The 57,671-nt window shown below is 45.6% G+C and carries 47 protein-coding genes (2 of these 47 only partly in view); 25 read left to right on the top strand and 22 right to left on the bottom strand.

The genetic code is table 11. The features are described from left to right. Together J4N23_RS04250 and J4N23_RS04245 are read right to left on the bottom strand one after the other, a co-directional pair. On the bottom strand, positions 1-954 hold the 5' portion of the coding sequence (locus J4N23_RS04250; protein WP_207425752.1) for a FecR family protein. 123 nt of this gene lie to the left of the window's left edge; 954 of the gene's 1,077 nt are visible here — the first part of the coding sequence; its start codon is at positions 952-954; its stop codon lies off the left edge, out of view. A gap of 56 nt (positions 955-1,010) precedes the next feature. Then, complete coding sequence (locus J4N23_RS04245) at positions 1,011-1,574, bottom strand: RNA polymerase sigma-70 factor (RefSeq protein ID WP_207425751.1); 564 nt, start codon at positions 1,572-1,574, stop codon at positions 1,011-1,013. Positions 1,575-1,828: 254 nt separating this feature from the next. Here J4N23_RS04245 and J4N23_RS04240 point away from each other — a divergent pair, with 254 nt between their 5' ends. The 3 genes from J4N23_RS04240 to J4N23_RS04230 are packed head-to-tail and all read left to right on the top strand — an operon-like array spanning position 1,829 to position 5,701. Next, the gene (locus J4N23_RS04240; protein WP_207425750.1) at positions 1,829-2,467 is read left to right on the top strand and encodes a (2Fe-2S)-binding protein; all 639 of its coding nucleotides are present in this window, start codon (positions 1,829-1,831) and stop codon (positions 2,465-2,467) included. Next, positions 2,464-3,447 (top strand): xanthine dehydrogenase family protein subunit M, encoded by a 984-nt coding sequence (locus tag J4N23_RS04235; protein ID WP_207425749.1) that lies wholly within the window; start codon positions 2,464-2,466, stop codon positions 3,445-3,447. Before J4N23_RS04240 ends, J4N23_RS04235 begins: the two co-directional genes overlap by 4 nt. A 16-nt stretch (positions 3,448-3,463) precedes the next feature. After that, positions 3,464-5,701: a xanthine dehydrogenase family protein molybdopterin-binding subunit gene (locus tag J4N23_RS04230; RefSeq protein ID WP_207425748.1), complete on the top strand. Its 2,238-nt coding sequence runs from the start codon at positions 3,464-3,466 to the stop codon at positions 5,699-5,701. Positions 5,702-5,888: 187 nt separating this feature from the next. On the opposite strand, the gene J4N23_RS04225 is transcribed toward J4N23_RS04230, so the two are convergent. The 9 genes from J4N23_RS04225 to J4N23_RS04185 form a co-directional block, all read right to left on the bottom strand. Continuing rightward, complete coding sequence (locus tag J4N23_RS04225) at positions 5,889-6,815, bottom strand: sugar phosphate isomerase/epimerase (protein WP_207425747.1); 927 nt, start codon at positions 6,813-6,815, stop codon at positions 5,889-5,891. Positions 6,816-6,887: 72 nt separating this feature from the next. Next, a complete protein-coding gene (locus J4N23_RS04220) occupies positions 6,888-7,925 on the bottom strand; it encodes an SGNH/GDSL hydrolase family protein (RefSeq protein ID WP_207425746.1) in 1,038 nt (345 codons plus the stop codon). Between the two features lie 53 nt (positions 7,926-7,978). Further along, positions 7,979-8,752, bottom strand: a complete 774-nt coding sequence (locus J4N23_RS04215; protein WP_207425745.1) for a sialate O-acetylesterase — start codon at positions 8,750-8,752, stop codon at positions 7,979-7,981. Then, the gene (locus tag J4N23_RS04210; protein WP_207425744.1) at positions 8,749-9,696 is read right to left on the bottom strand and encodes a glycerophosphodiester phosphodiesterase family protein; all 948 of its coding nucleotides are present in this window, start codon (positions 9,694-9,696) and stop codon (positions 8,749-8,751) included. Before J4N23_RS04210 ends, J4N23_RS04215 begins: the two co-directional genes overlap by 4 nt. 4 nt (positions 9,697-9,700) lie before the next feature. Continuing rightward, positions 9,701-10,624: a glycerophosphodiester phosphodiesterase family protein gene (locus J4N23_RS04205; protein ID WP_207425743.1), complete on the bottom strand. Its 924-nt coding sequence runs from the start codon at positions 10,622-10,624 to the stop codon at positions 9,701-9,703. Continuing rightward, positions 10,624-11,580, bottom strand: a complete 957-nt coding sequence (locus tag J4N23_RS04200; protein WP_207425742.1) for a DUF5017 domain-containing protein — start codon at positions 11,578-11,580, stop codon at positions 10,624-10,626. Before J4N23_RS04200 ends, J4N23_RS04205 begins: the two co-directional genes overlap by 1 nt. A 10-nt stretch (positions 11,581-11,590) precedes the next feature. Next, on the bottom strand, positions 11,591-13,183 hold the full coding sequence (locus J4N23_RS04195; RefSeq protein ID WP_207425741.1) for a RagB/SusD family nutrient uptake outer membrane protein: 1,593 nt from the start codon (positions 13,181-13,183) through the stop codon (positions 11,591-11,593). Positions 13,184-13,196: 13 nt separating this feature from the next. After that, positions 13,197-16,685, bottom strand: a complete 3,489-nt coding sequence (locus J4N23_RS04190; RefSeq protein WP_242689067.1) for a TonB-dependent receptor — start codon at positions 16,683-16,685, stop codon at positions 13,197-13,199. Positions 16,686-16,902: 217 nt separating this feature from the next. Beyond that, the gene (locus tag J4N23_RS04185) at positions 16,903-17,886 is read right to left on the bottom strand and encodes a FecR family protein (RefSeq protein ID WP_207425740.1); all 984 of its coding nucleotides are present in this window, start codon (positions 17,884-17,886) and stop codon (positions 16,903-16,905) included. Positions 17,887-18,129: 243 nt separating this feature from the next. On the opposite strand from J4N23_RS04185, the gene J4N23_RS04180 reads away from it, so the two are divergent. After that, a complete protein-coding gene (locus J4N23_RS04180; protein ID WP_207425739.1) occupies positions 18,130-18,735 on the top strand; it encodes an RNA polymerase sigma factor in 606 nt (201 codons plus the stop codon). 311 nt (positions 18,736-19,046) lie between these two features. On the opposite strand, the gene J4N23_RS04175 is transcribed toward J4N23_RS04180, so the two are convergent. From J4N23_RS04175 to J4N23_RS04165, 3 genes are all read right to left on the bottom strand, one after another. Next, positions 19,047-20,288, bottom strand: a complete 1,242-nt coding sequence (locus tag J4N23_RS04175; protein ID WP_207425738.1) for a PQQ-dependent sugar dehydrogenase — start codon at positions 20,286-20,288, stop codon at positions 19,047-19,049. 200 nt (positions 20,289-20,488) lie between these two features. Then, positions 20,489-21,094: a hypothetical protein gene (locus J4N23_RS04170; protein ID WP_207425737.1), complete on the bottom strand. Its 606-nt coding sequence runs from the start codon at positions 21,092-21,094 to the stop codon at positions 20,489-20,491. 226 nt (positions 21,095-21,320) lie between these two features. Then, entirely contained in the window at positions 21,321-21,560 is a 240-nt protein-coding gene (locus J4N23_RS04165; protein WP_207425736.1) for a hypothetical protein, read from the bottom strand. 328 nt (positions 21,561-21,888) lie between these two features. On the opposite strand from J4N23_RS04165, the gene J4N23_RS04160 reads away from it, so the two are divergent. Together J4N23_RS04160 and J4N23_RS04155 are read left to right on the top strand one after the other, a co-directional pair. Further along, a complete protein-coding gene (locus J4N23_RS04160; protein WP_207425735.1) occupies positions 21,889-22,269 on the top strand; it encodes a hypothetical protein in 381 nt (126 codons plus the stop codon). A gap of 490 nt (positions 22,270-22,759) precedes the next feature. Next, on the top strand, positions 22,760-23,014 hold the full coding sequence (locus J4N23_RS04155; protein WP_207425734.1) for a hypothetical protein: 255 nt from the start codon (positions 22,760-22,762) through the stop codon (positions 23,012-23,014). Positions 23,015-23,221: 207 nt separating this feature from the next. On the opposite strand, the gene J4N23_RS04150 is transcribed toward J4N23_RS04155, so the two are convergent. The 4 genes from J4N23_RS04150 to J4N23_RS04135 all read right to left on the bottom strand — a co-directional run bounded on the left by J4N23_RS04150 (position 23,222) and on the right by J4N23_RS04135 (position 25,760). Continuing rightward, the gene (locus J4N23_RS04150) at positions 23,222-23,758 is read right to left on the bottom strand and encodes a type II secretion system protein GspG (protein ID WP_207425733.1); all 537 of its coding nucleotides are present in this window, start codon (positions 23,756-23,758) and stop codon (positions 23,222-23,224) included. Between the two features lie 306 nt (positions 23,759-24,064). Then, positions 24,065-24,484: a hypothetical protein gene (locus tag J4N23_RS04145; RefSeq protein WP_207425732.1), complete on the bottom strand. Its 420-nt coding sequence runs from the start codon at positions 24,482-24,484 to the stop codon at positions 24,065-24,067. Positions 24,485-24,652: 168 nt separating this feature from the next. After that, positions 24,653-25,069, bottom strand: a complete 417-nt coding sequence (locus J4N23_RS04140; protein ID WP_207425731.1) for a hypothetical protein — start codon at positions 25,067-25,069, stop codon at positions 24,653-24,655. Positions 25,070-25,316: 247 nt separating this feature from the next. After that, on the bottom strand, positions 25,317-25,760 hold the full coding sequence (locus J4N23_RS04135) for a Fur family transcriptional regulator (protein ID WP_207425730.1): 444 nt from the start codon (positions 25,758-25,760) through the stop codon (positions 25,317-25,319). 120 nt (positions 25,761-25,880) lie between these two features. Between J4N23_RS04135 and J4N23_RS04130 the strand changes: the two genes are divergently transcribed. The 6 genes from J4N23_RS04130 (at position 25,881) to J4N23_RS04105 (ending at position 31,269) form a co-directional block, all read left to right on the top strand. Next, complete coding sequence (locus J4N23_RS04130) at positions 25,881-26,258, top strand: hypothetical protein (RefSeq protein ID WP_207425729.1); 378 nt, start codon at positions 25,881-25,883, stop codon at positions 26,256-26,258. A 315-nt stretch (positions 26,259-26,573) separates the two neighbouring features. Next, positions 26,574-27,782 (top strand): hypothetical protein, encoded by a 1,209-nt coding sequence (locus J4N23_RS04125; protein ID WP_207425728.1) that lies wholly within the window; start codon positions 26,574-26,576, stop codon positions 27,780-27,782. 146 nt (positions 27,783-27,928) lie between these two features. Beyond that, on the top strand, positions 27,929-28,102 hold the full coding sequence (locus J4N23_RS04120; protein WP_207425727.1) for a hypothetical protein: 174 nt from the start codon (positions 27,929-27,931) through the stop codon (positions 28,100-28,102). 1,281 nt (positions 28,103-29,383) lie between these two features. Beyond that, a complete protein-coding gene (locus tag J4N23_RS04115; protein WP_207425726.1) occupies positions 29,384-29,824 on the top strand; it encodes a VOC family protein in 441 nt (146 codons plus the stop codon). 336 nt (positions 29,825-30,160) lie between these two features. Next, on the top strand, positions 30,161-30,547 hold the full coding sequence (locus J4N23_RS04110) for a hypothetical protein (RefSeq protein ID WP_207425725.1): 387 nt from the start codon (positions 30,161-30,163) through the stop codon (positions 30,545-30,547). Between the two features lie 290 nt (positions 30,548-30,837). Next, complete coding sequence (locus J4N23_RS04105; protein WP_207425724.1) at positions 30,838-31,269, top strand: M48 family metallopeptidase; 432 nt, start codon at positions 30,838-30,840, stop codon at positions 31,267-31,269. A 149-nt stretch (positions 31,270-31,418) separates the two neighbouring features. Here J4N23_RS04105 and J4N23_RS04100 read toward each other — a convergent pair whose 3' ends face one another. Then, positions 31,419-32,291 carry a pirin family protein gene (locus tag J4N23_RS04100; protein ID WP_207425723.1) on the bottom strand — a complete coding sequence of 291 codons (873 nt, stop codon included), beginning with the start codon at positions 32,289-32,291 and terminating at the stop codon, positions 31,419-31,421. A gap of 129 nt (positions 32,292-32,420) precedes the next feature. Beyond that, positions 32,421-32,849, bottom strand: a complete 429-nt coding sequence (locus tag J4N23_RS04095; protein WP_207425722.1) for a DoxX family protein — start codon at positions 32,847-32,849, stop codon at positions 32,421-32,423. Positions 32,850-32,947: 98 nt separating this feature from the next. Between J4N23_RS04095 and J4N23_RS04090 the strand changes: the two genes are divergently transcribed. Then, positions 32,948-33,292: a helix-turn-helix domain-containing protein gene (locus J4N23_RS04090; RefSeq protein WP_207425721.1), complete on the top strand. Its 345-nt coding sequence runs from the start codon at positions 32,948-32,950 to the stop codon at positions 33,290-33,292. 56 nt (positions 33,293-33,348) lie between these two features. On the opposite strand, the gene J4N23_RS21195 is transcribed toward J4N23_RS04090, so the two are convergent. Beyond that, positions 33,349-36,255, bottom strand: a complete 2,907-nt coding sequence (locus tag J4N23_RS21195) for a triple tyrosine motif-containing protein (protein WP_207425720.1) — start codon at positions 36,253-36,255, stop codon at positions 33,349-33,351. Positions 36,256-36,434: 179 nt separating this feature from the next. Between J4N23_RS21195 and J4N23_RS04080 the strand changes: the two genes are divergently transcribed. From J4N23_RS04080 to J4N23_RS04030, 11 genes are all read left to right on the top strand, one after another. After that, positions 36,435-37,265 (top strand): hypothetical protein, encoded by an 831-nt coding sequence (locus J4N23_RS04080; protein WP_207425719.1) that lies wholly within the window; start codon positions 36,435-36,437, stop codon positions 37,263-37,265. Between the two features lie 29 nt (positions 37,266-37,294). Beyond that, complete coding sequence (locus J4N23_RS04075) at positions 37,295-40,351, top strand: TonB-dependent receptor (protein ID WP_207425718.1); 3,057 nt, start codon at positions 37,295-37,297, stop codon at positions 40,349-40,351. Between the two features lie 42 nt (positions 40,352-40,393). Further along, positions 40,394-42,118 carry a RagB/SusD family nutrient uptake outer membrane protein gene (locus tag J4N23_RS04070; RefSeq protein WP_207425717.1) on the top strand — a complete coding sequence of 575 codons (1,725 nt, stop codon included), beginning with the start codon at positions 40,394-40,396 and terminating at the stop codon, positions 42,116-42,118. Next, a complete protein-coding gene (locus J4N23_RS04065) occupies positions 42,119-43,435 on the top strand; it encodes a glycoside hydrolase family 2 TIM barrel-domain containing protein (protein ID WP_207425716.1) in 1,317 nt (438 codons plus the stop codon). Between the two features lie 19 nt (positions 43,436-43,454). Next, positions 43,455-44,555 (top strand): family 16 glycosylhydrolase, encoded by a 1,101-nt coding sequence (locus J4N23_RS04060; protein WP_207425715.1) that lies wholly within the window; start codon positions 43,455-43,457, stop codon positions 44,553-44,555. A gap of 101 nt (positions 44,556-44,656) precedes the next feature. After that, positions 44,657-46,960 (top strand): glycoside hydrolase family 3 N-terminal domain-containing protein, encoded by a 2,304-nt coding sequence (locus J4N23_RS04055; RefSeq protein WP_207425714.1) that lies wholly within the window; start codon positions 44,657-44,659, stop codon positions 46,958-46,960. A gap of 280 nt (positions 46,961-47,240) precedes the next feature. Then, on the top strand, positions 47,241-48,470 hold the full coding sequence (locus J4N23_RS04050; protein WP_207425713.1) for a hypothetical protein: 1,230 nt from the start codon (positions 47,241-47,243) through the stop codon (positions 48,468-48,470). Position 48,471: 1 nt separating this feature from the next. After that, positions 48,472-49,521: a sensor histidine kinase gene (locus tag J4N23_RS04045; protein WP_242689066.1), complete on the top strand. Its 1,050-nt coding sequence runs from the start codon at positions 48,472-48,474 to the stop codon at positions 49,519-49,521. Between the two features lie 2 nt (positions 49,522-49,523). After that, positions 49,524-50,315, top strand: a complete 792-nt coding sequence (locus J4N23_RS04040) for a LytTR family DNA-binding domain-containing protein (protein ID WP_242689064.1) — start codon at positions 49,524-49,526, stop codon at positions 50,313-50,315. 133 nt (positions 50,316-50,448) lie between these two features. Continuing rightward, positions 50,449-53,088, top strand: a complete 2,640-nt coding sequence (locus J4N23_RS04035) for a TonB-dependent receptor (RefSeq protein ID WP_207425712.1) — start codon at positions 50,449-50,451, stop codon at positions 53,086-53,088. Positions 53,089-53,163: 75 nt separating this feature from the next. After that, entirely contained in the window at positions 53,164-54,834 is a 1,671-nt protein-coding gene (locus J4N23_RS04030; RefSeq protein WP_207425798.1) for a polysaccharide lyase family 1 protein, read from the top strand. A 78-nt stretch (positions 54,835-54,912) separates the two neighbouring features. Here the strand turns inward: J4N23_RS04030 and J4N23_RS04025 are convergent, their stop codons facing one another. Next, positions 54,913-56,448 carry a SulP family inorganic anion transporter gene (locus J4N23_RS04025; RefSeq protein WP_207425711.1) on the bottom strand — a complete coding sequence of 512 codons (1,536 nt, stop codon included), beginning with the start codon at positions 56,446-56,448 and terminating at the stop codon, positions 54,913-54,915. 444 nt (positions 56,449-56,892) lie between these two features. Between J4N23_RS04025 and J4N23_RS04020 the strand changes: the two genes are divergently transcribed. Next, positions 56,893-57,671, top strand: the start of a protein-coding gene (locus J4N23_RS04020) for a sugar-binding domain-containing protein (protein WP_207425710.1). Its footprint extends 1,684 nt past the window's final position; the window shows 779 of its 2,463 coding nt (coding positions 1-779); its start codon is at positions 56,893-56,895; its stop codon lies beyond the right edge, outside the window.

Genomic DNA, 57,671 nt, shown 5'->3' with positions numbered 1-57,671 from the left:
CTCTTCTTTTTTTATTTGTATTTCTACATTATACCAGCGCTCTAAACGCTTCGCAACTTGCATGAAAGGCTCGGAGTCAAAGGCAAGTTTATTTTCAAGCCACAAGGCTTCTGATGGCAGAGTGTCTTTAACTGACTTATGCGTATACCGAAGCGTAATTAAAGGTGCTTCGTTCACTTTGGTGGATTTACTTCCTGGCTGAGGAGCAGCTACTTTATTGCTTACAATAAGCTTTTCGGATGGCTTTAGTATTATTTCTTTCTCGCTGGAATTAACCAGGTTTACCTGTATACTTCCATGAACCAGTGAGGTTTCTGTCAGCTCCTCATTTGAGTAACTTCTTACATTAAAGGCCGTCCCTAATACCTTTAAATTGATAGTGTGAGTCTTTACAATGAAAGGATGCTCCGGATCTTTTACAACGTCAAAATAAGCTTCTCCTTCCAACTTAACCTCTCTGAGCTTGTCGCCAAATTCTTTGGTATAAGAAAGCTTACTGCCAGAGTTAAGCCAAACACGTGTACCATCGGGAAGCTTGATTTTGCTTATCCCGCGGTCGGGAGCAAAAACCTCATTGATATGGGCAGCGGTGTAGGGGGTGGGGGTAACATGTAGTAAGGAATATAAGACAGCCAGGATAGCCACCGCGGCGGCTCCCATCCAGTAGTAGGGTCTAAAAGATCGGTAAGGTGCTGTATCGTTGCTTTCTTGCTCATCAACCTCTGCAAGTTCATCTAACTTCCGTTCAAACCTGTCCCATTTTTTATCAAGATAAGCCTGAATGTCTTTGGGGGGAGTTAGCGGGTTCTGATGCCAGTATCTTTCAATCTCTTCGACCGGATAAATTTCGGAAAAACCGGCATCAAGGAACTGTTCCAACTGATGCAGTTCCAACGAAGTGGCTTCACCACTTAGCTTTTTTCCTACTAATATCCAAAGTTTCCCAGAATCCATTTAAGGTGCCTTACACTATAAGGACCGGAAATACAGAAAACACCCTAAATATATTTTTACTTTTTTTTATTTACCGCCACGGTAAGCTTTTCGGCGATTTTTTTGAGCGCATTTCCTATGTGATACTCAACTGTTTTAACGGATAGGTTTAACACCTGAGCCGCTTCACGGTACTTAAGTCCCTCTTCTTTTACTAAACGGAAAACTAACTGACTTTGGGGAGTAAGTTGTTTTACTGCGTCTTCTACCTGACTTTGCACGTCAAGAAAGAATAAACGCTGCTCCGGATAAACATGCGGTTCTGCGGGATCAAATTCAATGTCGTCAATACTTATAATCGGAAGCCTTTTTTTCTTTTCAAGGTAATTGAAGCAAAGATTTTTTACACATACAAAAAGATAGACCTTCAGGTTGTTTACCTGATATAACTTACTGCGGTTCTGCCAGATCTTTATAAACGCATCATCTACTATCTCTTCAGCCTCCTCATTCGACTTGACAAAAGACGAAGCAAGCTTCAACATGTTAGGGTAATAGAAAAAGAATAACCGCTTAAAGGCCTTACGATCTTCATCGAAAGAGACTTTTATTAATATTTCTCTTAATTCTTGGTCTGTCATGGCAAGAGGTTGAAATTGGCAGTAATCGGTTATACCACTAATGTAGAGATTAGTATTTGAAAGAACAAGACTAATTGAGCCTGTGGCGTTCAAAAAAACTCCGGTATTCTATTCATCCGAAGAGATTGTTGGAACCCCAAGACCACCTAGCCGAAAACACGATCTAATTGCAAATACTATAAACAAAGGAACCGCTTTGGCCTTTTATCAAGTGGAACATTCTTTTATCTACATCCAGCATTTAACTAATTATCATGTCTAAAATAAATTCCCGGGATCAGCAAAGCGGCGAATCTAAATCTGATAGCCGGCGAGATTTTTTAAAGCAGTCGGCAGTTCTTACCGGAGCAGTACTAACACCTTCTATTGCCTTAAAGGCTGCAGAAGCGCAGTGGGATGAAAAATTAGCAGAGGCTCTGGAGAAAATCCCGCTGAAGTTAGAAGTAAACGGGGTTAGTAAAAGTTTGATGGTAGAACCAAGGGTAACGCTCCTGGACCTTCTTCGAGAGCAGCTGAATCTTACGGGAACAAAAAAAGGCTGCGACTATGGTCAGTGCGGTGCTTGTACGGTCCACGTCAATGGTACCCGTGTCCTCTCATGCCTTACCCTGGCCGTAATGCAGGATGGCAGGAAAGTGACTACCATTGAAGGCCTGGCGGAGGGAGATCAACTACATCCGATGCAGGAAGCATTTCTGAAGCATGATGGATTTCAGTGTGGCTATTGTACTCCTGGTCAGATCATGTCGGCAATAGCCTGTATTCGTGAGGGCCATGCAGATTCAGAAGAGGAGATCAGGGAGTACATGAGCGGAAATATTTGTCGCTGCGGCGCCTATCCTAATATCGTAAATGCGATTGTGGAAGTGAAGAAGGGAGGAAAAAAGGTATGATCCAATTTCAATATACCCGGGCCACGGCCGCAAAGGCTGCTCTTGATGCCATTTCAAGGGATAAAACGGCTATGTTTATTGCAGGAGGAACAAACCTGGTCGACCTGATGAAACGTGGCATTGTAAGCCCTGAACGTCTGATAGATATCTCCAGATTACCTCTTACAGATATCACTACGGAGGGTAAATCACTGAAGATCGGCTCGCTGGCTCTAAACAGCACCGTGGCCGAAAATAAGACCGTACAGCAAAAACAACCGCTGTTGGTGCAGGCGCTTAACGCCGGCGCTTCTGCCCAAATAAGAAATATGGCTACCGTAGGGGGCAACATGCTCCAGCGCACTCGTTGCCACTACTTTTATGATACTGCTTTGCCCTGTAATAAAAGAGAGCCAGGAAGCGGCTGCGGTGCGCTGGAAGGCTTTAACCGGATGCATGCCATTTTCGGCTTTAGCGAAAAATGTATTGCAGTGCATCCGAGTGATATGAGCGTGGCCCTTGTCGCGCTTGACGCAACAGTGGTGGTGGACGGGCCTAAAGGACAAAGGCGCATCCCATTTATAGATTTTCATCGCTTGCCTGGAGACCGACCAGAGATCGATACCAACCTCCTACCGGGGGAACTGATACTTGGGGTAGAAATCCCGGATAACCGTTTCGCAAAAAATGTCCATTACCTCAAAGTTCGTGATCGAGCCTCTTATGCTTTTGCTCTGGTATCGGTTGCTGCGGCTTTGCAGATAGAAAAAAAAGTGATTCGGGATGCCCGGCTCGCTCTTGGTGGCGTAGCCCATAAGCCCTGGCGTTTATCGGAGGCGGAGCGGGCCCTGGTTGGAAAACCAGTCTCTGAATCTACTTTTAGAGAGGTGGCGCAACTGGCGATGAAAGGCGCAAAAGGGTTCAAATACAATGAATATAAGTTGAAGCTCACCCCGAATGCTATTATTCAGGCTTTGAAAGTTGCATCAAAATTGGTTTAAGCTATCAGACATTTCCATGAAGTTTTTTGATAAAGTTATAGGAGATCCGATGAACCGGGTCGACGGGAAACTGAAGGTAACAGGAGCTGCACGTTATTCCGCCGAATACCAGTTGCCCAATCTCAGCTATGGAGTAGTTGTATCGAGTACGATTGCCAAAGGGAGAATACGTTCGATAGATTCCCGGGCTGCTCTTCGTGCTCCGGGAGTAATTGCCGTGATTTCTCATGAAAACGCGATTAAAGTTCCTGGTTGGGCAGATAATGAGCACCCAACAGAACCACCTACCGGTGGCAGACCCTTGCGGGCTTTTTACAACAACCGGGTTTACTCCAACGGGCAACCTATAGCGATTGTGGTAGCTGATACCTACGAGCGTGCCCGCCATGCAGCGATGCTTGTCAAAGCCGAATACGAGGAAGAGAAACACGAAACCAACTTCGAGAAGAACAAAGGAAAAGCTGTTGTCCCTGCTGTTGTGAAGAAAAATCCGAAATCAGGTTTAGCGGACTATGAACGCGGCAAAGCGGATGCCTATAAAACTGCATCTGTCCGGCTTGAGGCCGAGTACGTACATCCCTCGGAAGTGCATAATCCCATGGAATTACAGGCAATAACGGCCTATTGGGAAGCGGATGACAAGCTGATTGTTTATGACAAGGTGCAGGGAACCAAGCCGACACAACAGGCTTTTGCTAACGAATGGAAAATCCCCGTCCAGAATGTGCGCGTGATTTCAGAGTTTGTAGGCGGAGCTTTCGGAAATGGCCTGCATAACTGGCCGCACGAAACAGCAGCTATTATTGCCGCAAAAATGGTGAAACGCCCGGTAAAGGTCATGCTCACCCGCGAACAGATGTTCTTTATGGTAGGCTATCGTCCCTATACCTGGCAAAAGATCGGTATTGGAGCAGATAAAGATGGCAGGCTGACAGGCATTTATCACGAAGCCATAGGGCAGACATCGTCGTATGAAGAATTCACGGAGTCAACGTTGCAGCAAAGCAAAATGATGTACACGAGTCCGAATATCGGTACTAAATACCGGCTTCTGCCTTTAGACGTGAGCACCCCGATCTGGATGCGCGGACCAGGTGAAGCCACCGGAGCTTTTGCTTTGGAGTCGGCCATAGATGAACTCGCTTTTGCTTTAAACATCGATCCTGTGCAACTGCGTCTGATGAACCATACGGATACAGATCCCGAAAAAAATCTACCCTGGTCTACCAAATACCTGAAGGAGTGTATACAGGTGGGAGCCGAGAAAATAGGCTGGAGCAAACGCTCATTGAAACCGGGCGGTGTTCGCTCCGGGGAATGGCTGGTCGGTTACGGCATGGGAGTTGGAACGTTTGGAGCACATCGCGGCGCTGCAGCTGTACGGGCCAAGTTACTGGCTAACGGTTCGGTCGTTTTTCAAAGTGCAGTAACCGACATCGGGCCGGGGACAGGTACTGCCATGGTGCAGATCGCATCAGAACATCTGGGTATAAGTCCCGAAAAGATCACCTTCCAGTTGGGGAATTCTGATTTTCCCCAGGCGCCTAACCAGGGAGGGTCTGCTACGGTGGCCACGGTAGGTTCGGCAGTGGTGGCAACCTGCCAGGCAATGAAAGAACGGCTGTTGGAGATGGCTCCTTCAGCAGATAAACGTTTTGCCAATCTGAAATTGGAGGATGTCACTTTCGATAAAGCCCATCTTTCTATCACCCGCTCGCCGTCAGTAAAAGTGGCTTACACCGAACTTCTGAAGAAGCAGAATTTGACAGAACTGGATGTGCTGCAGGATTCGAAACCCAGCCAGGAGGCATCCAAATACTCCAGATACTCCTTTTCAGTCCATTTTGCAGAAGTACATGTACATCCTATGACAGGCCAGGTCCGCGTGAAAAAGGTAGTAAGCTGCGCCGATGCGGGAACGATCGTCAACAAGAAAACAGCAGCCAATCAAATGATCGGTGGTGTTACCGGAGGAATCGGAATGGCCCTTCAGGAGGATGCCGTCATGGATCACCGCTTCGGGCGATATGTTACTAAAGATCTGGCAGATTACCACGTTCCCGTACACGCAGATGTGCCGCCGGTAGAGGTCTATTTTGTAGACAAACCGGACTATATTGTCGATCCCATGGGTACGAAAGGCTTGGGTGAAATTGCGATCATAGGAGTTGCCCCGGCAATCACCAATGCCATATTTAACGCTACTGGCAAGCGCATACGTGAGCTTCCTGTGACTCCCGATAAGTTGATTTAACATTATCGCGGCGGCAGTAAGTGACAGAAGGAGGGAGGAGGACAGCAGGCTTACCATCGTGGGTACCTTAGAGGAAAGATGGAGACATGTTCTGCCTCCTGATATCGCTCCTCCTCCTGAACTTGTTCAGATCCTCAACTTAGGCCCGGTTGTTTTGAAATGGTCCGGGCTCATCGTCGTTTTTACCCTAGCCCTGCGCCCCGAAGGCATTTTGATAAAGAGTATCGTAACATTCTTTAAGCTCTTTTTCGTCCTTGAATTTGCTTTCGTAGATGAAAGGCCCTCTATACCCCACTTTATCTAAAGCTCGAAGGATCTCATTCCAGTTGTTTTGTCCCTTGCCGGAACACGGAAGCCAGTGGTTTTCCTGCTTTCCTGTGCCGTCGGCAATATGAACAGATCGCATGCGTTTTCCCATGGCAAGGATCAGCTTCTCAGGATATTTAATATGGTTCATGTCCACCGCCGAGTAAATATTCGTTGGTAGGCGACCCATGATCTCCACCGTTTCGTCTACTGTGCGACACAGTGGCCTTTCTCTCAAAGAATCCAGCTTGAGATCAAATCCAAGCATGTTTTCCACCACCATGATTGCTCCGCTTTTTCTTACTTTTTTGTTGAGCTCAACAGCCGAGCGAATCATCTGCTGTTTGCGGGTTTCGCGCTCATTTAAACCCAGGTACCAGCTGGGATGGAAAAGGATGACCCGGGGCTTCAAAACACGCAGATACTCGATAAGTTTAGAATGCATGGCCACTACCTGCTCCCGTTCCGATTCCTGCGTTAGCGAGATGTCGATGTGTTTTCCAAAGGGCATATGGATAGACCAAATCTCTATCCCGGCATCGTCAGCAGCCTTCTTTGCCTTTTTCAATGTTTCAAGAATTTCAGCCTCTGAGAACTTAAACTTTCTGGTATTGTGGTCGATAAGATAACCAAGCGAAAGTTCCAGCGACTCTAACCCGACCGATCTGACGTATTTCATCTTCTCCGAAGTAACTTCATTCGCGGGCAATGTATACCCCACCTTTAGGGGCTTTGGCTTTTTCGTCTGGCCCTGCGAGAGCAGAGCCGCCGTTAGCAGAATAGTGAATATTAATATTATTTTTTTCATATAAATCTTATTTAAGCTTAGATAACCATGCAAAGACCAAAAAAAGCATAGCTCCGATTGAACCCGGCAGTACTACAGAGCACGTTTTAACTGCTTCATGATCGTCTCGGCAATACGTGTGAAACCAAGATCGCTAAGATGAGTGCCGTCTACAGTCGCTTCATGATCGTTTCCTATGAGATCTTTCGACTCGATGTAATACAAATTGCGCGAATTTTCTTTCTTAAGCTTATTATAAGCATTCCTGAATTCGAGGTTCTGTTGCCGTGTTCTTTCTCCCAGGACACTATCCCAGTTGCCGGTCTCTCTGAAAATACTTTCCACCATAATGACAGGCACGTTGGGTTTGAGGGCTCTTAATCGCTGAATAAAAACAAAGGCTCGTTCTTTTATTTCTGAAGGAAGAGGATTGGGGACGCAATCAAGCACATAGGCGTCTGCAGGGATGTTTGCCAAAATGTCTACTACTTCTGGTTCCATCTTTCCGCTTCCGCTGAAGCCCAGGTTAATCATTTCTATTCCGGTTTTGCGGGATAGGATAGAGGGATAAGCCATACCGGGCCGCGAGGCAGAGGCACCCTGGGTAATGCTTGAGCCGTAGATCACTACCCTTTTTTGCTTCCCTGCATTTGGCGATGGCTTTTCCAGTGTCGCTTCGGGATTAACCCCCACCCTCAGCTGAGTGATCTCCGAATACAGGGGCAAATACAATTTATAATCCCTGAGTTCGCCATCGAGGTTCTTTACCAGCAACACCGAATTGTCTGCAGCCGTAGGTCGGGCGGAGGCAACGTATTGCCAGCTTCCGTTCTTCATTCCATACAGATCGAGTCCGTTGATCACAAGGGGAGTCATGTTCCAGGATTGTACAAACTTTGCCAGACGCCATTCCAGTTTTAAGCCCGCTGAATTTCGGGCCAGCTCCCGCACCCTTTTCGGAAGCGAAAGGCATTCCCCTGAATCGAGCCTGTGATAATTGAGGGCTGAATTGTATACCCTGCCGCTCAATTCCAACTCGTGCCCATCCTTGAATTTGAAATTAGTAGCATCCTGCGCGTAGGACTTACCGAGCAGGAATAATGAAATAGAAAGAGTGATTAAATATCGCATAATATGGTGCTGCTTTTCCTGCTAATTTGTTAGAGTGTTTGAACTTGGGAGCCTCACTGTTTGCTTTCTAGTAGTCGCAGCATGCCGGCTGCAAAGCGCTGTCCATATGCTTCCGCCGAGGGACTGTCGAAATGGGTACTGTCTCCTTTATGTGTTAAATTTTCTGATGTAACGAGCGCGGTAAACCGAATGGCAGCGGGTACCTTTTGAAGTTCTCTGTTGATCAACTGGTACTTATCCCGGTATCTTCCCAGCTCACCCACTACAAAAGGAAGATGTTTATTTCCTGATTCCTTCCTGATGCGCCTGACCAAAGTAGAAAGCTTATTGACATAGGTTGCTGCTGCTCTTTCGCGGCTATCAGACTCTCCCTGCAGCCAAAGCGCCCCGGTGACAGGGGCCTTTTTACGGGCCTGTTTGATCCTCAGTACTGCATCATCATAAGGATGCGTGTCTGTCGCCTCGTCGTAAGCTCCGGGCTCCCAACGCGCGATAGAAGTGCCACCAACAGCACAAGGGACCAGGAATATGGTATCCTCAGGGTAAGCTTCGGCCATGGCCACAGCGAATGCGAGTCCCGGCCCCACACCGGCCGATTTCGGCTTATCAAAATGCAGGGGATGTGCAGCAGGAACCCATTGCTTCTCTCTATTGAGCATCAGCACCCGTGGATGCGTTTTATACTGGTGGCCGCTTAGCTTCCCTCTGCCTGCCATGTTCGACTGCCCCAGCAGCAAATAGACCTGCTTCTTTCCCTCTTGCCCTGACAGCTTCCAGGAAACCAGTGCAGCAGCTAAAAGGAGTAATCCGGCGATGGGCCAGCTCATCGTCTCCCTCCATTCTGTTTTTCTGCATTTACCTTGCCGTTGTTTATTTTCCTGAGATAGTTTACCAGCTGAAAGGGACGGTCCGTTTGAATAACATCGGCATCTTTCTTCACCAGCCAGCCCCAGCTTTCATCAGGCTTACTTTCGTCTACCGCTTTATCGTCATGGTGACCTCCCGATAGTTCGGGCCAGATGCTGTTGTACCATACGCCGTTGCCCTCTTTCTTAAGCGCCGGCACCATATTTAAAAGCGGATGGGTATCATTGCTAAAATCTAATTGATAGATTACGCGCTTCTTCGAGCGGTAGCTTGCCATGGCAGCAGATGCGGCCTGCTCGTCCCTGAAGTCGATAACCGGCATGATTAGCAGATCCTGTGGAAGGTTAGGATGCTTCGCCTTCACACTGTCAAGGGGCAAGTTCTTGTTTATACTCAGGATAGCCTGATCCATAGTGCCGGTTTTCTGCAAAACCTCAACAACATCATCCAGATATTGGTAACCCTTATCAATATTGATAATGATCTTGTCTTTTGCTGCGAGCATAAGCTCTTCGAACGTTGGAATACGGTGGTGAGTAGCGTGACCTGTTCCGTTTCTTACCGGGAAGCTTTTGAGCTCCGCCAGGGTATAATCTCCTGGTTTTCCTTTGGCTTTTACCGTACGGTCCAGGGTTTTGTCGTGCATCAGGATCAAATGACCGTCTTTTGACTTGCCCAGGTCGACCTCCATGATATCCACCCCCATTTCAATACTGTTATATAGAGCCTGAAGGGTGTTTTCAGGTGCGTTTCGCCAGTCGCCGCGGTGCGCGCAAGTCAGCACAGCATTGTTCTCCGGCTTAAAGATTCCCTCTATTTTAGCCCGGACTGCAGTCTTTGATTGAGCCTGGACAAGTTGTAAAATTCCCAGCCCGAGGAGGACGGTTGCAATTAATTTCTTCATCTTTTCAGTCCTTTTGATTTTTGCTTTTATATTTCTTTAGATAGGCCAGCAATTGTTGGGGATAATCTGTTTCAATGATGGTAACTCCCTTCTCGATCAGCTTTCCCCAGCCCTTATCGGGGGCGGTCAGGGAGATCTTATCACCCCAACCACCGCAATAATAATCCCTGCTTGCCATCACCCAAATGTGCTCCCCGGCTTGGTTGAGATCAGTTATCGACTGCACTACTGCGGAGGTACTGTCCTTGAACTTAGCCTGGAATACTACAGGCTTCAGGCTTCGCTGAAAGTTTGCAATTTCTGCGCCTGTCCTTGCTTTTACAGTATCACTGTCTTGTATAGCCGGGAAAAGGTGCAGCAGCCTGGTCAGATCGCCATAGTTTTTGACCGTCTTTTCATAATCCAGTCCTACACGGAAGGATGCCTGCCTGAGTGTTCCTGTACGCTTCAGAACCTCCACGATCTCGTTTCGGATGTTCTCTTCATTGTACTTATCCACTTTGATAAAGACCTTATCCTTCATCAGCATAAGCGCTTCTTCGAGTGTTGGGATAAGGTAAGGAGTTTCGTTTTTATGCTTGTCCCGCAGCCTCAGCAGGCAGATCTCCTGGTAGGTTTTATCCTTTACCAGTCCCGTTCCTGTAGTTGTGCGTTCGAGGGAACGATCATGCATCAGGATCAGCTTACCGTCCCTCGTTTTTCTCACATCTATTTCGACAAAATCTGCTCCTATATTTATTGCCGAGCGGATAGACTCCAGCGAATTTTCGGGAAAATTGTGCCAGTCGCCACCCCGGTGGCAGGCCACCAGAACCTGCTTCGATGCCTTGCTGCGCCGGATAGACTCGATATCTGAACGTTTTTGTGCGGGAACCAGCAAGGGGAGCAGGAGGGCGCAGAGAGATAGGATATTTTTTAAACTGACCATTAGGGGATCGTTAAATCAAGTTCTTTCACAATTGTCTTTTCATTTTCAATGTTTACGTTCGAAGCGACGAAAACAACCTTGTACTGGCCGGAAGTCGGGTACTGATAGGTGAATGTAGTCAGCGGAGCATCGCCACGCCCTTTGATTGCGATTGGGCGGTCAGGGCCTAAATCAGTTTCCCCGCCCACCTCAATTGCCGGGGAAATTGCCCAGTCTTCCGTTGGCTCAGGGAAATTCTTTGAGGTGTTATTCCCTCTGAGAATGAGCTGAGAGGTGTTGGTCGCGGAGCGGCCACTTTCGAAGGGCCCTTTGTGATAGAGTGTCCAGGGGGTGGTCGCCTGGCTAGCAACAACGGTGCTGGCCAGGTCGGTCACCAACCTGACAGCAAAATCGCGGATACGCCATTGAACATGCCTTCTTGCCGTGGTTTGAGGCGGTGTTAAGTACCGGAATGCGATGAAAAGCGGTTTGCCTTCAACAGCATAGCTGCGCAGATCAACCGTGCCCGCGGCCAGGAAATTATCATGGGTTACTACCGGCGATAAGGTAAAGCTGGAACTTATATCGGTCCAGGTTGCCGCTGCAATATCTGCTTCTTCATATTTTCCTGAAAAATCGGTGGATACAAGTACTGCCAGCTGGTTCGGGATGGCAATAGTCCCTGAGTTCAATTTTGCATTGGTGGAGAAGGACATATTCAGTGCCTTCGTCGACACTGTTCGCCCTTCCCGGTAGGCATAATCGCGCAATACTTCTCCTGAGTAAAAGGAGATTAATTCGGCACTTCCGGCAAGATGGAAGGTCACCTTCTTCACCGGCTGCCCGGTTTCATCCGTGTCGTCCTTAATACTTGTTCCAGTAATATCAAATACAGGAGTATCGATCTCGAGGGATTTATCACAGCCGCTTACAAATATGATGGCAAGCAGCATCAAAAGTTTTTTTAATGTCTTCATTACAGTTTAATTACCATCCGGAATTTTGTTCTAGAGCTTTATTTACTGACATCTCCCGGGTTGGGATAGGCCATAGCAGATGTTTGGGTGCCACCAATTTTAATGAGGATACTATGTTTCTTGTAGTGCTGGAGATACCTGAAGCTGTTTCATATTCATTGGCTAGCGCTTTCATTGCGAAAACATAGTCTCCCCACCGGATCAGGTCGTTCCTCCTTAAACTTTCAAAACAAAGTTCCCGTGAGCGCTCATCCTTGATCAGCTCAAGAAAGGCAGCTTTGCCGGCAGTATGTTCGGGGAGCAGATCGGCCTCTGCGCTTGCGGCATTCACATTTTTGCCGTAGGCGCGACGCCTCACCATATTCACAGCTTTTATTGCATCGGCTGTCGGCGCTCCGTTCACTTCATTATCTGCTTCCGCAAACATCAGCAGCACATCTGCATACCGAAGTAAGGGATAGTTGATGGGAGTATATCCCTTCGACTTTGGCAGGACCACCTCATATTCTCTTCTGTATTTGCCTGCATACCGCTCATGAATGGCAGTGCTGGCATAGGGAACCTTTATGTCGGAGTCTGTAGGAATGTATTCGAAGGGAGCTATTGCCCAGTCGCGTCTCAGGTCGCCTTCCTCATATAAGCGGTAAAGCCTGGCTGCGGCTCGCACGTTGGCATTACTGTTTCCAATCTTATCGCCGGTATTACGGATACCAATGTAGTTGCCTACCAGGCCCGCCTGCCGCGGCCTGTCGGTACGATTTCCCGAGAACTCTACCTCCCAGATGCTTTCTTTAATATTGTATTTATCTGCCGCATAATTGATAAAGATCTGCTGAAATGAAGGATCGAGCGCATGCTCTTTTGAGTCGATCACCTTCAGGGCCCACTTCCTGGCCTCCTGAAACCGATCCTTTTTATTGAGCGGATAACCGGCCCAGTAAAGGTTGACCCTGGCAAGTATGCCGGCAACAGCAGATTTATTCACGCGACCGCCGAAACCTACAGCTGTAGCTGTGGGTACCAGTTCGTATGCTTTTTCCATGTCTGCAGTGATCTGCTGGTAAACTTCCGCCGAAGGTGTCCTGGGGATACTGGCATCGAGTGCGGACTTTGTGGACGTCAGGGTTAGAGGCACATCCCCCCAGTTGGATACCAGGATGAAATAATAGTAGGAGCGTAAAAAGAGGGCCTCACCCCGCACTACTTCTTTCTTATCACCAGGCATGTCAGCCTTGTCAAGGTTCTCCAGCAGGGAGTTGGAAAGGTTGATACCCTTGTACAGGATCTGCCATAGACCAGAAAGGTTTGGGGCGCTTGCCGAATATAGGAACTGCCCTACAATGTTTCGCTCCGGACCTTTACGGTAGTAGCCGTCATCTCCTTCTGTACCCATCTGACTGATGTACGAAGCGGCGTAAAAAGGCTCCTCATTGCGGGTATCGGCCATGGTGCTGTAAACTCCTGCTAACGCAGCATTTACCTGTGCTTCATTGTTGAAATAATACTCGGGCGAAAGAGTTCCTTTTGGTTCTGTTTCCAGGAAGTCGCTGCATGAAGTTGTGGCCAGCAGGATCAGCATGGATAGTATGTATTTTGGCTTCATATAATCTTATCTTTTAAAATCCGGCTTTTATTCCAAACACTACCGTTCTTGCATTGGGATAGGCTGAAAAATCGAAACCGGGAGTTAATACCGTGTTGAATATTGATACTTCCGGATCCAGTCCGGAATACTTTGTCCAGGTGAGAAGGTTCTGGGTGGAAACATTAAAATTCAGGGAACCTATGCCGAGCCTTCTCAGAAGGTTTGCAGGAATTGAATATCCGAGAGAAACGCTTTTTAAGCGGAGGTAAGAGCCATCTTCAAGGGTCCGCGATGACATGACCTGTGGTCCGGCGCCACCGGCCCTGAAAAGAGTATTGCTTTGGTTCTCGGGCGTCCAGCGCTCCTGCCAACTGGCAAACTGGTTCATGCTTGGTATATTGGTGATGTTTCCTTCGAAGATCAGCCTGTTTGCATTCATGAGCTTATTGCCATAACTCCACTGCATGAGGACATTGAGGTCGAAACCTTTGAAAGTGATAGTATTTGAAAATCCTCCTGTATGGATAGGGAGGGGGCTTCCTAAAACGGTTTTGTCATTGGCATCAACCACTCCGTCGTTATTCAGGTCTCGGTATTTAATATCCCCGGGGCGTATGGCCGACCGTTGGTCACCATTCGTGGGACGGTCGTTCCGCAAGACATAAATCCCTGCCGAGTTCTGCACGAAATCCTCGTACTGGTACACGCCATCCCAAACCAGACCGTAAAACATTGCTGCTGGTTTTCCTACCTCCGCTATATATAGGGGCTCCTCGGCCATACGGCTCACAAAGGAACTAATGTTTGACAGCAAATGCGTTTCACCTTCGTTCAGGGCCAATATCTTGTTTTTGTTGAAGCTGATATTGAAATTGCTTCGCCAGCTGAAGGATCTTGAGTTTACGTTCACGGTATTCAGTGTCAGTTCCAAACCCTCATTCCTGACCTTGCCGATATTTTTATAGACCCTGTTGTAACCCGTAGTGTAGGGAAGGTTAGCGTTCAGGAGCAGGTCGTTGGTATTCTTTCGATACAGGTCAACGGTAAGACTGATACGGTCTTTGAAAAGCCCGAGATCATAGCCCAGGTCCAGTTGTTCTGTACTCTCCCATTTCAGTTGCCTGTTCCCCAGGCTCGTCAGATTTACGCCGTAGAAGCGCTCGTTATTGAAAGAGTAGCTGGCAAGGTCAGGTAAGTTAAGCTCCGGAAGGTAGGCAAAGTCGCTTACCCGGTTATTTCCGGTAACCCCATAACTGATCCTGAGCTTAGCCTCCGATATTGCCTTTATGCCCCGAAGGAACTTTTCTTTATGCATTCGCCAGGCAAAGGCCCCCGAAGGGAAATATCCCCAGCGGTTTCCGGGGGCAAACTTGGAAGATCCATCAGCACGGACAGTAGCGGTAAGTAGATACTTAGACCTGTAACCATAATCTGCCCTGGCGATATAGGAGGACAGCCGGTTGTAACTTGTGGTAGAAATGGTTTCAAGTGGAGTTCCCTGGTTCAAACCGTTAATCCCCAGCGATTCGTTGGGCACCAGAATGGCCGAAAATCCGTAGGTACTGGTATTGACGCCTTGCAGGGTAAAGCCCCCGAGGAGGTCTACCTTATGCCGGGAATTGAACCGTTTAGACCAGTTAATGGTATTCTCATTTACAAAGTCGAGCCTTTCTCCGTGATCCACAGAGCCGTTGACTCCGGAAATATTATTAGCGCGAAGCGGAGTGCCAGACACGGTTTGGCTGTTGTAGAAAGCGTCGTTCCTGCTAAAGAGGCCATTCAATCCGCCCGAAACTTTCAGGTGGAGGTTCTTCGTGATATCATAAGTGAGGAAAGCATTTCCGATAATATTATTTAGCTTTCTCTCCCTTAATGTATTTTGTGCAGAGATTACCGGGTTTATACGAAAATCAACTGTTTCATCAATCCCCTGGTCCAACAATTGTTCCTCGTAAGCCGCAGTGTTTCCACTAACCGGACGATAGGCCCATGTTGAATATAGCAGGTAGCCACTGATGGTGGTAGATGAAGTAGCGGAGGTACGCCCCACCAGCTGTCCGAAGGTAAGCTGGTTGCTGTAGTTCACATTAATGCCTGCTTTAAACTTGTCGGAGATGGTCTGATCAAGGGAGACACGCGCTTGGTAGCGCTTGTATCCGGTGTTTACCACAACTCCTTTAGAGTCGAAGAAAGATCCGGAGATGGAATATTTAGTTTGCCTGGTACCGCCTCTGAGGGCCAGATTGTGTATTTGCGTGGCACCGGAGTTGAACAGCTTGTCCTGCCAGTCGACACCTTTCAGGGTTCTGTACGACTCAAGGTCCTGCCCGTTGGCAAAATATCCCAGCTCTACACCAGCATTGGGGTTTCGCTCGAGCTCATATTTAACAAACTCATAAGGACTCAACATGTCCATTGTCTTTGTTATTTCATTAAATCCGAGAGAAGAACTGTAGGAGAACCTCGGTTTTCCTTCTTTCCCTTTTTTCGTGGTGATAACAATGACACCATTTGCTCCTCTGGCTCCATATATTGCTGTGGCAGAAGCGTCCTTCAGGATAGTTAAGGTTTCTATGTCCTCCGGATTAAAGGATGCGGTTTGAGGCCCCTCAATTGGGAATCCGTCGATTACATACAAAGGAGAATTGCTCTGCGTAAGGGAATTTGCCCCCCGGATCTGAATGTTCATTGCTCCGCCCGGCTGGCCATCTTCATTCACGGATACCTGAACACCAGCCACCCTTCCAGCAAGGGCCTGGTCGACCGAAGCTACGGGAGCTTTAGTAAGCTCGGCGAGATTGACCTGCGAGACAGATCCCGTCAGATCTTCTTTTCTGACCGAACCATATCCGATGACAACTACCTCACTCAGCAGGTTCTGATCTTCTTTGAGGACTACGTTTACCTGTTCCTGGTCTTTAACCCCTACTTCGGCTGTTTCAAATCCCACGTAAGTGAAAACCAGGACTGCCTGTTCATCAGGCACCATGATGGAGTATCTCCCGTCTGTTCCTGTTACTGCAAAAGCTTTCCCATCTTTCACTTTCACACTAACTCCCGGTAGAGCCAGGCCTTTGGTATCGCTGACTATACCGCTGACACGTCTGTCTTTTTGCAAGTCATTTTTTTGAGCTACTCTAAGTACCACCACTATCGTATTAGCCCTGATAGAAAAAGTCAGATCGGTTCCCTTCAGGGCTTCGGTCAACATCTCATTTGCCGTACCTGTATACTTGTTCAGACGAACCCGGGGATAGCGGTTGACGTGCTCGGAAGGATAAGCAAGCTGCAGGCTCGATTGTCTTCCAATCTCGCTAAGGATTGCTTTGAGGCTTTGATCTTTAACCTCAAGGACAATCTTGTCTTTCTGAAAGTTAGCTGCACTGGCCCTGACCGGGTAAGACTGAATAATTAGCAGCAGGATAAGGATTGCGGAGCTCAGCTTTAGAAAAAAATCTTTATTTTTTCCAATACAGCGTTTATATGCCGCATGATTTCCCTTTGCACAGGAATTTTGCATAATTTTGTCTATTAATAATTGAATTGATAATAGAACTCCTCGGACGCTTCCCCAAGCAGAGGAGTTTTTTCATGAAAGTCTAATTTGTTTTTCTAAGGGCAGGAAGAACCGCCAGTGACTTTCACCCCCGGTTTGTGACCTTCTGGTCGTCCGGTTTTTCTGTGTTCTCTGGCCTGTTATGGCGACCTGTTCTCTGTCGTCTTCATATAGGATTTGCTCATTTTTGGCGCTCAGCCTTACATCCGTCACCGCTTATCTCCAGATACCCCTCTTTTTCCACGTAACTGGCGCCTCTTGTCATACATAAAATATCAAGTACTTCCTGCAGAGACTCTTCTCCGCTAAAAGATGCTGTTATAGGACATTCGGCAAGTTCAGCCCTGGCAAACCGGATATTCTTTCCGTACCTTCCGGCCAGGTAAGATGCGATATCACCAAACCTTACCTCCTCAAACTGCATGTCTTGCTTCGCCCAAAGTGTTTTTTTCTCCGCATCTACGGCCTCTTTCAGCACTCCCGAAGTATTCTTGTTGTAGGTCACCTGCTTTCCGGCCAAAAGCACCGCTAAGACTTTCGACTTATCTTCTACCTGCACTTTGCCACGCGTTACCGTTACTATGATATCTTTTCTTCCTGGCTCCGCATTGATATTGAAGGCGGTTCCCAAAACCCGTGTCCGGATATTTCCGGTGTGGATGACGAACGGACGACTTACATCCCGTTTGATATCAAAGTAGCCTTCGCCCACCAGTTCAACTTCCCTGCTTTTAGCGGTAAAGGAAGTAAGGTAGCGGATCTTGCTCCCGGGCTTTAATATCACGGTGCTTCCATCGGGAAGGGTTAAGAATGTGTTTGGTTTTGACCGGGCCGTCAGCGTTGTCTTTTCCGGTGATTTTCTTTGGCTGCTAAAGTACCAGGTTACAGACAAAGTGCAGATCAGTGCGACTGAGGCGGCAATGCGGTATATATACTTGAATGGAAAAGGCTTTATAGGTTTTATTGGAACAAACTGTTCTTTGTCCTGATTTAATTGAGCACGTAAGTCTCTGAGCATGTCTTTAGCCGTAGCTTCATCAGTAAAAGTATGGTCAAGCGGGTAGTCGAGCTTGTTGTACCATTCTTCCAGCTCTTTGATCTCTTCCTGAGAAGCAATTCCGAGCTTTTGTTTCTGAAGAAGTAACGATAGTCTTTTACTGTCCATCCCTGGTATTTTAGGAGTGTATTACCTTGGACAGGCAGCAACCGTTATTTGGAAGTCTCTTTTTTTTTTAAAAAATCGTCCGTCGACTTTATTGATGAATCCTGGAGGCAGCGAGATCAGAGAGCCCTGTAAAACTTAAAATTATATTAACTTGTGCTTAATAAGCCCGCTTCTATATTTGCTCAGCATATTCTGTTGGTGTCTTTCAAAACCAATCAGATATTCACCAGCCCCCGCTCTGTTATGAGAAGAAAGGAGATAAGTACAGATCATTTCACTTCACTGTCCGACGCTCAGCTGATTGCGATGTGGCAAGAGGGGGAAGAAAAGGCTTTTGATGTCTTTTACATCCGTCATGTCCCGAATCTTCTAAGCCTGGCCTCCAGAAAAACGAACAGCCGGGAAGCTGCGAGAGAACTGGTGCAGGATGTGTTTTTTGACCTCTTTAAGCAGAAAGACAGCTTAGATGCCGGCAGAAACATCAGGGCTTACTTGTACGGAGCATTGCGTAACCGCATCTTCAATTACTACCGGGAGGTACTGCGAAAGAAAAAACACGAAGACTTTTTACTCCTGACGAATAACGAAAGTCATAACGAAACCGAGCAGCAGGTGGCATGTAATGAATTAAAGGACTCGCTGCAACAGGGAATCGAAGGTTTGCCGTCTAAATGTCGCGAGGTCTTCGTATTAAGCCGACAGGAACATCTCTCGCATAAGGAAATTGCTGTTCGTCTGAATATTTCTGTCAATACAGTGGAGCAACATATGCGCAAGGCACTTCAAAGGCTCCGCTGCTCTATTCAGCATTATATTATCTGGATTATAGTAGCCAGCCTTACTTTATAAAATTGCTGAGCTGTATCCTCAACTCGTTTTAAATTTTGTTTCAGTTTTTCGTGTAAGCTAATGCTTATTCAAGATGAAAAAGCGCCATCATTCCCGCATGGTGACATCGATCGTCGTCCTTGGCTAGTTTTTTAAACCTTTGCTTGGGTGAAATTGCCATATTTAACGCTACCAGCAAGCGCATTTAGGAGCTTCCTGTAACACCGGATAAGTTGATTTAAGAAGGAAGGGATTGCCGGCATTGTCGCAGTAGCGAATCCCTAAGAAAAAGGGGAAGAAATTGTCTGCATCCGAGATCTTTTATAGCAAGTCTACTGCCTGTCGATTTTATACAATCGACCCTGGTCTGTCACTGCGTACAGTGCACCGTCTGTTCCCTGCGTAATATCCCTGAAGCGTTGGTTCTCCTGCGAAAGCAATCGTTCTTCGCCGGTAACGCGGTTGTTTTCGATGACCAGCCGGGCAATATGTTGTCCGCTTAAAGCACATACGAACAGGTTATTCTCCCACTCAGGTACGCGGTTCCCTTTGTAGAATGTAATTCCACTGGGCGATATTACTGGGTCCCAGTAATAGACCGGCTGCTCCATTCCGTTTTGTTGCTGAATACCATTCCCGATAGTTTGTCCGCTATACTCGATCCCATAAGTAATAGTTGGCCAACCGTAATTAAGGCCTGGCCTTACCCTGTTAATCTCGTCGCCCCCACGTGGGCCATGTTCACTTAACCATAGTTCTCCCGTGGTGGGGTGCAAAACGATACCCTGAGGGTTGCGATGGCCCGTGCTATAAAGCTCAGGTAAAGCACCGCTTCCACTAAAACTGGGGTTTCCCGGGGCAGGCTGCCCATTAGTAGTAATCCGAACAATTTTCCCCAGTGCAGTAGTTACAGATTGCGCCAGGGGGCGGGTAGATAAACTGGAGCGCTCTCCTGTACTTACCAAAAGATTTCCGGTCTGGTCAAAGACGATACGTCCACCATAGTGCAACGTGCTGTTAGCCGGAGGATTTGCACGGTAAATAACAGTGGCTCCTTCTATGCTGCTTCCATTATCCGCAAGCCTTCCTTTGGCTACTGCTGTGACAGTGCCGCCATTAACATTTTCCGCAAAGACCCAATATATCATCCTGTTGCTGCCAAACTGCGGATCGATACAAAGACCCAGCAAGCCACCCTGTCCGGCAGAATTAACCGAAGGAATGCCGGTTATCGCATTTCCCACTGTTCCGCTGGTCGATACAATACGCATGGTTCCCGCTTTTTCCGCGATCAGTAAACGACCATCGGGCAGGCTTGCAATTCCCCACGGAGCATTGAGAGCCGAAGTAATCACATTTCCCCGGTAGGAGGAAGCAGTTTTTACTCCCTTCACCCTTGTCTGGCCCGGAAAAGCCGGAGCGTAGTTAGTGTTGGGGCGATTCGTCTCTACAGGTGCTGAGTCGCCGCCCGGGTCGGTATTACCATTATTTCCACTGTTATTGTTATCGCTTTTCTTGGAACACGCAGTCCAGAAGGATATCAAACAGATGCAGAAAAGGACTATCTTTTTCATCGATTCATTTATTTGTGATGCGGGATGTAGCTGTTAGATGAAACACGCCTTGGTTATTCCGGTTTGTATCTAAGTGACATCGCAGTTGAATATACGCATTTATGCCGATCGTCTTGTTTACTGTTTGATTTTCCCTCTTGTGAATTATTTAGGGCTATCGTATTCCTGTCGGTAAAGTTTAGTAAGCTCGAGAGGCCTCTTCATTGGCCTTTCGGCAAAATCAGCTTATCGGTCCCTGGTAGTTTGAGCCGGGGAGTATTGGTGACTATTCCTTCCATTTGTTTTATCGACAGTGAGTATTCCGGGATGTATTGGAATTCATGCTGTTCAAATGTCTTTGAGCTTGCAATCATGGCCCCTCGGTCGAAACCGAAGCTCTCTGTTATTTTTGATTTTAGCGGCTCATTTATCTCGCCGGCATAGATTCTCCGAAAGAAGGATAGGTCAATAATCGTCCCGCCGCATTCTGCCCAAAAGTGAGAGGACTTCCAGTCGGCGGGATGGACTGGTTTGGAAGCAGGGGGAAGAGGTTTGGTGCAGCGATAGATTACCTGTTGACGAAAAGCTACAGTGCCTGTGAGAATGACTATTTTAAGATTACTGGCCTTCTTCATGAAGAAATGGTACATAGCAGCAATCAGGCAGGAGTCGGTAAGCGTAGGGGCGATATCTTCGGTGAAGCGGTTCGTGAGGAGAACCAGTTTTCTCATTTCCTCTTCATTAAGCTGAAATTGAATAAACCGGTTGATGAACTGCTCTGTGAAATTGTCTCTTAACGTACTTTTTAATAGTAGTTCTCTGCTCAATTCTTCTCCTTTGACCGCTACTATACGAAATTTGAATGGATAGGTTCAGGCAAAAAAACGCTTCTGATGTAGTGTTAACTCAACTTATTGAATGACAGGGAAGATGTTTTTTAGTTTTTTCCTGGGAAAGGGCTGCCCTTTAACTTTAGCAATTTGACCGTCTCTTGGGTAACCAACTCCTGGAAAGAAAGCATATTAGAAGTTTTCAATAGTTATTGATTAGTGCCTAACCGGGGCTTGCCGCATTGCTTTCCAAAACCTCGATGCAAGTTGATTCCAGTTCGGGATGCGGCGAGCCGTATTTGGTTAGAAGGTAGGCTGCCCACCAGTTTAAATGGTACCGGTTCTCCTCAAGGTATTGACTAACCTGCTCATACAAACCTGCGTTGAAGTAGGCTTTAGCAAGGTTCACTAGTCTATGATATTCCTCCTGGTTTAGAATATGACTAGGTGTAGTGGAAGACAAATACAAGATTTTACATAGACAAAGAAAGGAATCCGTTTTTTCCACTCGTATTTTCATCGTTGAGACTATCGTTGCTAGAGGGCGACGGTATTAAAAGTATCTATTGATTATTAGGTAATTGTTTAGTGCGGGTTAAATCTTCGCCACTATCACCAGAATCTGCATCGAGCTACTTATTCTGTAGCGGAAGGGATGTTATGACGGTTTAAGTTCACACAGCTCCAAGAAGGAGCTAGTAGAAAACTGTTAAATTACATAGATGGACTTAACAAAATGATAATATTAATCTAGTCGAAATTTCATGTTAATTTGACTTAAACAACTTGTTATGGGGAAAAAAAGTAAAAAGTTAAAGCGAAAGGTTCAGAAGGCTGTTGGAAAAGAAATATCACTGCAGATTTCAAGTTTTCTGGATGAGATAGCAGAAAAGCTGGGGACAAACTCTAAAAAGACTTCCAGACGGATCACCAAGGTCAGTAGAACGATAGCAGCAAGCCTTGTAGAAAAGATGGATATTGATTTTGTTACTAAGGCCAAGTCGGAAGAATCAATTACCGCTCCCGCGGAGCCGGCCGCTCCGCTAACACCTGTAGAACAAGTGCAACCTACTGGCAAAAACAGGTCTGCAAAGAGTACCGTTGCAGCAAAGACCGGTACCGTCAAAATCGGAAGCCAGCAGACAGCTAAAGTTGCAGAGGCAGAAGTTTGATGTGGTGTGCAGCAGTAGTTTGAAAGACATAGGCGCGGAGAGGTTCGGTTGTTTCATTCCATGAGCTTCGGCGGCGATTCGTTTTATCTCGAGCTTGCGGGAGAGTAGTCCACGGAGCTTCTTTTCATTAAGATCGCCTCGAATAAAAGTTAAGGGCTCGCAATTTCAGTTCCGCGTCGCTTATACTGCCCGGCAGGGCGGCCTGCGTTTCCACTAAGCTTAAGGGTAATATAGATGTTCCTGAGGAGGTCTGTAGGGAATATCTCCATCAGCGACTTCGTGAAACTGATATTCTCCTAATGCTTCATTAAATCGGGCTAAGCTGGCTTCGCGCTCTGCTTTTTCAAGATTCCCGGGTAAAATCTTCGGCTGGTGTAGGTTGCGTAATTAAGTCTGCACGCTCTGCTAGAAGGGAAGTTGATTTCATATTCTCTATCGCGAAGAAACTCGTCTCTGAAAACTTCTCGACATTATTTATCCTTTATATACTATGAGACAAGTTAAAACGAAAGCGATTTTAAGGGATCGGGAAGTAGAAGTCACGATACAAAAAATGAGAACCAAAAAGGGGGATGACTCCCAGTATTTTTACCTCCATTCGATGGGAGATATGATTGCAGTAATAAGCTATAATAAGGATTGCACCTTCAAAGTAATCGATGGACATTACACGCTGAAAGAACTCAAAAAGCTGTGTCAGCATATAAGCAAATTTGAGACGGAGGATGCAGATAGGAAGGAATAGCTAAGCCCTTAGTTTCGCTAATTGGCGTTTCCTGGTGTGGTGGTAGAAGATGGCGGGCCAAGTTTTAATATTTCACAAAACGGAAAAGGGGGTGGCTGTTAAAAGCATTTGAAATACTTCAGCTTCACTTAATTTATGTTGATGTTAAAATAATTGGTTTAGTCCATGTTCATCAGCTTCAACATATCAAGTATAGTCGTATTTTAGTTAACGGTGTCTGATTAAACCAATTTTACTGCTGCCTGTAATTGTCACTTGCGGAAACAAATCGTCCTTTGTCTTAGGTATTCCGTCTTGTCCAGATGAAAAGAGGGAATAATTGTCTCCAACTTTTTCATAATTATAATATACGGTTCCTTTCGTGTTCATCCCCTGTGCTGCATCATTGATCGGTGCTAGTTTATCATCTTCTTGAAGCTGTTCTAATCTATCGGGGTACCGTCCATGGGTAAGTTTATAGTACTCGATATTCTTTACTAAGCTATTCAGTTGCATCTGGGAAATGTCTTCGAATCCCTTTTTAAAAGCTAAAGAATGTTTACCTGCGTAAAAAAGCGTTGAGTAAACAATAATAGTCCACAAGATACCTGCCGCCCCAATAATGGAAAGCCATTTGTCTTTATACTTCAGAAATCCATAAAGCAAAAGACCTAAACCAAGAAATGCTCCAACTAACGGAATTAAACAAATAAGTCCTAACAAATAGGGTGGTTTTGATGTTTTTGGATTGATTGTTGTTTCCATCTCAGTTTGTAGTAACGCCGCAAACAATTAAAGGCAACCTCACGGTTTACCAATTTGTATATCTCCATTTACCTGAACTACTTCTTTCCCTTCAAACAGCTTCCTACAGGTATCTTGATACATAGTTAACACTTTTTCAAAGCAAATCAAATACAGCGGTTGTCGTTCTTTAACAGGCTAAGCGGGTCGGAACTCTTTTTTATGATTGAATCCGCAGAGCTTGTTGCAAATCCTGAGGTAGTCGGGGGAAAAGACACGTGAAGGCTCCTGAAAATTGACGTGGCCACTGATGTTTTGCCGTATTGCTTATTCCTTTACAAATACTATCCCGTTGCACTCATCTCCGTCTCCGATAGTAATCGGAATCGCGAGTCGTTCACCCTTTTCACTTAACGGGACTACACATAAACCTTGTAGTTCTATCAAGAAGCCGGAAGAGTCGACAGAACTTACACTCCAGATACCCACTTTGCTGAGTGATTCAGTAGGGGACTTATCGTCACTAATTCCTGGTGGCGCATTTTGCAAGAGAAACAGTCCGTCTTTTTTCAACGAGAGGCTACACTTTTCCGGGTCTAATCCATGATCATTTACGAGCGACCTGGATTTGTCATCAAGTTTATAAGTCCCTAATAATTCTGATTCGCTCGGGATAGCGCTCACCTGGCTATAGCCAAAGTCCCAAGAGCAGGCAAGGATGGCAATTTGAAAGAAGAAGCGCCGCAAATATTGTCAAGTAAGTTGATAGTAGGGCTTTTAGCATTGAAACTAAGCGTAGGTCTTTAGGTTTTGTCCGGTTAGCAGTACTTCCGTGTCAAGGGTCATTAATATGCTTAACAGTAGAAATTGGCAATAATCAGGTGAGAGAGGCTCGTTTTAAACATCGTGTTAATTTTAGAAAAGTTTAATACTTTCTCTTGCTTTGTCGAATAGGTCTTGAAATTCTGAATTTTCTAATTCCACTTGCTTAATAATTATCCCGCTTTCAAATCTTTTAGGTTGATTGAATTTTCTGGTGACAAATAGTGTCAGAGTATTCCGGTCTTGCTTATAGAATATCTGGCTTAGTCCTTCCAATATATAATCTTCCTCTGAATTTCTATCTATATCAGATTTTTCACTAGTCGACAATGCCATTATTTGCCCGTCTCCTGAGATACCCCAGTTGTCTTTTTTTAAATAGAGTGTTACATCTGGTTCAGGAAAGTAAATCGGCTGTATAGTTGACGGAACCAAAGCGTCTCCGTAAATAACAACTACAGACACTAGTAGTCCAAGAACAAGTCCCACTGCAAAGGATACGATTTTCATGCTTCAAATTTTGACTAGTATCCAAGTCTACGATTTGACATTTTTCCCCGGAACTGATTTTCCTCCTTTAAATGTCTTTTTTTGACTGAAGTAGATACCATAATACATAAATAGGACTTTTTCGAGCCAAATCAAATACACGGTCGTCGTAGGGAACATCCTTCTGTGCGTGAGGGTATCTTATTGAGGTTTTTGTAACACGGAGAAATAGTACAAAGTATTCATCTAACTCCGCCTATCGTCTCCACTACCGCTCCTTTTCGTTACATTCCTCGCAGATACCATACACGATCAAATTCATCTGACTGGCGGTAAATCCAGCAGGCATGGTGAGTGCCGGGATATGAAGCGAATCGAGGCAGTACACATGCAGGCAGTGGGTACAGTTAAAATGGACATGCCTGTCGTCGTGTGCGTGTTCCGTGCAGGACTCATCACAGGTGGCGTAATTCGCAGTCCCGTTTAGGTCGATTACTTTATGGATGATCCCTTTTTCTTCAAAGGTACGGAGCACGCGGTACAGGGTCACCCGGTCTATCTCTGCACCTAGGATCTCTTCCAGGGCAGGCTGAGAAGTCGCCGTTTTCCGGGAAGCCAGCACTTTTAACACGCTCAGCCGGGGCTGCGTCTTTTTCAGGTTATTCTTCTCCAGTAATTGATCAAACCGGCGTCCAGTCTCTGTTTCTTCCATGCGCAACAAAAATAAGAATTTTAATGCGGAGGGACTTCAAAGCGGGCAGGTGGATCGCTTTCATTCTATTATAAAATTTAATTGCGACTTCTGATTTCTTAATGCATCTTTGTTGCAACAATGAGCAAAGGCGTAAACAGGCGTACCCATTTTGATGTAAAGGCAATAGCCAGCCTCTTGCTGCTGATATTCGCCATCCTGTTCCTAGCTGAGATTTCGCACTCGCACAGAAGTACAAGGGATTCAGCGCTCGTTGGCAGCAAGGCACCCGAAGAGGCTTCCCTTGATCAGGCCCGGCCGTCCTGCGAATGGTGCGATTACATCCTCCACCAAAGTCACCGGCTGCTTCCTGTTTCTTATCATTTCCACGCAGCACCAGCAAGGGTAATAGTAGTCAGCCCGTTGGTTCAAGAGCCCTTCATTTACCTGTTCAACGACCTGCTGCTCTTTTCGGGGAATAGTCCCCCGCTCGTTCAGACCATTTACCGGCAAGCTTAGGTGTATTCAGCACCAGGGGTTCCATAAAGGCACCTCAATAGCCTTGCTCAGCTTTCGACGAGCCCGAGCCGACGCGTAATTACTCGCATCTGCGTCCAAATGAAGCCCTCGAAGCGCAAGCAGGTTTAAACACCCTTGTCCGGCCAAATAACATCGAAGGGCTTTTCCTGTCGATGACTTCCTATATGCTAATTTTAACGAATACCAATACCGTTCAATCCAACGAGTTGCTGGAAAAGTAACGCGCAGTTTTAGGGTGTTGGCGTTCACAAAAGACCTGGTTTATTCCGGATGGGAAACCTATATAACAACAACATGAAATCTAACAGACTAATACTATATATCTTTCTTCTTTTTATCACCGTTTTTGCAGCATGTAAAAAAGAGCGCGGCGATGATCCCATTATTGATGCCGACACTGAACACAGCTATATAAGGGTGTTGGTGAATGATGAACTTACCAATGAGTTAAGCCTCATCACCCCGGCCACGGGCAAAGTAGAAAAATTCACTGCCAGGCATCCTAAGTCGGCCCTCTATACAACTGCATCCGGCCGTTATGCGGCGCTGGTGCATACCAGCTTCAACTTTGTGGAGATCTTTGATAGCGGTCTTGAATTTCACGGCGATCATGTAGACACCAAAGCCACGCCAAAGTTTGCCGCCTTAACAGGGGAGGCCAATAAGCCCACGCACTTCAAAACCAAGGGAACTGAGATTATTACCTTCAATGATGGTGATGGTACCTTGAGTATTGCTAACGAAAATAACTTCCATACGGCAGGTGCCAAAATGAACGCCATCAATGCAGGCGGCATTGCACATCATGGAGCCATGACCAAGTTTGATAACGGCAATTATGCGATTACCGTCAAAGACGGATCGGTTGCCGGTTCCCTACCGGAGCGGGTGAAGCTCATCAACGCCTCCGGGGCACAGGTAGCAGCCTCAACGATACAAACGACGGGCATACACGGGAATGCCAGCGACGGGAAGGTATCGGTGTTTGGCTCGGGTAGTGGTCTGCTGATCGTAGATCAGTCAGGTACGCAGCGACTGCTTCCTCATCCTGCAGGTTTTGGGACGGCCTGGTTTGGAACCATCCTGGAAGGCGGGTCGGATGGCAAGTTCATCGGATACACGGCAGCTAAAGGAGCGTATTTTATCAATACGACTACCAATACCATCACACCCATTATCGAAAGCACCGATATCATGCAGTGCAAAATAGATAGGGCGGAGAAAAATTTACTGGTGTTACTACATGATGGCACCTTAAAGTTGTATGATCTGGCTAACGGCGCCTTAAAACGGGAAGGGAGGGTGCTGGCGGCTACGGCAAAAGACGAAACCAAGAAACCGACCCTGGAAGCTACCGGACGTTATGCCTACATTACCCTCCCGAAAGCCGGCGAAGTGCATCAGGTGAACCTCAGCAGGCTGGCGGAGATCAAAAAGCTAGCGGTATCAGCAGCACCGTACCGCCTGACCATCTTCGGTTTCGAAAACAGCGATAATCACTAAATGCAATAGCAGTATCTTGTTTTTGTATTGCCTACCAGCTGAGCCTGGTAGGCTTTTCTGTTTTTAAGGACTCGCTAAACCAGCTGGAGTTTAGCCGGCTTCGTAAGTTATGATCATGGGTCCAATTTCAATCCCCCGATAAACTAATGGAGGCTTTAGACGAAAACAAGAAGCTTTATGAGCGTCTGCTGCAGACAGAGCGGGAAAACATAGCTTTTTTGGAGAGGCTACTTAAGGGGGTAAGTGAGTGGAAACGCTTCAGTCCTCAGGTTTTAAATGCCAGAGGTAACGGAGCCGGTATTGCTGAAGGCTGCTTTTAGCAATAGCGTTTTAGCGGTTCTTTGTTTTCTACTTTTTGTTCTCTAAAATGTGTGCCGCGTTTTCGTTGCCAAGTTGTTCAGCTAATCCTATCAGTAGTCCTTCTGTCCCCCGAATGTAACACAGGCAAACTGAAGGCGAATAGAAAGCAACGACTTATCTAAACAAAGTTTGTGGACTAACAATGATCGGACTTGGTATAAAAGTAGCCTTAACGGGCAGAAAGTAAGAACACTAAAGCGTAACGTCAACTAAAAGCTATGCCCGGCTGACCTGTACCAACTGAAGACTTTTTAGTTACTTTAGTGCTTGCAACAGCGAAAGCGTTCCCAATAAATCACTTTCGTCTGTTTGGGCAAGAACCAGAGCAACCGCATTCAAAGACTTACGCTTTTTAATTGCGAAAGGGCAGGTTGCCGACGAGGTGGTTTTTATGGGACAATATGAACACTTAAACATGGTTGTAGTGCTTTAAGTAGCAAGCTGATGAATAAACTTTTAAGTGCTAGCAATTATAAATTACTGAAACTATTTCTAGGAGTTCCTTTTCTAGCAATACTGTTTGCGTCGTTGCTAACATTCCTCGCGGATGTTGCATTGGTTTTGTTTTTTGTGCCATTAATCCTGGTATTTTGGTTCACTCTTTACTTTGGGTGGCACTGGTCGGTAGGTGTGAGTCTGTACAAAAAACTACGACATCCCAAGCCCTTAAACCTGATAATATTCAAATTTCTTTTAATTTTTATGCTGGTATACTTTGTTATTAGCACAATAGACCCTTTTTTAAAAGATGTCGACGAAACCACCTATAAAATCCTTTCTTTCTTTAACCTAGTTGGCTCAATTTCTTTTCTGTATTGCATCGGCTTCATTGCAAAAACTATTAACCAAGTAGAAATGAAGGAGCAAGTGGAGTTCAAGGATTGGATTGGAGACATGGTGTTAATAATTCTTTTTCCCATAGGAATTTATTTTTTGCAACCTAGGATAAACGAAATATTCAAAACTGAGAATGAAAGTACTACAGCTAACACGGCGTCAAGTTATTGCCGCTGAGTTATTATTTGGAAGGTATGTGCTTTCTGCACACTTTAGTGCTCAGGCCAGTTTGGTAAAAGTATCCACGACAGCTTAGAGCCTTAGACGTTACCCCCCCAACACCCGGTCCAGGCTGATCTATCTACCTTAACCTCTGGCGCAATCAACCTCTTTTTTTGACGCGATTACACCTTTTTATTTGGCGATTAAGCAGTAGGTTCGAATCTTAAAATCAATTTACCAAAATGGCACTAATCAACCCTCACATTAACTTCAACGGAAATGCCGAAGAAGCCTTTACTTTTTACAAATCAGTATTTGGCGGAGAGTTTTCCAAAGTTGTTCGTTTCAAAGACCTTGCAAGTTCTGAATTCCCTGTAGCGGAAAAAGAAGAAAATAAAATTATGCACATTGCTTTGCCTATCGGTAAAAGTAACAGGTTGATGGGAAATGATGTTCCGGAAATCTTGGGAACAACCAACGAAAATGAGAACAGAAGCAAGATTGTCGTAATTACGGAAAGTAAAGAAGAAGCAGACAAATTATTTAATGGGCTTTCAGCAGGAGGACAAATAGAAGGGCCTATCGGTGATAGTCCATGGGGTTCGTATGGCGGTTGTTTTAGAGACAAGTACGGTATTGAATGGATCGTGGAGTTTGACCCGGAATATCAGGAAAAAGAATAAGCAGGGAACAATGACCTGCTGACTGAATTAAATCACAACAAAAGTTAACATTATGCAACATCCTAGAACGAAAATAACCTTTCTCCTTGTAGTTGTGATCGTTATTTTCGCTATCGCCGGGTGTTCCGATTCGGTAGCCTATAGATCTCATCCGGCCTTTGTAATAGACACTACAAAATCTTTTCCCATCGGCAATTATTGGGCGACGCCAAATGAATCTTTCGAATTCCATTCATTCGCTCAATCTTCGGAGACACCCTTCACCTGGTTACATGCTCTCAATACGTTTATTTTCCTTTCGGTAAACTCAAAGACAAATCCTCACTTGAAACAAGCATGCTAAAAGATTTCACAATCACGAATTTCAAACGAGACACTTTCACAAACACTAATATAAGTCCAGCTTTTTTCGAGTGGAGCGAATCCATGGACTTGATCCAAGGGGGCAACAAGCTTAACATATTTTTAGATAACGACCCCGAAGCATCTACACATGGATACCTCCGGGGGGGACAAATAGTAGACACCAAAGTAGCTTTTGCAAAAGATATAAGAATTGGGATGAGCGCACAGGACTTTTACCAATCATTCTTTGATTACTTTCCGAAAGAGTTGAGTAGTAAATATAAAGTCGTGTGGTTTGAGTCCTGCGCCCTCGACGTATCCCACCTTTACATTTTCAATAAGGGACTGCTGAGTTCCGTGAAATTCATTTCACAGTAAAGCGACACCTGGCATTACTTGCTGCAAGACTGGAAGCTGTGATTCGAAAATGGTAAAGTGTCGTAAATTTTAACAAAGCGAGCGACAGAGATACAGGAAAGTAGGGCTATGATATTAATCTTTACAGCGGATCGTCGCCTCAGGGATCAAAAAAGGAATTAGAACATCCTTTGTTCTGATAATAGATAGCGGTTTAATCGAAGAATATCCGCTTAGAGTTTAACTGAGAAAAAGAAAAAACAAAGCTTTTAAGCGCCACCTTCAAGAACTGTCATATTCAATAGGAAGGGATGACCAGAAAAACGCTAATATATCTTACTGCATTAATTTTTGCGACAGTAGTGGGCTTTCTGTCCTTTTTCGCAGCCTTTGCTGTGATCATTTATATTTATCCTGCGGTGACATCAGAGGGATTCACTGTGATGGCGACAGGGCAGATACTCCTTACCCTGGCTTCTTCAGTGCTAATCGGCATTGCTACTTTGGTTTACTTCTATAAAAAACTCATAAAGTCAAATTATCTTCGACTCGTAAAGCCTACCGATTTCAACGGGCTAAAAAATTTAGGATATTATTATCTCGAACAAAACAAGTACCCTGAGGCCTTGCAGGTTTTTGAAGAAGCAAAAAAAGGGGATCCATCAACCCAGGGAATTGGAGATTTAATAACAAAAACTGAAAATTTGGTGCGAGAATCGAGATGTGCACCTCCTAAATGTTAGCTACTTAATTGAAAGTTTCAGCCACAAGGACAGAACAACAAAAGCTATCCCTTCAATGTAGACCCTTCCGGCCAACCCAAATAAACGTCGCAATGAAAGGATCTGCTTTACGTCTTTCGAATCTCGTTCAACTCTAGTCTTTCGTACTTCTACAAGAATATTTTTTGTCTCTCGGGAACCGTATTGATGTGTTGCATTTTGCCGCTTCTATACTCCTGGAATAGTCGTTGGATATCTTGTGGAGTATCACCAATGAAGGGTCCATGCGAAGTGATTTTATCACCTGTCGGCTTTCCCGCATAGAGGACAAGACGAACGCCTTCAATTCCTGCTATCAGCTTCAACTCACTTTTAGCGGCATCTTCAAAGAGGTCAAGCCAGCCAACCTGGTCTTTTTGCAATAGCTTTTCTTCCTCGCCGACCCGGACACTACCGTGAAGTATATACAGGAATGTGTTGTAGCTGGCGGGTAGTTCAAGCTCTGTTGAAGTACCTTCGTTTATAAAAATGTCAGCAACGATCAAGGGGGAATAATTTTGGACAGCAGAGGTCAAACCAGCCAGCGTGCCGCTATAAACCTTAATCGCAACGCCATCTTTATTACTTGCTGGTACCTGCTGCAATGAAACGTTTTGTAGTCTTGGTGTTACCCATCTGTCTTTTTGAGGAAGATTGAGCCATAATTGCAACAGTCTGATTTTCGCTTTTTTATCAATCGTTTCGGTATGTATTATGCCACTCCCGGCCGTCATAATTTCAAAGTCGCCACCCTTCATTTTATGACTTTCATCACCTATTTCACCTTCCAAGAGAAGAGTAACAGTTTCAAAACCGGCATGCGGATGTGGTCCGCCAACTGGCTGATTGTCTTTTTTATCTAACATATCATCCATCAGCATAATGAAGGGGTCAGTAACAGAAAATGGGCCGCTAACTACGGGTCTTGCTATATGGCCTGCTCCTAAAAAGCCTGGTTGACCGGCTGGTGCATCTATTTTTATCAGTTCTCTTTTAATTGGCATAACCTTAATTTTTAAAAATTCCTATTAGTGCAATACAGCTTGCATGACTAGCTGTATTGCACCGTTAATCTTTAACTTCTTCACCTGCCTCGACAGCGCCTCAGCACCTTATTGTCCAGAAGGCGACAACTATGCGTTTTGCATGTTAGAATACGCAGCCTTATTGGTTCTCAAAACTTCATTTTTAACTTTTGCCGGTACTAGGCGTTGTCTCAATTCCGGAAAACGGATAAAAGCTGTAATCCATAACACGATTTGAACAGTAACGGCTGTTGCTATGGATTCTTGATGCTGCAAATGCGTGACGATGGCTCCACCTAAATAAGCAACTAGTAAAAAGGATCCTAAGACTCCTGTCCTTGGGATCACAAATAGGATTAATGAAACAATTTCAATAAATCCTATAAATTGATACGCAGCAGCATCAATTCCGAATGCGGAGGCCTGTGCAATAGCAGCCTGGTTTTGACTGAGCTTCATAAAGGCACTCGTAGTAAAAAGAAGTCCTAAAATGATGGTTAGTGCCCATCCTGTAATTCCGATTGTTTTTTGTGACATGATGTTTTTTAATCTTTAATTCTCATGCAAACTTCAGTATAAATGCTATACATTTGTTATCTGTTACAAAAAGGATAGTAGTTACAAAAAGGATAGTTATGATAAAGCACGATGTGGAAAGCTGTGCGAAAGCCAGGTTGGCAATAAGAGATACGCTTGATGTAGTAGGGGGGAAGTGGAAATTGGTGTTGATCTCTGTTTTGAGAAGTGGAAAGAAAGGCTTTAACGAATTGGCTAGAGAAGCAGGTATTTCTCCTCGTATATTATCCAAAGAATTGCAAGAGTTGGAAATGAACGGATTAGTTAGTCGGGAAGTTTGTAATACCAAACCTGTTACCGTCCAATACCAGCTGACACCCTACAGTGAAACATTAAATGATGTTTTAGTAGCGATGGAACAATGGGGAGATCGGCACAGGCAAAAGATTATCTCCCGAGAATGATAAATCTAGCCGGGGCTATCACTTAAAATGAGCTTAGGTTTCATGAACCACGTTAACTATATTGCTTCTTCCTCTGAAACCTTGAAATCTTTGAAGAATTCGAAAAGGCTTATATCGCCGCTTATCCCCAATTTCTTTCTTAGACGGTAACGACTTATTTCCACACCTCTGGGCGATATTTTCATTAATTGCGCGATTTCTTTGGTCGACAGATTCATTTTCAAATACGCCGACAGGCGAAGGTCGTTCGGCGTTAGGTTGGGATAGGCGGTTTTGATGTCTTTGAGGAAGTTCGTATGTACTTTGTCAAAATACATAGCAAATTGTTCCCAGCCTTCATCCGCTTTTTCTTCATTGCTCAACGTTCGCAGGATCTTATTAATATCCGCGTGTTGCTCTTCATTAACTATATGCTTATTCAGCTTATTCAGCTCGGCTTTAATTTTATCAAGAAGCTCCGCCTTTTGTCCCAGGTGCATGGCAATGGATGCCAGTTCCGAGTTTTTTGCTTCGATTTCGGTTTCCAGCTTCTCATTCTTCAGCTTTATAATTTCTTTCTCAGACTTGTCCATCTCCAGCTGATGTAAGTACTCCAGGCGCTTTTGCTCCTCCTGGAAACGTTGTTTCTGATGGATGAATTTTTTCTGTTGCACCTTGTACAGCCGGTAGATGAGAAAAACCGTTAGCAGAAAATAGCAGAAATAGGCAACCAGGGTGTTGTACCAGGGCGGGGCAATAGAAAACTTGTAGGTTGCCGCTTCAGATTCAATACCGAAATTATTCCTTGCTTTCACCTTAAACACATAATCGCCATAGGGTAAATTGGTGTAGTCTTTTTCAGTTTTTTTGGAAAAGGCAGACCAGGCTTTGTCGAAACCTTCCAGGTAATAACTGTACTCAATATTCGACTGGTTCTTGTTTAAGATCGCTGAGTACTCAAAATGAAAGGAATTCAGACCGTATTTCACGGTAGGAAACGCGGCCTGTTTTTTTACCTCATTTACTTCTCCGAAATATCCCCCAAATAAAAGCGAGTCGGTTTTTCCTGTGGCCTTGATCAGGCTGAACCGCACCTTAACAGAATTAGTGCTCTTGATGTACTTCTCAAAGTCAACATGATAAAACCCCTTTTGGGCCCCTACAAGGATGTTATTTTTATTTATAGGATTGATATTTTCGAAACCGCTTACCAGCTTGCCATTTAGCTCCGGCAAATAAACCAGCTCGGCTTTCTTTCCTGAAATTTTGCATACCCCAAGGCTTTTATCCTGAATGAACCAGATATTACCTTCATTGTCCTCCCTGAGATAGCGTATATATAAGTGGCGGAAAATGTTCCGGAAGCTTTCTGAGGGTTCGAACTTGTCTTTTGCGCGGTTATACTCGTAGATCCCTTTTTCCGTACATACAACAATGCGACCTTTAACCTTGTACACGTGGTTGTTAAAGGTGGAGGGGAGTCCGGCGTTTTTTGTATATAGCTTGACCTTTGGATTATCTAAATCACTAAGATCAATTTTATAAACCCCTTTATAAGGATGAGAAGCCCAAATCAAATGATCATTTCCGATCGTAATAAATCGGGCAGATTCCTGGAAGTTTTTTACAGAAGCTAAAAATTGATACTTACTTGCGGTATAGTGGAAAAGATCAATCCCTTTATAATTACCCGCCAGTAGTATCGGATGATTATACTTCTTATGGTGGAATTGAAGGAAGTTCCAGTACCCCTTATTGCCAGAAAAGCCAGAAGCGAGCGTTTCAGAAAGGAGGAACGCGCCTTCATGTTTGCCCAGCAGCAGCTTTCCATCCACCGTATTCATTCCCCAAACTTGTCCTCCTGTATTTTCGATGTATTGAATATTCTTGTTTACAGAGCTTATATCATTGTTATTACTAATGTTTACCGAATAGGCAGCACTGGAGAGTCCGAAGAACAAGTTGCCTCTGTAAATGGCGGACGCATGCCCCATTCCTTCGGAGAAAATATCAGGATTTATGTGTTTTATTGCATTGCTGGTGGCAATGAAACCAATGCCATTGTTCAAACCGAGCCACAAATTCCTGTTTCGGTCTTCATGGATGGCCAGCACGGTGCTGTTTTGAAGTCCTGAGTTTTTGTAGAAGTTGTACAGGACGCTACCTGACTTATTTACAATGTAGCAGCCGTTGGTATTCGTGGCCACTACAAGCATTCCATTTTTGTCTTTAAATGCATCCAGAATTTGCTTGTTAACAAAGGTGGTCCCCGAGTAAGAGCCGAGTGAAGCCAAGGTATTGTTTGAAAGCGTAAATAAGCCGTGGTTCAGGGATGAAAGGAGGATGCTGTCGGATGACAAGGCAGAAACGGAGCTGGTAACAAAATCGGCCGGTAACTTTGTGGAGATACGCGTCCAGCCCCGCCCGGTAAATTCCATTAGTCCCTTTTCTTTGTCCTGCGCAATTACTTTATTATTTGCTGCCCCTAAGAACAACCAGGAGGAGGGTGCTGCAAAGGCTTTTATGGTATTATTTGAAAGTTTGAAAATAGCATTGTCTGTTCTGAAATAGACATCCTTACCATTTGGTACAATATCCCAGATGTCGGCGAAGGAGCGGAGATGCGCCGGCAGCTTATCCTTTAAACTATGAAACTCCAGCTTTCCATTTTTCGTGGGCGAGAAATACCCGAGCTCATCCTGCCCTCCGGCATAAATTCTATTATCGGCGGCAATGGCAATCGACCGCACGATGGTCTTATTGGGTAGAGGATAGATCTTCCAGTAAGTTCCATCAAAACTCAGGAGTCCTTCGTTGTTGGCGAAGTACATCAGGCCATTCCTATCTTGCTGAATCGCCCAATTCTGCGTGCCCCCGTTGTAAACGGTTTTATCATAGTTGATAATATCCGGCAGGCCGATCGGGTTCTGCCCATAAGACACCAACCAGATGCTTAAAAGCAGAGAAAGGAAAAATTTGTGCACGGGTTATAATTAGTTGTCCTAAAAATATGGAATTTCCATTTGTATAGCTAATGATGTAGGCGAAATCTATTCAGACAAGCAGTTTTTGAGGTTTTGACGTAGTTTTGATGTACCCCTAAAATCGCTCGAAACGGGGACAGTACCCTACCTTTACCCTCAACAAACCAATTTTTAATCTTATGAATCGTATATCTTTTTTAACCCGGCGGTATTTCTATATACCCCTGATTATGGCGTCCCTGTTCAGCGGATGTCAGGAAAATGAAGGAGAATTGGGAGAGGCCGCAAAGGCGAGCTTTAAAGTAACACCGGTAACAGGAAAAACGAATACTTACCTATTGGAAAGTACTTCGGAGAATGCCTTTCGTTACCAATGGGATATTGGGGCAGGCCAGGGGCTCCGAGCAGGAAAAGCAATTGATACAGCTTATTTTTTAAAAAAAGGAACTTATGAAGTAAAACTCTACGCTCATGGAAGTGGAGGTTACGATGTGGCGACACAGCAAGTAACAGTCGCCAATGACGATCTTTCTCCGATCTTAAATAACGAAATCTTCAAAAAGCTGACAGCCCACCCCTGGAAGCTTGATCCTAACTCAACTGCACCGATAATAGTAGGAACAGAAGGGAACCCGGCTCAGTACTTTCAGGGAGGTGCCCTTGCAGATTGTCAGAAGGATGATGTTTATACGTTTGCCTTTGTAAATAATGATTTCAAAGCTTCGTACAATGCTAACGGAGCAACATTCAATGCTGGTAATATATCACCTAATTACAGCTGCTCGACCGACCGGTCTTATAATAACGTAAGCTTTACATTCAGCACAACAGTTGCAGGTGCAGGATTAGCGACGATCACTTTGCCTGAAAATCCTCCCAGTAAATTTATTGGTGTAACCGATGTTTCTTCCAATAACTATCGCATCATCTCTATTTCCGATACCGAAATGGTGTTGCGCTCGGGAAAGGCAAATGAAACGGTACATCAATTTCGCTTCATCGCGCAATAGCCAGATTTTACAGACTAACCAAATCAATTATGAAAAAGATAAAATACCTATTTATTCTGCTGTTCACCAGCTGCGTAATACAGCAGGTTATAGCACAAAATATTACAGTAACCGGAAGGGTTACCGATAAGCAGGGACTTCCGCTGCCGGGAGTGACCGTACGAGTGAAAGAAGGTACTACAGCAACTTCAACAAGTGGCACTGGTACGTACTCCATCACTGTTCCTAAGCCAGGTTCCACTTTGGTATTCAGTTTTGTTGGGATGACCAATCAGGAAGTGCTGGTTAAGCAGAGTGGAGAAATTAATGTGGTGATGGATGATAATGCAATTACCATGAATGAAGTTGTTGTAGTCGGATATGGAACGCAGCGAAGAGAAAGTGTTACCGGCTCTATCGCAACTATCAACAACAAGCAATTGGTACAAAGTCCTGTTGGCGACTTAAGTAATGCCATCGCTGGACGTGTTGCCGGAGTAATTACCAAACAGCCGGGCGGTGAGCCTGGAGCCGATGCGGCGCAGATCTATATCCGCGGTAATTCTACGTTTGGCGGCGGTACCATGGAACCACTGGTGGTAGTAGATGGTATTGTACGCTCATTCAGAGATTTTTCTCAAATGGATCCTAACGAGATAGAATCGGTGAACGTGCTGAAAGACGCATCTTCTGCTGCTATCTTCGGAGTTAAAGGGGCAAACGGGGTAATACTCGTAACTTCAAAAAGGGGTAAGGCTGGGAAGATGACGGCCAACTACTCCTTCAGCTATGGGGCGTCTGAAGTGACCCGACTTCCCAAAAATCTGGGTTCTTATGAATATGCCGTATTATTTAATGAAGCGAAATTAAATGATAATCCCAGTGCCAGTCCTGAGTTCTCGCTGGAGCGCTTAGAGGGTTTCAGAAGCGGATCTGACCCTGAGCAATATCCCAATACAGATTGGATGGATCTGGTACTGGGAGGCAATGCGCCGCGGATGCAACATAACCTTTCTCTAAGCGGGGGTGCCGAAAAGGTGAAGTATTTCGCTTCCTTAGGATATCTCGATGAGGATGGGCTCTATGAATCCTTGAATTATAAAAGATATAACGTCCGCACCAATCTCGACCTTCAGGCTACGCCCACAACCAAGTTTGCAGTTGATTTGTCTGGCCGCCTCGAAAACAGAATTACACCTCCGGCCGGTGGCATATTTGAGCATACGATGCGGAATCCACCCATTCTACCGGCCACCCTGGCAGACGGCCGTTTAGCCAGCCCCGGCTCTTATCCAAATCCACTCGCTCTGGTAAGTCCGGAAAGTGGATACAACAGGACTTCCGGTAATTTTCTTTTAACAAATTTCCAGCTGACGCAGGATATTCCCTGGGTAGAAGGATTATCAGTGAAGGGAGTTCTGGCTTTCGACAGAAGTTTCAGTTACAACAAAGCCTGGAATTCATGGGTGCCACTATACGTAAAAAATGCAGACGGGACTTATTCCACCACTGCTCCTACAAAATCATCTCTTAACAAAAATTTCGGAGAAGCAAGAGGTCTGGAACTGCAGGGGCACATCAATTACGAAAATCGTTTCGGACAACACGGCATCTCCGCGTTAGCACTCTTCCTGCAAAAGGAGAATGATAACAGCAATTTATATGGCGGCAGAAACAGCTACGAAAGCTCTGCTTTAGAACTTCTCAACTTTGGTCCCGCCTTAAATGAGACCCTTGGTGATTATGAAAATAGAACGGGCTTAAGAAGTGCTGCTTTTCGCATCAACTATGACTTTGCAAGCAAGTATTTTCTGCAGGCAAGTTTGCGCCGCGACCAGTCTGAAAACTTTGCTCCGGAAAGAAGGACCGGCTATTTTCCTGCTGTTTCTGCAGGATGGGTGGTAAGCAAGGAAGCTTTTTTGAATGGCAGCAAGGCTGTAGAATATCTGAAACTTAAAGGATCCTACGGTAAGTTAGGAAGTGACCGGATCAGCAGCAGATTTGGCTACTACAACAGGTACAACCTGATCAATAACAATTATTCTTTTGGAAATTCCCTCGTCAACGGGTTAACTCCCGGTGCCATAGCGAATCCTGATCTTACCTGGGAGACTTCAACTAAAACGGATGTTGGTTTTGAATCGCGTTTTTACAAGAATCTGCTTGGACTTGACTTTACCTATTTCCATGAAAAACGGGACGATATTCTCGCAACACGCAGCCTTTCTGTTCCTATGTCGTTCGGTGCTGCTTTACCCAGCGAAAATATTGGTATCGTGGAGAACAGGGGTATTGAGCTGATGTTGAGTCATGAAAATAGCATCAGCAGGAACCTGAATTATTATCTACGAGGTAATTTCACTTTTGCAAGGAATAAGATCGTAGAAGCAGCTGAGGCAGCAAACGTTCCTGCAGGAAAGCGAATTACAGGAAGACCAAACAATGGTTACTACGGTTACAGAGCAATAGGAATTTTCAGGGATCAGGAGGACTATAACAACTCTCCAAAGCCTACAGCGTTTTTGAACTCCACCGGCCCCGGTGATTTGAAGTACGAAGATATTAGCGGTCCTAATGGAACTCCCGATGGTAAAATTGACGATTACGATATCACCTACCTTGGCGTCGGTCCGCTTCCGGAAATACTCTACGGAATTAATGGCGGTATTAATTTTAAGGGCTTCGAGTTCAGCTTTCTGATCCAGGGAGCTGGCAGAGCGCAGCAATTATTAACGCAGAATGCAGCCTGGGCTTTTTACAACGGGGGCCGGGTAACCGAAGAATGGCTCGACCGTTGGACACCTGCAAATCCCGACGCTACCTATCCTCGCTTGTCGCTGAATGCGAGTGGAAATAATAACCTGACAAGTAGTTTCTGGGTGGAGGATGCGAGCTATCTGCGTCTTAAAAATGTGGAGATCGCTTACACCATCAAAAATAAAGCACTTTCAAGGATTACGCCCGGAGGCATCAGGGTTTTCGCTACAGGCCAGAACCTGTTCACCATCACGGATATGTTAAACGTTGATCCGGAGAACACCAGCGCCATCGGTTGGTATTATCCTCAACAAAAAACCTATACGCTCGGATTGAACGTGCAGTTCTAGGGATACACAGATTAAGTTATTGACTAATTAAATCAAAAGGAAATGAATTCTTTAAAATATAAATGGCTTATCGGAGCGTTTTGTATCGCTTCTCTTACTTATTCCTGTAAAGATGATGTGCTTGATATAAAACCCACGGACTTCGTTTCAGATGCTGCGGTATTCAGTGATATCAGTCTTACAAGTCAATTTGTAACCAATATTTATTCAAGCCTGCTAAGCGGATTTGAACGCAGGGACGCCGGCTTGGGGCAGGACTGGTCTGTCGGCTTTGGCTTGCTGGACATGGCGACCGACGATATTGAGGGACACGCTTCTCTCAATGTTAATTCAGTCCAGAATGGCGATCTGACTCCTTCCAACTTCAATTTCAGCATCGAAATGTGGCAGGCTAATTATGTGGTGATCAGGAAAGCGAATACGCTTCTTGCCCGGATAGATGCTGTTCCTGCAACAGATGCTGCACTTAAAGCCCGACTAAAAGCAGAAGGCCGGTTTTTACGGGCTTTCGCTTATCAGGAACTTATCAAGGCCTTCGGAGGTGTGCCCCTGATCACTACTGAGCAGAAAGTCAGTGACGACTTACTGGTTCCAAGAAACAGTTTCGAGGAGTGCGTTAACTTCATTGTAAAGGAATGCGACGAGGCAGCAGCTGATCTCCCGGTGAGCTACTCTGACATAGAACTTGGACGCGCCACCAAAGGAGCCGCACTGGCACTAAAAGCGAGGGTTCTGCTTTACTATGCAAGTCCGCTTCACAATCCTACCAATGATGTGAACCGCTGGAAAAATGCTGCAGACGCAGCTAAAGCGGTGATGGATCTTGGGGTTTACGATCTGCATCCGGACTATTACAGGCTCTTCCTGGATAAGATGGGTAACAAGGAGGTCATCTTCGCTAAGAAATACCAGAGACCGGGAAGAATCCATGAAACTGCCTGGAAACTGGGTATGAGCATACAAGCGCCTGCCGTTATCGGTGGTGTTTGGGGTGCTTTTCATGCCACCCAAAACCTGGTAGACGCCTACGAAATGAAGAACGGAAAACCTATCTCTGATCCCAGCTCGGGCTATGATCCTCAAAACCCCTATAAAGACCGTGATAGCCGGCTCGATATGTCGCTGCTTAGGAACGGATCTCAATGGAAAGGGGTAACCGTTGAAACATTTGAAGGCGGAAACGCCAACATGGCAGCCAATGGCGACCGGACAAAAACAGGGTACGGACTGAAAAAGATGATGGATGAGAAATATGTTACCGCCGATCAGGTGTATCAGGGGGGAGATAACGACTGGCTTTTTATTCGTTACGCCGAGGTGCTGTTAAATTATGCAGAAGCCAGAAACGAACAATCGGGTCCTGATGCCACTGTTTATACTGCAATTAACAAAGTACGCGACAGAGCTGATCAACCTGACCTGGCCGGCCTAACACAAGCGCAACTCAGAGAGCGGATAAGAAACGAACGCAGGGTTGAACTGTCGTTCGAAGAACACCGCTTTTTTGACGTGCGCCGCTGGAAAGTAGGTTCCACCTATTTCAACCAACCTGTGAAGCGTATGAAGATCGTGAAGAATATTAATGGAACCTTCACTTATAGTGTGGAGAATCTTGAAAACAGGATTTATAATGAGGCCTTCAACCTGTTGCCGATTCCACAGATAGAACGGGAGAGGAATCCTAATCTGGGACAGAATCTTGGTTATAACCAATTAAAGGAGAGGGGCTTTCAGGGCTCCTCTCTTCTAACCCAAAACACAAACTAGATGTTAAAAAGTATTTTGAAAATAGCAGTTGCTGTGTTTGCGATATCGAATGTGAGCATAGCGAAGACGGAGGATCAAAAGAGTTCCCTGAAGGCGGTTAAGGTAGAAGTAAGAAATACCGGTTCCGGCTTTCAGCTGTACCGCGATGGAAAACCCTACTTTATTAAGGGGGCGGGGGGTAGTAAATATTTAAGCCGCCTGGCTGCCTACGGAGGAAATTCGATAAGAACCTGGAGTACAGACAATGCGGCTGCGGTACTTGATTCTGCTCAAAAGTATGGGCTGACAGTGCTGATGGGACTTCCTGCAGCGGCAGAACGTCACGGCTTTAATTATGATGATCCCGTTGCAGTTAAAAAGCAATTTGACAGGATCAAATCGGAAGTGATGAAATATAAAGATCATCCGGCTCTCCTTGGTTGGGGTATCGGTAACGAACTGAACTTGTCGTATAAAAACCCTAAAGTTTGGGACGCAGTGAATGATATCGCAAAGATGATTCACGAGGTCGACCCGAACCATCCTGCTTCCACGGTACTGGCGGGCATTAATAAGAGCGAGATTGACTACATAAAAGCAAAAGCCACTGCCATCGATTTTCTTTGTATCAATACCTACGGAGGCTTGGCTGAACTGCCGCAACGGGTGGCAGAGCTAGGCTGGACCGGCCCTTATATCGTCACAGAATGGGGACCGACCGGGCATTGGGAAGGCTTATCCACCAAATGGAAAGCACCTGTAGAAGAAACGAGCAGTGAAAAGGCTGCCGTGTACAAGAGCCGGTATTCCTATTCAGTGGAAAAGGACAGGGAAAAATGTCTCGGTTCTTACGTGTTTTTATGGGGGCAAAAGCAGGAGCGGACACCCACCTGGTATGGCTTATTTACCGATAAAGGAGAAGAGTCGGAGGTAGTGGATGTGATGCAGTATCTCTGGAAAGGAACTTATCCTGAGAATAAGGCTCCTCATATTTACGCTTTCCAGCTGGACGGAAAAAAAGCAAACCTGAATGTGTATCTGAAAGCGGGCAAAACCTATCCTGCAAACGTGCTGGCAATTGATCCGGATAATGACCAATTGAATTATTACTGGGAGTTATTGCCTGAGGCGACAAAGGTAGGGGAAGGGGGAGATCATGAAGATAAACCAGCCCCGGTAACCTTTAATTACAAACAGGAAGGCAAAGGGAAGATCAGTTTTTCCAGTCCTCAAAAGGAAGGGGCATATCGCCTGTTCGTTTACGTCAGGGACGGGAAAAATAAGGTAGCCACTGCCAATATTCCTTTTTTCGTAGGACAGGAATCAGAACGGGAATAACAACTCATAGAAGATGAAGATGAAGAGTTTAATCCAATATTGTTTAGTGGTTTTGTTGCTGTGCCCGTTGCTGGTACAGAGTTGCAAAAAGGAGACAGAAAGTGCGGGAGTATCAAATCTCAGTTTGAGTGCTGAAGTAAGTAGTGACGGCTCTGGTCTGGTGAATTTCACCGCTAGCGCTAGCAATGCCAACCGCTATTACTTTAACTTCGGTACATCGGCCAACGAGGAAGGGACGCGCTCTACTACCGGGACCATATCTCACCGGTATACTTCAAGTGGAACTTATACTGTAAAAGTTACTGCTTACTCGGCCGACAATAAATCTGCCGTGGTCACAAAAGAGATCTCTGTTTCTGTGAATTCGTCTGGTGAGGAAAATACATCGCCCGAGAACTATCCCGGAATGTCACTTATCTGGCGGGATGAGTTTAATGGGTCTTCCCTAAATACCGGCGACTGGACTTTTGAAACGGGGACTGGCAATAATGGCTGGGGAAATAATGAACTTCAGTATTACAGACAGGAAAACGTATCAGTTGCCGATGGCTTTTTGACTATCACCGCAAAGCGGGAAAGCTTCGGGGGAAGGGAATATACATCCTCAAGAATAAAAACGCAGGATAAGAAGATATTCCGCTACGGGCGGATCGATATCCGGGCAAAACTGCCAAAAGGGAAAGGGATCTGGCCTGCACTATGGATGCTTGGCAATAACATTAGTACCGTTTCCTGGCCTCAAAGCGGCGAAATAGATATCATGGAACTGGTAGGTGGCGGACCGGGGTTTGACAATACCGTTCATGGCACTATCCACTATGAAAACAACGGCACTTATGCTACCACCGGCAAGTCATTCAGTTTAGCTTCGGGCGACTTTTCAGATAAATTTCATGTGTTCTCTCTGATCTGGGACGCGACCGAGCTTAAGTGGCTTGTAGATGACGTTCAGTTTTACGCTGTGAATATCACTGCTCCAGCGATGAGTGAATTTCATAACCATTTTTTCCTGCTGTTTAACGTAGCAGTAGGAGGTAATTGGCCCGGAAGCCCTGATGCTACTACCATCCTGCCTCAAAAAATGATGGTAGATTATGTGAGGGTGTTCCAGAAACAATAGTAAGAAAGTTGTCTGAGGAGCGGTGGATGGATATCAACCAGTTTCTCAGACAGCTCTTATGCAGATTGCAACCATACATTCCACTTTTAATTTTAGATAACATGAAGAATGCCATTATAACAGCAGTCCTGGTGGCGGCCTGTGCAGGTACTGTGCTGGCCCAAAAAAAGAAGGAATCGGCTGTTTCAATTGATAGTAAAGTACAAGCGCTCTTATCGAAGATGACGCTTCAAGAAAAAGTGGGTCAGATGACTCAATTAACGCTGGATGTGATTACCAAAGGGCGAGATCGTTTCAGCAGTAATGAACCCGTAGAATTAGATCCTGCCTTGCTGGAAAAAGCCTTTTCTACCTACAAGGTGGGCTCTGTGCTCAATACGGCAAATAACAGGGCCCGCACACCTGGAGTATGGTATAAGATTATCAGCCAGATTCAAAACGCGAATAAAACAGGTTTGAAAATTCCTGTGATTTATGGAGTTGATGCTATTCATGGCACTACCTATACTGCCGGTGCTACAATGTTTCCTCAGCAAATTTCGATGGCCGCAAGCCGTAACCGGGAGCTGGTGCTGAAGGGTGCAGAAGTTACTGCCTACGAAACCAGGGCGAGTTCCATTCCCTGGAACTTTTCGCCGGTTCTGGACCTCGGGCCTGACCCTCGCTTTCCAAGGCAATGGGAGACTTTTGGTGAGGATCCCTACCTTGTTTCTGAGCTGGGAAAGCAAATGATAAAAGGGTATGAGGGGCAGGATAATCAAGTGTCAGATCCTTTTCGGGTGGCATCCTGCCTGAAGCATTTTTTGGGCTATCAGATATCGGTTTCGGGAAAGGACCGTACCCCCGCTTACATCTCGGAGCAGGCTTTGCGGGAATACCATCTCCCTGCATTTAAAGCTGCTATCGACGCCGGAGCACATACGATCATGATCAACTCCGGCTTAATCAACAGCATCCCTGTTCATGCGAATCCTGATATTTTAATCAAGCTTCTTCGGGAGGAACTTGGTTTTAAGGGCTTGGTTGTTACGGATTGGGGAGATATCGAGAACCTCTTTACGAGGGATAAAATAGCCAGGGACCATAAGGAAGCAATCATGCTTGCGATTAATGCAGGGATCGACATGTCGATGGTTGCGTATGAATACGAACGTTTTTGCGATAATCTGGTAGCGCTGGTAAAGGAAGGGAAAGTTAAGGAAGAACGCATAAATGAGGCGGTAAGCAGGGTTCTTACCTTAAAATACCAGCTTGGCCTCTTTGAACGACCTGTTTCGGATTATAAAAAGTATACCAAGTTTGGAGGGGAGGAGTTTGCCCGCTTGTCTTACCTCTCCGCGAGTGAATCCATCACCTTGCTAAAAAATACGGCCAACATCCTTCCTCTGAAAAAGAGCGCTAACGTACTGGTAACCGGGCCTAATGGTAATTCCATGCGTACCCTGAACGGCGGATGGACGTATTCCTGGCAAGGAGAAAAAGTAGAAGAGTTTGCAGGAAAATATAATACCATTGTCGAAGCCTTTATTAACGAGGTTGGCAAGGACCGGGTGACGTACGTTCCGGGTGTGAGCTATAAGATGGACGGAAAGTATTTTGAAGAGTATGCGGACAAAATGGAAGAGGCTCTTAAAGCTGCAGAAAAGGCCGATTATGTTATTCTCTGTCTTGGAGAGAACTCTTATACGGAAACTCCGGGTAATTTAAGCGATCTGTATCTCTCTGAACTTCAGACGGAATTTGCAAAAAAACTAGCGGCAGTAGGAAAACCGGTTATTCTGGTATTGAACGAGGGGCGGCCAAGGATTATCAGCAAGTTTGAATCCCAGATGGCAGCCATCATTCAAGCCTATCTGCCGGGCAATTATGGTGGAGATGCTTTAGTCGATATCATCTACGGGGACGTGAATCCTTCCGGAAAGCTACCCTATAACTACCCGAAGTATCCCAACTCGTTGGTGCCCTATAATCATAAGCCTTCGGAAAGCAGGGATGTAGTGCAGGGAGTGTATAACTATGATGCGGATTATAATCCTCAATGGGAATTTGGACATGGACTAAGCTATACCAGCTTTAGTTACAGCAATCTTCGTTTCAGTGCCGACAAAATAGGATCTAATGAAAGTGTCAGCGTATCGGTAGATGTGAAAAATACGGGACAAAGGGACGGAAAGGAAGTCGTAGAGCTTTATCTGTGTGATCTTTTTGCGTCGATCACTCCTGATGTGAAACGCCTGAAGGGATTTGAAAAGATCCATCTGAAGCCCGGAGAAACAAAAACGGTCACCTTCAGCCTTGGTGCTGAGCAACTAGGTTTTGTAGGAAAGGATCACCGCTTCGTGGTAGAACCGGGTGAGTTCAAAGTACAGGTTGGCGGACTGTCGAAGAATTTTGTAGTTGAATAGAAAAACCGTGCAGGTTGATTCAGGGGGAGTGTTAAGGCTACTTCCTCTGAATCAGTACCTAGAATATAATGAATGAAAGCCAGCTTCATAAAAATGAGCATAGAGGCGGTTCTGACAAAAACGCTCCTCAAAAACTATCGCCGGCGGTAAAAAACCTCATCCAGCCCTGTTAGTTCCAGGTAGGGGCTTCTTTTATCCCGATTCGTCACCTAAACCTTTGCAATACTTCAGTTTTACCGTTAACTTGTTCCCCTTGTTGAGTTTGCGCTACCCGAATTGTATGTCTTTTCTATCTCGCCTGGTTATGTTTCTCCTGCTTCTTGCTGCTTGTCCCGCCCGGGCGCAGTACGAGGGCTTGATCTATGGGGAGGTGATACTGAAAGACAAAACGGTGTTAACTGGTCCTATTCGCTGGAGTGGGGGACAGGTGCTCTGGACAGACATCCTGCTGGTATCCAAACAGAATTCTTATATACTCAACTATCTGAATAAGGAACAGTTGGGTAAATTAAACAATGCCGGGGACGAAGGTGGCTTCGACTGGCAGTTTATGGATCTCTGGAAAGACAAACAACCACAGAGACAAAACGAATTGTTGTGCCAGTTCGGCGATATTGCGTCCATTCATGTTACCGGTCCCCGGGAAGCACAGATATTTTTAAAAAACGGATCCAAGCTTAGAGTGGCAGCGAGCCCGGATGAAAGCCGCCATTTGGGTAAATCTATTAGTATCTATAGTGGAAGTTTTAGAAGAATCAGCTGGGAACAAATCAGCTGGATCAAGTTCAGAGCAACGCCTGCCAATCTGGTTCCGCTCAAAGGCCGCTTATTGTACGGAACAGTCCGGACCTCCCGAGGCGACTTGTCTGGCTTTATCCAGTGGGATAAGATTAAGTTTCATAGCCGCCAAAAGCTGCAAGGGAAAGTAGGCAACAATACGGAAAACTCCGAATTTCGATTCGAAGATATCCAGTCGATTGAGAAAAGGGACAAGGGAGCTATTGTGAAGTTTCACTCAGACAAAAAGCTTTTTCTGAAAAATAACGGGGATGTAAACGCCGCTAATCGGGGGATTGTAGTGATGCATCCCGAGTGGGGCAGGGCCATCGTGGAGTGGAGTGCCTTTCAATCCGTACGGTTTACCCGGGTGCCGGATGGGCTGGGTTATGCCAACTACCCGAAACCCAGCAGGATTTATGCAACGGTGCGTATGAAGAATGGGGAGGTCTATAAAGGAAACTGTACATTCGACCTCGACGAAGACTGGACGGCGGAACTACTGGAAGGCACCAGTCATGATATTCACTATCAGATTCCTTTCAGGACTATCAGTGGGATTTCCATTCAGGACGGGGCAAATGCCCGTATCGTTTTGAAAGACGGCCGGGTTTTGCTGTTGAGCAATCACAACGATGTCACCGATAAAAACTGGGGCTTGATCGTGTGGCTCAAGAACTCGCGCTATAAATACATCGCCTGGAATCAGGTTAACGACATTACTTTCAGGTAACATGGTTTCTTCAAAAAAAGTTACGCACCTGAATAAAAACAAGGCCTGGCTGAAAGGTCTTTGGGCAAGCCTTGCAGTGCTTAGTCTCGTACTTGGCTATGTTGTCTATGCCGCTCAGCTTGAAATGATCTACCTCGCGGCTTTTTTATGGATCGTTTCTGTCATCATCCTTTTGTGGTACGGTAACAGGACCATTTTTGAGCTGTTGGATAGTCGCTTCCCCTGGTCGAAGCATACCTCCAAACGCTTTTTACTGCAGCTGTTCTGCAGCTCGGTTTTTTCTCTATTCTGCATCAATAGTACGTACTACCTCTTCCGCGGACTGCTTACCGAAGGGCTGCCTACACCCGGTCAACTGGTGGTGCTCAATGTCTATGGTTTGCTGTTTATCATCCCGGTGTTGTCCATTATCTTCGGGATCTTTTTCATGAACCAATGGAAGAAGGCTCACTTGCTTTCTGACAGGCTGCGGGAGGAGAACCTGCGTACCCAGCTGGAGTCGTTGCGGATGCAGCTCGATCCGCATTTTCTCTTTAACAATCTCAACGTTTTATCCTCCCTGATCGATAGCGACAGGAAGACTGCACAGGAATTTTTGGATAAGTTTGCGGAGGTGTATCGTTACGTACTGCAGTACAAAAAGGAGGAGCTTGTCCCCCTGAATACGGAGATAGACTTTATCGAATCGTATGTATTCCTACTGAAGAAAAGGTTCGAAAGCCAGCTGCGGGTTGAAATTGCAGTGAGTCCTGGCTTGTCAGATCGTATATGCATTCCTCCCTTATCGCTACAATTACTAATTGAGAATGCGATCAAGCACAACGCTATTTCATCCGAAAAACCACTGCTTATTCGGGTATTTTTGGAGGAAGATAAATGGTTAATTGTTGAGAATAGTCTGCAGTTAAAAAATTCGGAAGGGTCTTTTGCCTCAGGAACGGGGCTGGACAGTATCCGGAAAAGATACGAGTATCTCTCTGAAAGCCCGATAGAAGTGTCACAGGACGAAAGACGCTTTGTGGTCCGACTCCCTCTATTGGAAATGCTTTAGGAATGGCAGCACTAACTACAAGCAAAATGCGAGTTTTAATTATTGAAGATGAACCGCTTGCCGCGGATAAACTGGAGAAACACCTGCACGAATACGATGCTACGATTCAGGTGACTGCAAAACTCGCTTCTGTGGCCACCTCTGTGACCTGGTTGCAGGAGAATGCCCTCCCGGATCTGATTCTGCTCGATATTCACCTGGCTGACGGCTTGTGCTTTGATATATTCAGACAGGTGGAGGTGAAGTGCCCCGTAATATTTTGTACAGCGTATGACCAGTATGCCTTGCGGGCCTTCCAGTTGCATAGCATTGACTACCTGTTAAAGCCTGTGCAGTACTCCCGGCTGGAACAGAGTTTACAAAAGATGAAGGAAATGCAGGAGCTCCGGCCGCTTGCCCCCGCCGAACAACAGATCAATGAGATTGTCAACATCATAAAAAACAAAGGAGACAACTACAAAACCCGTTTTATGGTGAAGTTGGGTACCCGGATCAGGGCCATAAAGGTAGATGAAATAGCCTATTTTCATTCCCAGAGCAAGTTGAACCTTCTGGTGACGAAAGATGGTCACCAGTACCCGGTAGATTACTCGCTGGATGAATTGGTAACTATGCTGGATCCATTTCTGTTCTTCCACGTCAACCGTAATCTCATCATTCATATCGATGCGGCAAAAGAGATCCATCCCTATTTTAAAGGAAGGTTAAAACTGACACTGGAGCCCCCGATCGAAGAGGAAGTAGTGATCAGCAGTCAGAAAACACCTTTGTTTAAGGCTTGGCTGGACCAATAGCCCTCCCGTCTGTCCTTCCATTATCCCGTTTCAGTCTGTAAATATCCGTCTGTGTCGGCATCCCCTTTCCTGCGAGTTCTAAAATCTGTTGCTTTGATTGGATTAACCTTTAATCGACCAGAGGAACCTGATAATGAAACGGACGTTGAACCAATTACTAACGAAGAAGCTATTACTATCCATATCTTTATTGCTATTGCTTTGCTCTGTGGCTGAAGCGCAATTCCGGAGAACAATAAAAGGGGTTATAGCAGACTCTACAGGCGTTCTGCCATCGGTTTCGGTCAGGATCACTTCTGCAAGTGATACTTTGGGGACGGCCACCAACATCAATGGTGAGTTTACTTTTCCAGCGGTGAAAGCGGGTAAGTTTAGGCTGACAGCGACTTCAATTGGGTATCAAATCTTTAGCCGGGAGTACAGCGTGGATAAGCAGGGAAGCGTTGTGACCCTTCCCCGCATTACTTTGGCAGACGCGTTTAATGAGCTGCAGGAAGTTGTAATCGTGGCCATTACTCCCGTTCGGGTAAAAGAAGACACGGTTCAGTATGATGCACGGGCGTACCAGGTGCGGGAGGGTGACGCTGTAGAAGAGATGGTAAAAAAGCTTCCCGGATTGGAAGTAAGCAAGGATGGGAGCGTTACGGCGCAGGGCCAGGCAGTGACCAGGATCCGCTTGAACGGCAAAGATTTTTTTGGGGACGATGCCCGTGCCGCCCTTCAGAACCTACCTGCCGATATCGTACAAAATCTGCAGGTGATTGATGATTACGGAGAGCAGGCCAAGCTAACAGGGGTGAAAACGGAAGAGCCGCAAAAGGTGCTGAATATCAATACCAAACCCGATAAAAGAAAAGGATACTTCGGAAGAATGGAGGGTGGACTGGGTACTGAGGATCGCTACGCAGGAAGATTCCGGGCAAGCAGATTCAACGGCGATCAGCAACTCTCCTTCGACGGCACGCTGAATAATATTACAGGCGGAGCAGGAACTACTGATGCCGGCGCTTTAAAGTTTAATTATCGTGATAAATGGGGCGAGAAACTGAGTTCGTACGGAAGTTACCGCTTTAATGCCAGCAACAATAGTACCCTTGAGAACGTGCTGAGCCAGAACATTTATTCTGAGTACACGCGTTTCGACGATGCGAGTAACAATACCCGGCGTTTTGATAATGATCACCGCTTGTCCTGGAACTTTGAATACGAGATCGACAAGAACAATTATCTGAAAGTGGAGCCGGAGATATCCTACAACCCGAGCAGATCGAACAATACCGGGGCGACCTTCACGCGACTGCTTGCCTCTTCCTCCAGCAGAGAAAATATTTCCTCGAACAGCTCATTGTCCTCTCAGCTGGGGGCAGAGATCTTTTTTAATCACAAGTTCTCCAAACCAGGCAGAAATTTCAGTGTACGCTCCGACCTCAATCGCTCTGATGGTAGTCAGGATCGCGAAGTAACCAACGATTACTTATTTACTGATTCACTTGACAACATTACTTCTGAATATCAACATCAGGTTACTAACAGCGATAACATTAATAGCAGGACGCGATTCGAGCTGTCGTACATGGAACCCATTTCCAAAACCTCGTTCCTGGAACTGAGCTACGGTTGGAACCGCTCTCATACGGAGAGTGTCCGTAATACGCGGGATGTAGATCCGGTCAGTGGTTTGGAAACGGTGAATAAAAACCTTAGTAATGACTATAACTACCAGTTCACCACTAATACTGTTGAGATGAACTACCGGCAGCAGCAAAACCATTTTAACTATGTGATTGGGCTTTCTGCCCAACCCGCCTTGCTCGAGGGGCAGGACGTAAGCAGGAACTTGTACACTTCCAAGAGAACATTCAACTGGATACCTGTTGCGCGCTTTGCTTATAAGTTTTCTAAAAAGAGCTCCCTGGTTGCCCGGTATTTTGGGCGTAACAGTCAGCCCGGCTTCAGTCAGCTGCAGCCGATCACCGATAATTCCAACCTGCAAAACGTGGTAACCGGAAATCCGGATTTGAAGCCCGAGTTCAGCCATAATATGGGACTGGAGTACAGGCAGTCAGACTGGTCCTCAGGTTATACCATGTTTGGCAACCTTTCGTTTAACCAAACGCAGAACAAGATTGTAAGCGCCAGGGTGATCGATCCTGACAGTCTGAAACAGTACACCAGTTTCATCAATACTGATGGATTTTACACCGCCAGGGGTAATTACGCTTTTTCAAGACCGTTTAACGAACGAAAGTATGTCTTAACCTACTACGGTGCTGGTAATTACAGTAATAATATCGCTTTTACAAACAATGAAAGAAACATCGGAAAGAACTTTGTGCTGACACAAGGCTTTAAGTTCAGGTTTGATTTGGCCGATATTATCAATACCGAGATCAATACGTCCTATTCGTTCAATACCACTAACTATTCTGCTCCCGGATTTAACGAGAGGAAGCTGCATACCTATTATATCGGTTTGGAGGGAAGGAATTACTTCTTCAAGGACCTGACTCTGGGCTATGACTTTTCGCAAACCATTAATCAGGGCTACAATAGCGGAAATCCTAACCCAACTATTCTGAGCCTTTATTTAGAGCACCGCTTTCTGAAAGGGAACAAAGGATCTATTCGTCTGCAGGGCAACGACCTGTTAAATCAGAACACAGGTATTTCCAGAGATGTGTTCGACAACGAGATCGTGGACCGTCGGAATAACAGGCTCGCACGATATTTCCTGCTCTCCTTTAACTACCGCCTGCAGCAGTTTGGTAGGTAGGAGGCTGACATGGAGGCCGGGGAAGGAACTTCAATCGTAAATTATATGAACAATTATACTAACAGCAAAGTAAAGATGAACAAGTACAAGAAAGGATTCCTTTTATTGGCGGCTGTAGCTGGAATTACCAATACAGCTTCGGCTCAATACCCAAAGGTTCCGGAAGCAATCGGTCGGGCAAGTCATGCCATGATGGATGAAGCCCGCCGCCAATCGGAAATTGCCTGGCAGAAGGCATTGCCCATTATCGAGCAGGAAGCCCTGCAGGGAAAACCTTATATTCCATGGGCTTCGAGGCCTATCGATCTGCCTCAGGCTTCTATCCCGGCTTTCCCGGGTGCAGAGGGCGGTGGCGCCTACTCCTTTGGCGGTCGCGGAGGAAAAGTATATGTGGTAACAAGCCTTGCGGACAGCGGTCCGGGTACGCTGAGAGAAGCCTGTGAAAAGGGTGGTGCGCGTACCGTTGTATTCAATGTGGCTGGTATTATTCGTTTAAAAAGTCCGCTGATTATCCGTGCACCGTATATTACCATTGCCGGACAGACAGCGCCAGGCGATGGCGTTTGCGTAGCCGGAGAATCGGTATGGATCAATACGCACGACGTGGTGATCCGCTTTATGCGTTTTAGAAGGGGTGAAACCAATGTGGGACGCCGGGATGATGCAATCGGAGGAAATCCTATCGGGAACATTATGATCGACCACGTATCTGCAAGCTGGGGCCTGGACGAGAATATGTCGATGTACCGCCACATGTATAATGATAGTACAGGCACCAAGGAGGCAAAACTTGGAACCGTCAACATCACCATCCAGAACTCGATCTTCTCGGAAGCGCTGGATACCTGGAACCACGCTTTCGGTAGTACCATCGGTGGTGAAAATGCTACGTATATGCGGAACCTATGGGCCAATAATGCAGCTCGTAATCCTTCTATTGGATGGGCGGATGTATTCAACTTTGCCAATAACGTAGTATTTAACTGGGTACACCGTTCCATTGATGGCGGCGACTACCGGTCGAACTATAATATCTTTAACAACTATTTCAAGCCAGGACCGCTTACTCCACTTTCGCAACCGATCAGCTATCGCTTGTTGAAGCCGGAATCGGGCAGGAGTAAACTTCCTTACGTAACCTTCGGAAGAGCGTTCGTAAACGGGAATATTGTAGAAGGCAATGCTGCTGTTACCGGCGACAACTGGAATGGTGGTGTTCAGATCGAAGGTAAAAACGGGGAGTTGATGACTTTTGCAGAAGCGAAGAGCTACTTCGGTAAGATGAAAGTCGACAAGCCTTTCCCGATGGCTAAGATTACCGTTCTTCCAGCTCAGCAAGCTTATGAGTATGTGCTGGCAAATACAGGTGCGACGCTTCCAAAAAGGGATCCGGTGGATACGCGGGTAATCGAGCAGGTAAGAACCGGCAACATCAACCCTTTAAAGAATGTAAAACTTCCCGCTACCCAATTCGAGCATCGCAGACTGCCGATTGACTCTTACAAAAAAGGAATCATTACCGATATTAGTCAGGTAGGTGGTTATCCGGAGTATAAAGGGCAACCCTATAAAGATTCAGACAACGACGGTATGCCGGACGAATGGGAAACGAAAAATGGCTTGAACCCTCGCGACGCGTCTGACGCCAGCAAGGATAAAAACAACGATGGGTACACGAATATTGAGGATTACCTGAACAGCGTAGTATCAATAGCAGCAGTAACACCGCTAAACAACACCAAATAAATCTGTTATTGTAGATTAACAGCTTACAGGAATACAGTTCCTGTAAGCTGTTTTTTTTTTTATAAGAACCTAGCTTATTTATTTATCGGCAGCGACGTGGTAGATCGGGTCCTCAAGGATATTGACATCAATTACTGCTTCAGCATTCTTCAGCAGTAACCTGCAGTCTTCACTAAGATGTCTCAGGTGTAGCTTTTTTCCTGCCTTATGATATCTCTCAGTCAGTTTGTTTAGTGCTTCGATTCCCGACATATCTGCCACGCGGCTGTCTTTAAAATCGATGATTACTTCCTCGGGATCATTCAATACGTCAAACTTTTCGGTGAAGGTGGCAACAGATCCAAAGAACAAGGGCCCGTATATTTCATAATGCTTGACGCCATTAGCGTCGACATGTTTTCTTGCGCGGATCCGCGTAGCGCTGTCCCATGCGAATACCAAGGCCGAGATAATGACTCCAATTAATACTGCCAAAGCCAGGTTGTGAAGCCAGATAGTAATGACAGCAACCAGGATACCTACAAATACGTCCTGTTTGGGCATCTTATTAATTATTTTAAAGCTTAACCATTCGAAGGTGCCTATAGCTACCATGATCATTACCCCCGTAAGAGCGGCCATAGGCACGCGCTCAATAATGGGAGCTCCAAAAAATATAATCAGCAGGATTGTAAGCGCTGCCACAATTCCCGATAGTCGCGCTCTTGCTCCGGCCGAAAGATTTACAAGCGTTTGAGCGATCATGGGGCAGCCTCCCATACCAAAGAAAAAGCCATTTAAGATATTCGCGCCTCCCTGGGCCAGACATTCACGGTTGCCGTTTCCTCTTGTTGCCGTTATCTCGTCAACCAGGTTAAGTGTTAGCAGCCCTTCAGTTAGCGCAACGCCTGCCATCACTAAAGCATAAGGGAAAATGATCTCCAGGGTATCAAGCGTAAAGGGCACTTCCGGGATATGGAAAGGAGGAAAACCACCACTAACAGAGGCAATATCTCTAACGGTACGGGTGTCAATATTGAAACCAATGACAAGCAGGAATACTACGATAATTGCTCCCAGAGAAGGAGGTATAGCTTTGGTGATACGAGGAAAAAAGACGACTAAGGCGATAGTAAGTGCCACCAGGCCCGCCATAATCAGCAAGGGTTCACCGGTCATCCAGGTGCTTTGTCCGTTGGCTACCGTCTTAAACTGCTCCAGTTGCGCCATAAAAATGATGACGGCAAGTCCGTTGACAAAACCGAACATAACAGGCTGGGGTACCAGGCGAATAAACTTGCCTAGTTTAAACAGTCCCACCACAATCTGTATCAGGCCCGCCAACACCACGGTTGCAAATACATATTCTATTCCATGCGATTGCATAAGAGCAATCAACACCACGACCGTAGCTCCGGCTCCACCAGAAATTAACCCCGGCCTGCCACCGAAGATGGAGGTGATAAGACCCATAATAAAAGCAGCATAGAGGCCAACGAGCGGAGGCAATCCTGCGAGAATTGCAAAGGATAGTGATTCGGGCATCATAGTCATAGCTACGGTTAAACCCGCTAAAATTTCAGTTTTGTAATCGACTTTCTGTGAAAAGTCGAACAGACGTAAATAAGGTTTCATCCCTTAATTGTTAAAGTTAAAAATAGAAATACAGGAGGGTCCTCAGCGGTAGAATGCTAAAGAGCGAACGAAGAGAGAGCTAATATTCACGGTGGTGTAACCGGACTATTGTAAATAGTAAGCTTCATTGGGAGCAAAGGTAAGAAAATACTGCTTACGGTAAAATTGTATGGTCTTTACTGGGAATAGCCTTCAGAGGAAAAGGAGTCTATCAGATACAGGAGCTCCGTTGATCTAAAAACAAAAAAAAGTCTCAAAAATAACGATTCTTGAACGACTACGGGCGGAGGAAGTGCAGGGAACCGAAACACTAGTGCTATTTACAAACAATCCGGCCTTTGGATATCCCTTTTAATGACCTCAGCTCTGACCTATAGTAACGGTTCTGATACCGAAATCTTAATAGCTAAGTCGTACTTTTGTTTTACAGTTATACAAAATTTTATGTTTAGATCTCTGCCCTGCGAACATTCAGTTCACACGTCATTTATTTTTAAGCTCTATTTTTTCATCATGATGCTGGCATTTCCAGCATTCTCGCATGCAGATGACAGGAAACAACTTTTTGACAGCGGCTGGAAATTTTATCTGGGTGTTGCAGAGCAGGCAAAACTGGTTGAATTTGATGATAGTAACTGGCGATCGCTGGACCTTCCTCACGACTGGAGCATTGAGCCGATTCAAAATCAGGTTCCTGGTAAAACGGTAGGTCCTTTCAGCAAGGATAGCCCGGGCGGTGCTGCAACCGGCCAGACACTGGGAGGGGAAGGATGGTATCGAAAAACATTTACGATAGGTTCAGCTGACGCCGGGAAAAGACATGAATTGTATTTTGAAGGTATATACAATCAATCGGAAATATGGATAAACGGAAAAAAGGCATGGGAGAACATGTATGGTTACAGCACCTTCCGCTTTGACATTACGCCCTATTGTAACGCGCCCGGGAAAAAAAATGTAATTGCAATAAAAGTAGTTAATAAAGGAAAAAACTCCAGGTGGTATGCCGGATCGGGCATTTACAGGCACGTTTATCTGATCAGGACCGGTCACTCGTATATAGATGACTGGCTTAGTTCTGTTCAGACTACCTCCATACTTAAAGACAAAGCTAGGCTGAACATAAGCACAACGGTGATCCAATCCAGGTCTGATAGAGATCTGGAAATTGATGCTGTGCTCATCGGCCCCGGAGGAGAAGTTGTTGCTAAGGAACACAGGCC

Origin of the sequence: Pedobacter sp. SYSU D00535, assembly GCF_017355855.1 — a bacterium.
GTDB lineage: Bacteria > Bacteroidota > Bacteroidia > Sphingobacteriales > Sphingobacteriaceae > Desertivirga.
This window is presented reverse-complemented; position numbering and strand designations above follow the sequence as displayed.

Excerpts from the sequence above, each read along its gene's own strand:
- J4N23_RS04245 (WP_207425751.1), bottom strand. The coding sequence starts at position 1,574 with ATGACAGACCAAGAATTAAGAGAAATATTAATAAAAGTCTCTTTCGAT.
- J4N23_RS04240 (WP_207425750.1), top strand. The coding sequence starts at position 1,829 with ATGTCTAAAATAAATTCCCGGGATCAGCAAAGCGGCGAATCTAAATCT.
- J4N23_RS04235 (WP_207425749.1), top strand. The coding sequence starts at position 2,464 with ATGATCCAATTTCAATATACCCGGGCCACGGCCGCAAAGGCTGCTCTT.
- J4N23_RS04230 (WP_207425748.1), top strand. The coding sequence starts at position 3,464 with ATGAAGTTTTTTGATAAAGTTATAGGAGATCCGATGAACCGGGTCGAC.
- J4N23_RS04225 (WP_207425747.1), bottom strand. The coding sequence starts at position 6,815 with ATGAAAAAAATAATATTAATATTCACTATTCTGCTAACGGCGGCTCTG.
- J4N23_RS04220 (WP_207425746.1), bottom strand. The coding sequence starts at position 7,925 with ATGCGATATTTAATCACTCTTTCTATTTCATTATTCCTGCTCGGTAAG.
- J4N23_RS04215 (WP_207425745.1), bottom strand. The coding sequence starts at position 8,752 with ATGAGCTGGCCCATCGCCGGATTACTCCTTTTAGCTGCTGCACTGGTT.
- J4N23_RS04210 (WP_207425744.1), bottom strand. The coding sequence starts at position 9,696 with ATGAAGAAATTAATTGCAACCGTCCTCCTCGGGCTGGGAATTTTACAA.
- J4N23_RS04205 (WP_207425743.1), bottom strand. The coding sequence starts at position 10,624 with ATGGTCAGTTTAAAAAATATCCTATCTCTCTGCGCCCTCCTGCTCCCC.
- J4N23_RS04200 (WP_207425742.1), bottom strand. The coding sequence starts at position 11,580 with ATGAAGACATTAAAAAAACTTTTGATGCTGCTTGCCATCATATTTGTA.
- J4N23_RS04195 (WP_207425741.1), bottom strand. The coding sequence starts at position 13,183 with ATGAAGCCAAAATACATACTATCCATGCTGATCCTGCTGGCCACAACT.
- J4N23_RS04190 (WP_242689067.1), bottom strand. The coding sequence starts at position 16,685 with ATGCAAAATTCCTGTGCAAAGGGAAATCATGCGGCATATAAACGCTGT.
- J4N23_RS04185 (WP_207425740.1), bottom strand. The coding sequence starts at position 17,886 with ATGGACAGTAAAAGACTATCGTTACTTCTTCAGAAACAAAAGCTCGGA.
- J4N23_RS04180 (WP_207425739.1), top strand. The coding sequence starts at position 18,130 with ATGAGAAGAAAGGAGATAAGTACAGATCATTTCACTTCACTGTCCGAC.
- J4N23_RS04175 (WP_207425738.1), bottom strand. The coding sequence starts at position 20,288 with ATGAAAAAGATAGTCCTTTTCTGCATCTGTTTGATATCCTTCTGGACT.
- J4N23_RS04160 (WP_207425735.1), top strand. The coding sequence starts at position 21,889 with ATGGGGAAAAAAAGTAAAAAGTTAAAGCGAAAGGTTCAGAAGGCTGTT.
- J4N23_RS04155 (WP_207425734.1), top strand. The coding sequence starts at position 22,760 with ATGAGACAAGTTAAAACGAAAGCGATTTTAAGGGATCGGGAAGTAGAA.
- J4N23_RS04150 (WP_207425733.1), bottom strand. The coding sequence starts at position 23,758 with ATGGAAACAACAATCAATCCAAAAACATCAAAACCACCCTATTTGTTA.
- J4N23_RS04140 (WP_207425731.1), bottom strand. The coding sequence starts at position 25,069 with ATGAAAATCGTATCCTTTGCAGTGGGACTTGTTCTTGGACTACTAGTG.
- J4N23_RS04135 (WP_207425730.1), bottom strand. The coding sequence starts at position 25,760 with ATGGAAGAAACAGAGACTGGACGCCGGTTTGATCAATTACTGGAGAAG.
- J4N23_RS04130 (WP_207425729.1), top strand. The coding sequence starts at position 25,881 with ATGAGCAAAGGCGTAAACAGGCGTACCCATTTTGATGTAAAGGCAATA.
- J4N23_RS04125 (WP_207425728.1), top strand. The coding sequence starts at position 26,574 with ATGAAATCTAACAGACTAATACTATATATCTTTCTTCTTTTTATCACC.
- J4N23_RS04120 (WP_207425727.1), top strand. The coding sequence starts at position 27,929 with ATGGAGGCTTTAGACGAAAACAAGAAGCTTTATGAGCGTCTGCTGCAG.
- J4N23_RS04115 (WP_207425726.1), top strand. The coding sequence starts at position 29,384 with ATGGCACTAATCAACCCTCACATTAACTTCAACGGAAATGCCGAAGAA.
- J4N23_RS04110 (WP_207425725.1), top strand. The coding sequence starts at position 30,161 with ATGCTAAAAGATTTCACAATCACGAATTTCAAACGAGACACTTTCACA.
- J4N23_RS04105 (WP_207425724.1), top strand. The coding sequence starts at position 30,838 with ATGACCAGAAAAACGCTAATATATCTTACTGCATTAATTTTTGCGACA.
- J4N23_RS04100 (WP_207425723.1), bottom strand. The coding sequence starts at position 32,291 with ATGCCAATTAAAAGAGAACTGATAAAAATAGATGCACCAGCCGGTCAA.
- J4N23_RS04095 (WP_207425722.1), bottom strand. The coding sequence starts at position 32,849 with ATGTCACAAAAAACAATCGGAATTACAGGATGGGCACTAACCATCATT.
- J4N23_RS04090 (WP_207425721.1), top strand. The coding sequence starts at position 32,948 with ATGATAAAGCACGATGTGGAAAGCTGTGCGAAAGCCAGGTTGGCAATA.
- J4N23_RS04080 (WP_207425719.1), top strand. The coding sequence starts at position 36,435 with ATGAATCGTATATCTTTTTTAACCCGGCGGTATTTCTATATACCCCTG.
- J4N23_RS04075 (WP_207425718.1), top strand. The coding sequence starts at position 37,295 with ATGAAAAAGATAAAATACCTATTTATTCTGCTGTTCACCAGCTGCGTA.
- J4N23_RS04070 (WP_207425717.1), top strand. The coding sequence starts at position 40,394 with ATGAATTCTTTAAAATATAAATGGCTTATCGGAGCGTTTTGTATCGCT.
- J4N23_RS04065 (WP_207425716.1), top strand. The coding sequence starts at position 42,119 with ATGTTAAAAAGTATTTTGAAAATAGCAGTTGCTGTGTTTGCGATATCG.
- J4N23_RS04060 (WP_207425715.1), top strand. The coding sequence starts at position 43,455 with ATGAAGAGTTTAATCCAATATTGTTTAGTGGTTTTGTTGCTGTGCCCG.
- J4N23_RS04055 (WP_207425714.1), top strand. The coding sequence starts at position 44,657 with ATGAAGAATGCCATTATAACAGCAGTCCTGGTGGCGGCCTGTGCAGGT.
- J4N23_RS04050 (WP_207425713.1), top strand. The coding sequence starts at position 47,241 with ATGTCTTTTCTATCTCGCCTGGTTATGTTTCTCCTGCTTCTTGCTGCT.
- J4N23_RS04045 (WP_242689066.1), top strand. The coding sequence starts at position 48,472 with ATGGTTTCTTCAAAAAAAGTTACGCACCTGAATAAAAACAAGGCCTGG.
- J4N23_RS04040 (WP_242689064.1), top strand. The coding sequence starts at position 49,524 with ATGGCAGCACTAACTACAAGCAAAATGCGAGTTTTAATTATTGAAGAT.
- J4N23_RS04035 (WP_207425712.1), top strand. The coding sequence starts at position 50,449 with ATGAAACGGACGTTGAACCAATTACTAACGAAGAAGCTATTACTATCC.
- J4N23_RS04030 (WP_207425798.1), top strand. The coding sequence starts at position 53,164 with ATGAACAAGTACAAGAAAGGATTCCTTTTATTGGCGGCTGTAGCTGGA.
- J4N23_RS04025 (WP_207425711.1), bottom strand. The coding sequence starts at position 56,448 with ATGAAACCTTATTTACGTCTGTTCGACTTTTCACAGAAAGTCGATTAC.